We start from the raw sequence: 56723 nt of genomic DNA, 5'->3' as shown, positions 1-56723 counted from the left end.
CGGCACAGGTGAGCCGACAAAGAGAAAGGGAACGGCATCCCACGCCCATGACACTTCCATATCGGCATTCTCCCCGAAAAGAGTGATGCTTTGCGAGAAGGCGATGCTAAAGAAAATCGCCGTATCAAGCGCGGAGCCGATGATGGAGGAGGCAAAGGGCGCCTTCCACCACGAGCCGTTGCGCAGGCGGTCGAAGACAAAGACATCGACAAGCTGGGCGACAAGGAAGGCGGTGGCAGAACCAACCGCGATGCGAATGGCAACGGCCTGATAGCTATAGCCGTCACCTTGAAGGGTGATCTGTGTCCCGATGAGGGAGCAGACAATCCCCGTGACAAAACCCGCGAGGATGACTTTGCGCGCAGAGGCGACGCCATAGACACGGTTCATCACATCGGTGACGAGGAAGGCGAAAGGATAGGTGAATGCGCCCCATGTCAGCAGCCCATCCATGATGAGGAACTGAACGAGGATATTGGAGGCCACGACAATGGCGGCCATGGCAAGGATGCCAGGAAGAAGACGTTTCATGATGTACCCGTTTTTTATCGAAGGTGACGGCAACTCGGCCCCGAGCGGGGCGATGTGGGCGTTTACCCGCCGCGCGCGGGCAAATCAAGGATAAAGCGGTGTGCGGTGGCGCGACGTGATTGGTAGAAGGTCGCGCACAGGTATGATCCGGCCGCCAGTGGCGTTATTCGATAACGCGGTAATCGACGAACTCGGTGCGCTGGAAAAAGCGGAAATTGTTGTCCGAGACCAAGGTCAGCCGGATCCCTGCCTCGTCCGCCCAGACCGCGATGCCTTCGAGGTTGTCATGGGTGGCGGTGAGTGTGCGCAAGAGTGTGACTTCGTTCTCCGGTCCCTTCGGGCCAAGATCAAAGCGCCGCACGCGGGAGGCAAAGCCCAATCCGGTGAACCAGCGTTCCAGCAGGTAAAGTCGCCCGTCCGGTCCGATGTCGAGACCTACGGGCAGGAAATCCGTGTCTTCGTCACGCGGGATGGACCATGAGGCATCCCATTGCCCGTTCATATAGCGATAGAGCGGAAAAGGCCGACCAACCGCGCCGGAGCGTTCGGGAAGGGTGTAGATTGTGCCACTTGCGTCCACGGCCACGCCTTCCAGCGAGGAGTTGTTCTGCATCTTCTCGAAATCGGGATGTTTCGGCAAATCGGTCAACCGTCCCGTGTCGAGATCAAGCTGCGCGATCCGGTGGATACCTTCAAAGCTCACATAGGCCTTGCCGTCCCGTGACAGGGCAAAGCCTTCGGAATCCGCCTCGAACCGCTTTAACGTCCCGCCATCTTGCGCGGAGAGCGGGATGCCCTTTTCCAGCGTCACACCGGAGACAACACCCTTTTCGTTGCGCGTGAGCATGCCGGTGAAAAACTTGGCACGATCCGACAGGGCGACAAAGCTGCGCCCGTCTTCGGAGAGTTCAAGACCGGAGAGTCCGCCCACAGTGGCATCATCCGAGACCCATGTATGGGAGCCCAGAAAACGCGCCTCGGTCGCAAGAGACGGGCTGGCAAGAAGGCTCGCGATCAGCGCGAGGACAAGACGGCGGAGCATTGCGCAGGTAAGGTGGCAAGAGTGATCGGCGGCTTGGGCTTGGCCGGTTTCGCATTGGGATCGGGCGGCGGCGGGTTGAGGATGTTATTCACCCAGTCCTGCGCATCGGCGCACCCGTCTCCGGGGGGCGGCGGGGCCTGATCCACACAGGAGGAATCGCCCTTCGGACAGTTCAGCCGGACATGGAAATGGTAGTGATGCCCCCACCAGGGCCGGATTTTCCGAAGCCAGCTTTTGTCGCCTTTCTCGTCCTTGCACATCTGCACTTTCGCGCCGGGGAACACAAAGATGCGCGCCACACGAGGGTCGGAAGCGGCGGCTTTGAGAATTTCGTGATGCGCCCGCGTCCAGTTGTCGTTCACATAGGCCCCTGCGGCGCGACGCATCGAAATGGACGAGAGGCTTTCGCGCTCCGCACGTGTGAGATCAAGCCGCGTTGCAGGCAGCATCCAGATATCGGCATCCAGACCGATCTGGTGGCTCGCATGCCCCGAAGACATCGGCCCGCCGCGCGGCTGGCTCATGTCCCCGATATAAATGCCGTTCCAACCCGGTTGTGCCGCGGCTTTGCGCGACAGGTCTTCGAGAAAATCGACCAGAACCGGCTGACCCCAGTTGCGGTTGCGCGACAGACGCATCGCCTGCCATGTCGGGCCGCTCTCCGGCAGGGCCACAGCCCCCGCAAGACAGCCTTTGGCATAGCTGCCAAAGGACTCCGGCGTATGGGACGACGGCGTGGCCACCGGCCCGAACAATAGCTTGGCCGGCCTCTGGTCCGAGGAGGACACCGACACTTTCGGTACGGCGGCAAGGTCTTCTTTCTCGCTGCCGACGCAGCCGGCCAGTGCCAGAACCAACGCGACGCTCAACCATTTACGCATTTTCAGAAACCTTTGTGCCTTCCGGATGAACCCACGCTAACAGCACCAGCCCCACAATGAAAAGGGCGATCAGCGGGGTGATGCCGAGTCTCTGGGAATTGGTCACATCCGAGGCCAGTGCAATCAGCCCCGGTGCCAGAAAAGACGTCGCTTTGCCGGACAGTGCATAAAGTCCGAACGCTTCGGTCACACGCGCGGGATCGGCTTGCCGCACCATCATCGTGCGCGACGCGGACTGGAGCACACCGGACACCGCGCCCAGAACCGCCCCGCAGATGTAGAAGGCAATATCGGGCAAATGACTTGTGGCCTCGACCGTCTGGAACAGGACGCTTTCGCGGGAGATGGTCAGAATGACCAGACAAACCGAGATCAGCACCAGAATACAGAAGATGATCACGGGTTTCGGCCCGAACTTCTGATCCGCGAACCCTCCGGCAAAGGTGAAAACCGCTCCGGTGAAGGCGGCCAGAATACCGAACACGCCGATCTGCACCACGCTCCATTCCAGTGCGCCGAGCGCATAGATGCCGCCGAAGGTAAACACACCGTTGAGCGCATCGCGGTAAAACATCGAAGACCCGAGAAAGGCAAACAGCGAATGACGCGATGGCAGGCTGCGCAGGGTTTTCATCAAATCGCGCATCCCGTTTTTGACCGAACGGGCCATCGGCACGCTCTTCGATGCCGGCTCGCGGACCCACAGGAAAAACGGGATCATAGACAGCACAAACCACAGCGCCACAAACGGCCCGACAAAACGGGTGCCCTCGCGCATGGCCGGATCAAGCCCGAACAGAGGCGCATGACCCAAAAGCGTGACCCCGTCGGCATTTTCGGAAAACAGCAAAAGCATGATGACCAGCGCGACAATTCCGCCGACATAGCCCCATGCCCATCCGTTGCCGGAAATCTTGCCGATCTCTTCACGCGTGCCGAGCGCAGGCAGAAGCGCATTGGTGAAAATCGTGGTAAATTCGACCCCGATCAGGCCTAAACCGAAGAAAACGAGCACCAACATGGTCGGGAAACTCTCGGGCGAGGCCATCCAGAGACCGGCTGATCCGATCACATAGAGCGCCGAAAACAGCCATATCCACGGCATACGGCGCTTGCTCTCATCGGCAATCGCCCCAAGGATCGGCGCACTCACGGCAATCATCAGCCCCGCCGCCGTTAGCCCGTAGCCCCAGATCGACTGGGCCTCGGCCTTGGCATGGGCCGCATCCATGCCGCCCGCCACCAGATGCGCGATCACCTGTTCTGCAAAATAAGGGCCGAAAATGAAGGTCAGGATCAGCGTATGAAAGGGCTGGGTCGCCCAATCATACATCATCCAGCCCCAAATGCGCTTGCGGTGACTTGGTTGGCCCATGACCTTAGTCCTCTTTCCTCGGTTGAGGCGATAGAACAGGGAATGTGCCATCTGTGCAATGGTTAAAGCCTTGTGCAAAAGGCATTAACCAAGGTTCACCGCACCGGTGGCCAAGGCCGTGTATTGTCCGCGTCGATCCAGTTTTGGACCCATTCCGGCAAGGGTGGGCTCTCGATACCGGGTTCCAGCCGCTCCAGAAGCTCTTTCGGAGGCACCATCTTGCGCTTCTTGATGACCGCGCCGCGCAACAGAATGTGATTGCAGCATTCGCCCTTCTGGTCCCACATCGACTGTTCGATATAGAGGAACTTGTCGTCAAACCCGATGGGACTCGTCACCATGTCCACGGTCTGAAAGGTCGTGACGCGCCGCCGGTAGCGCACGGATGCGCCCGCCACGGCCATGCCATAGCCGCCGTCCTTGGCAGCCTTCGCCGTGCCGTTGCGGATCGACATCGGCACACGGCCGAGGTCAAAGATTGTTAAGGTTCTGCCGTTATTCAGTTCGAGCCAGAGGTCAATGTCCCACGGCATACAGATATGCCGCGAGTGATGTGGCTCGAAGAGACCAAGTTTGGGGGCGTTTCGGACTTTCCACGCCTGATAGAACATGCGGATGAATGGATACATGCGCGCCAGCATGTTGCTGCAGGCGCAAAGGTCAAGAGGGAACGTGGCGGCACGGCCATCCTCACCCTTGCGCGTGGAGGGCAGAGACCTTAGGTGAATGACGACTGACAATTTGGGAACCTGAAAAATATGCTGTCTTTGATGCAAATCCTGCTGATGATCCTCGGCGTCGTGAAATTCGTCATGATCGTTCAGATCATCATGAGTTGGCTGATCAATTTTCAGGTTCTGAACGTGCGCCAGCCTCTGGTCTATCAGATCTGGGAAGGTCTCTCGCGTCTGTTGGAGCCGATCTATCGCCCGATCCGCAAAGTTCTGCCGCCGATGAGCGGGCTGGACCTCGCGCCGCTGGTGGCCTTTATCGCGATCTATGCGATCGAGCGGATCATCTACAACAATATGGGCATGTTCTACTAAGCCATCCCTGCGTAAACGCCCTTGAGCCTCGCGCCCCTGCGTGCGATTCTGCTCTCAACCAAAAAGAGCAGGCATGATGGACACTCAGGGGCTTTTATCCTCCGTTTTCGGATTCGACGGGTTTCGTCCCGGTCAGGAAGAGATCGTGGAGGCGGTCGCTGCGGGCCGTGATGTGCTTGCCATCATGCCTACGGGGGGCGGAAAGTCGCTCTGTTTCCAGCTTCCGGCGCTGATGCGGGATGGCCTGACCGTGGTGATTTCCCCGCTCATCGCCCTTATGCGCGATCAGGTGCAGGGGCTTCAGGCCGCCGGTGTCGCGGCGGGTGCGCTGACCTCCGGCAATACCGAAGAAGAAAATGATGCTGTCTTCGCCGCGCTGACTGCGGGGGAGTTGAAACTGCTCTACATGGCGCCCGAACGTCTGGCGTCCGGCGGGACATTGCCGCTGTTGCGCCGTTCGAATGTCTCTCTGATCGCTGTGGACGAGGCCCATTGTGTCTCTCAATGGGGCCATGATTTCCGGCCCGATTATCTGCGTATCGGTGATCTCAAACGGGCGCTGGGCGTGCCTCTGGCCGCTTTCACCGCCACCGCCGACGAGGAGACGCAGGCCGAAATCGTGCGGCGTCTTTTTGACGGGGTGCAGCCCGAGAGTTTCCTGCGAGGTTTCGACCGTCCGAACATCCACCTCGCCTTTGCCGTGAAAGACAGCCCGCGGCGTCAGATCCTCGATTTCGCGGCGGCGCGCAAAGGCCAGTCCGGCATCGTCTATTGCGGCACGCGGGCCAAGACCGAGAGCCTCGCCAAAGCTCTCTCGGACGCCGGTCATCTGGCTCTTGCCTATCATGGCGGGATGGAGCCCGACCGCCGCCGCGAGGTCGAGCGGCGTTTCCAGCAGGAGGACGAGCTGATCGTCGTGGCCACAGTCGCCTTTGGCATGGGGATCGACAAGCCGGACATCCGCTGGGTGGCGCATGCCGATCTGCCCAAGAGCGTCGAGAGCTACTATCAGGAAATCGGACGCGCGGGGCGTGACGGTGCGCCTGCCGAGACACTGACGCTTTTTGGTCCCGATGACATCCGGTTTCGCCGCACCCAGATCGACGAAAGCCTCGCCCCGCCCGAGCGCCGCGCTGCAGATCATGCGCGGCTGAACGCGCTGCTCGGCATTGCGGATGCGCAGGTGTGCAGGCGTCAGACGCTTTTGAAATTCTTTGGCGAAGAGGCCGCGCCCTGTGGCCATTGTGACCTTTGCGACACCCCGCCGGAGCTGTTTGACGGCACCACGGCGGTGCGCAAGGCGCTTTCTGCCGTGCTGCGCTGCGATCAGGGGTTTGGCGCGGGGCATCTCATTGATGTGCTGATGGGCAAAATGACGGACAAGGTGCGCCAGTGGAACCACGACCAGCTTTCGGTGTTCGGCATCGGCAAGGAATATGACAAGCGCCAGTGGAACGCGATTTTCCGGCAGATGATGGGCGCGGACCTTCTGCGTCCCGACCCGGAACGCCACGGCGCGCTGTATATGACGGAACCGGCCATGCCGATTCTCAAAGGCGAGGCGGAAGTGACTCTGCGCAAGGATACGCTTGCGAAATCGCGCAAGGGGCCGGTCGCCAAGGCGCTGGTTTCCGAAGAAGACGCGCCGCTTTTGTCCGCGCTCAAGGCCAAACGCCGCGCACTGGCCGAGGAGGCGCGTGTGCCCGCCTATGTGGTCTTTGCCGACCGGACGTTGATCGAAATGGCCGAAAAACGGCCGCAGACGCTGGACGATATGGCCCGTATCGGTGGTGTCGGCGCGAAAAAGCTGGAGCGTTACGGCGCGCTGTTCCTCTCTGTCATCCTTGGTGCCCCTGCACCACAGATGCACCCCGCCCGCCGCAAACTTGCAGGCTCCGGCGGGGGCGATCTTTTCGACCGTTTGCAGGGGATTCACAATGATCTCACGCGCGGCGATTGCGGGACGCTCAAACCCATGAGCCTCACCCCCGCGCAGATCACCAAGATCGTGAAAATGCGCCCCGCAGATATGGCCAGTTTTGCCCGACTCGTCGGTGAAAAGCCGGCCGAACGCTTTGGCCCCGCGATGATCGAGGCTATTCGCGCCGCCTGACCCGCGCCTGTTGCCAAACTATTCTCCGGCCATCACCTTCACGGGCTGTTCCGGTAGGACCGGACGGCATCCTTCGGGTCGTTCGGCAAGAATCCGGTCGAGAATCGCGGCTTTGCGCAGGGGTTTTGTCATGTAGTGATCCAGCCCCGCCGCCAGAATCTCCGTATCGTCGCCCGCCATCGCATGAGCGGTTAGCGCCACGATGGGCACATGGGTGCCGCTTTCCTGTTCAATCGCGCGGATTTGCCGTGTGGCCTCCTTGCCATCCACTTCGGGCATGGAAATATCCATAAAAATCATGTCGGGCCGGAAGGTTTGATACAGGTCCACCGCCTCGCGCCCGTTGTTGGCAAAGCGCAAATCGATATCGAGCGTCTTGACCATCTTGCTGAACACAAGCTGGTTCGTCTTGTTGTCCTCCGCCGCCAGAATACGCATCACACGTCCGCACCTGTCCTCTTGCGCGGGCGGTGACACGGGCAGGAGTTTGGATAGGGCTTGCCAGAGATCGGCCCTGAGCAGTGGTTTTTGCAGGATCGAGACGCCGTCCATGTCGAGCCGCTCCGCCTTTGTCGGACCCGCAGTCATCAGCACCACAGGGGCAGAAACCCCGCGGGCGCGGAGCGTGGAGATGGTCTCTTTCAGATCGGCGTCGGGCAGTTTGGCATCGATGAGATAGACGTGGAAATCGAGCGCGGAGGCCAGAACATCGTCTGCGGTGGAAAAGGGTGACACGTCAAAGCCCAAGGCAGTGAGGTGTTTCTCAAGGATCAGCGCATGGGCATGGATATGATCGACAAGCGCGGCTTTGTGCATCCATGTGGGCAGGGCAGGGGTTGCCTCCTCCTCCACCACATCCATCGTCAGGCGAAAGCCGAAACAGGAGCCGATGCCCTCCTCGCTATCCACCCAGATCTCGCCGCCCATCAGTTGCACAAGCTGGCGGGTGATGGCGAGGCCCAGTCCGGTGCCTTCAAACTTGCGATTGTGGGCGCCTTCGACCTGATTGAACTCGCCAAAAACATGCTCGATCATATCGGGGGCAATGCCGATGCCGCTGTCCTCGACCGAAACATGGATGCGCTGGCGTGTGCTGTTTTCCTCGGGCAGGCCGACGACCCGCACAATCACATGACCTGCGGGGGTGAATTTCACCGCATTGCCGATCAGGTTGGTCAGGATCTGCCGCATGCGTCCCTGATCGCCCATGAAAACGGTCGGCATGAACATGTCGTAGTCGATGATCAGATCGACTCCCTTTTGAGCGGCTGTGGGCTGTAAAAGCATCATGACGTCCTGAATACAGCGTTCCAGATCAAAGGGCTCTGGATGCAGGGACAGTTTCGAGGCCTCGATTTTCGAATAGTCCAGAATATCGTTGATGAGGTTCAAAAGTGCCTCGCCGGAGGATTTGATCGTCTCGACATAGAGCGTCTGTTCCTCGTCGAGATCGGTGTCCGCCAGAAGGTCGGACATGCCCACCATACCGTTCATCGGCGTGCGGATTTCGTGGCTCATATTGGCAAGGAAGGCGGATTTGGCGCGGTTTGCGGCCTCGGCTTTGGAGCGTGCTTTTTTCAGCCGCCGCTCGTAGCGGATCGTCGAGGTGATGTTGAGGCCCAAAGACACCATATCCCCGTCCGAAGAGCGCCGGTCGACCAGCTTCACGAACTGGTTGTTCCAGAGCCGGATCGTCTGCGGGTCGCGTGTGGGCGCGTGCCAGCGGTCGAGGGCGGCGTCGATAAAGGCATCTCTTGTGGTTTCCCCGATGTCGATCAGCCCCTCTTCCACGGCGAGGCGGACGATGTCGGGATAGGTGATGCCGGGTTTGATATCTTCAAGCCCGTCGAAAACCCGCAGATAGGCGGAGTTCGCGGCGATCATGACATCTGACGGATCAAAGACCGCAAATCCGTCCTCGATGGTTTCAATCGAATCCCAGAGACGGCGTTCGGCGATATGGACGGCGACGGTGGCCTTTTCGAGGTCCTGTTTGGTGCGCAGGTTCTCGTCGCGCAGAACTTCGGTCTCTTCGCGTTTGACGATGATCTGGTCCGATAGGGAGCGTGCGTGGCGGGAGAGCTTGCGATTGGCCTCAAACAGTTCCGCCTGTTTGAGTTCCAGCAACCGTTCCGCAGCGAGGCGTGCGCGGCGTTCCTGAGACAATCTATCCGACAGCGACATCTGGCCCTCTTCTCAAGCGCGTCCCGCACATTCTGGTTCCCAGATGTTCGGGCAACGCCGCACATGTTTCGATGTGGCGAGCTTTTCGCAATCAGCTTGTGTCAAATGCGGTGCGAAAGGCTTTCACCCCGCCCGATCCTCTCGGGCGTGCGCCTAGAGGATCAGAACAGGGTGAAAAGAGTCTTAAAGCGTGGCTGGAAATTGCCTGTCAAAGCGCGCGGCGGGCCGAAAATCTGCCTCGGCGCGGGCGAAAGGAGGCAATGGGCCTTCGTTTCAACCCGGATTGGCGTGGGCCAGATGCGCGCGGCCTGTTTCGGTCACGATTTGCTCGTGGCTGTTTTCGATCACCAGAACCGTCAGCGGACGTCCGTAGCCTGCACCCGTGTCAATGTCGATCCGGTTGCCGAAATGGGTGGCCTCGTCCAGCGCGGTGTGGCCATGCACCACAGTGAAGGGCAGCGGGCCGTGATAATCGAGCCAGCCTTCGCGGATCCAGATGAGATCATCTTCGGTCTGCCGCTCAACAGGCAGGCGCGGCTGGATGCCGGCGTGGACGAAAAGATAATCGCCCCAAGCATAGGTCAAAGGCGCGTTTTCGATGAAGTCGAGATGTGCTTCGGGCACGGCTTTGGCGGCGCGCATATGGGCGATCTCGAAGGCACCGTCTTCGGCCTCGACCCCGTAGGAGGCCAGTGTGTTTGTCCCGCCCAAGGCCGGATGCAGCCAGCTTTTGCCGGATTTGATGTGATCGTCATGAGCGATGCCGTGGCGCACGAAACGGGTGAACATGCGGTCGTGATTGCCACGGATCACCCGCCACGGTTTGCCCTCGTTGATGCCATCCATCAGATACTGGATGACCCCTGCGCTATCGGGCCCGCGGTCGACATAGTCGCCTAAGTGCAGAACCCGTGCGTCGTGGTCTCCGACACGTTCCTTGTCCGCGTCAATCCGTGCATGCGCAGCTTTGAGCATGTCGAGTTGACCGTGAATGTCGCCAATCGCGTAAATACGCAAGAGAGCCTCCTGTTACGATTTCATGCGGATCGCATGCCATTCGAGGTGGTCGCGCATGAAGGTGGAGATGAAATAATAGCTATGGTCATAGCCCTCTTGCATCCGAAGTGTTAGGGGCTGTCCGCTTTTTTCACAAACCTGTGTCAAAAACTCCGGTTTGAGTTGCCCTTCGAGGAAATTGTCGGCGCTCCCCTGATCGACGAGAATATCCGGCACACGCGCCCCGTCCTCGATCAGTGCGCAGGCATCGTATTGGCGCCATGCGGCCCTGTCCGCGCCGATATAGCCTGTCAGCGCCTTCTCGCCCCACGGGCAGTTCAGCGGGCTGACAATGGGGGCGAAGGCCGAGACGGCCTTGTAGCGATCCGGATTTCTGAGCGCGATGGTAAGCGCGCCATGCCCGCCCATCGAGTGCCCCATGATCGAGATGCGCTCCATATCGGCAGGAAACTGTGCACCGATCAGCGCGGGCAGTTCTTGCTCGATATAGTCGCGCATCCGGTAATGCTGCGCAAAGGGGGCTTCGGTGGCGTTCACATAGAACCCCGCGCCGAGACCGAAATCATAGGCCCTGTCGGGATCATCCGGCACACCTTCGCCGCGCGGAGACGTGTCCGGCGCTACGAAGATGAGGCCAAGCTCCGCACAGGCCGCGCGGAACTCGCCTTTTTCAGTGACATTGGCCTGCGTGCAGGTCAGGCCGGACAGGTAAAACACCACCGGAAGTTTCTCGCCCTCGGCATGGTCGGGCACGAAAGCGGAAAACTCCATCTCCGTTCCGGTCGATGTCGAGGCATGGGTATAGACCCCTTGCGTGCCGCCGTGGCTGCGATTCGTGGATTTTACCTGCATCGGATCACCTCTTAATATTCGATTACCGCACGGATCGACTTGCCTTCATGCATCAACTCGAAGCCGTGGTTGATCTCTTCCAGCTTCAGCTTGTGCGTGATCATCGGATCGATCTCGATCTTGCCGTCCATATACCAGTCGACGAATTTCGGCACATCCGTGCGTCCCTTCGCCCCGCCAAACGCCGTGCCTTTCCAGACGCGACCGGTGACAAGCTGGAACGGACGGGTCGAAATCTCCGCACCCGCAGGGGCCACGCCGATGATGACCGACACGCCCCAACCACGGTGCGAACATTCCAGAGCGTCCCGCATCACATTGACGTTGCCGGTCGCATCGAACGAATAATCCACGCCGCCGATCTGGTCCGCACCCTTCTTGGTGAGGTTGACGATCTCTTCGACCACCGTGCCGTCGATCTTCGACGGGTTCACGAAATGGGTCATGCCGAATTTGCGGGCCATCTCCGCCTTGTCGTCATTCAGATCAACGCCGATGATCATATCGGCACCGGCCATGCGCAGCCCCTGAATGACATTGAGACCAATGCCGCCAAGACCGAACACCGCCGCTGTCGACCCAATCTCGACGCCTGCCGTGTTGATCACCGCGCCAATCCCCGTGGTCACACCGCAACCGATGTAGCAAATCTTGTCAAAAGGCGCATCCTCACGCACCTTTGCCAGCGCGATCTCCGGCACCACCGTGTGGTTCGCAAAGGTGGAACAGCCCATGTAGTGATAGATCGGCGTGCCATCGAGCATCTTGAACCGCGTGGTGCCATCGGGCATCAGGCCCTGACCCTGCGTGTTGCGAATGGCGGTGCACAGGTTGGTCTTGCCCGACAGGCAGGAGGGACATTCGCGACATTCCGGCGTGTATAGCGGGATCACATGGTCGCCGGGTTTCAGCGTGGTGACGCCTTCGCCCACTTCCAGCACAACACCCGCGCCCTCGTGACCGAGGATACAGGGGAAAATCCCTTCGGGATCGGCCCCCGAACGGGTAAATTCATCCGTGTGGCAAAGGCCCGTGGCCTTCACTTCGATCAGAACTTCGCCCTTCTTCGGGCCTTCCAGTTCCACTTCCATAATTTCAAGCGGCTTTCCGGCTTCAAGAGCGACGGCGGCTTTCGTTCTCATGGTGTGTTCTCCCGTTGCGGCGCGGGCCGCATCTGTATTTGTGTTTGGTCACATGACGTAAAACGAAGGGCCGCTGGTTTGTCCAGCGGCCCCCCCTGATCGTTTTGTAAAAAACGCCTGTGCAATCAGACGTCCGCCTGAAATCAGACTTTGAAGTGCAGCGGGATCACGCGCTGGAACAGACCGGAGTCTTTGAGCGCCTTCACCGTTTCCTCTTTCACCGGCGTGTCGAGGAAGGTCATTGCGATCGCATCGCCACCTTCTTCGGCGCGGCCAAGGGTGAAGTTGGCGATGTTTTCATCATGTTCGGCCAGAAGCGTGCCGAGTTTCCCGATGATGCCCGGAACGTCCTTGTTGGTTGTGTAGAGCATATGCTCGCCCACTTCGGCGTCGATGGTGATGCCTTTGATCTGGATGAAGCGCGGCTTGCCATCGGAGAACACCGTGCCGGCGATGGTGCGGTATTTCTCGACGGTCTGGATGTCGAGCTTGATGTAGCCTTCAAAGGAACCGGAGGCATCCTGCGTGGTTTTGGAAAGCTGGATGCCGCGCTCTTTGGCGATCAGCGGTGCGGAAACCATGTTCACGTCGGGGTTCACCGCTTGCATGATGCCTGCAACCACGGCGGCTTCGAGTGCCTTGAGGTTCATCTCGGAAGCAACGCCATCATAGGTGATGTTGATCGATTCGATGGCTTCTTCGGTGACCTGACCGATGAAAGAGCCGAGATATTCGGCCAGCTTCACCCACGGGCCCATGACTTTCGCTTCTTCGGCGGTCATGGAGGGCATGTTCAGAGCGTTTTCAACGGCACCGTCCAGCAGGTAGTTGGACATTTGCTCGGCCACTTGCAGCGCCACGTTTTCCTGAGCTTCCGTGGTGGACGCGCCGAGGTGCGGGGTGCAGACCACATTGGGCAGACCGAAGAGTACGTTTTCTTTTGCGGGCTCTTCCGCAAACACGTCGAACGCCGCGCCAGCGATATGGCCGGATTTCAGCAGCTCGGCCAGAGCAACCTCGTCCACGAGACCGCCACGGGCACAGTTGATGATCCGCACGCCTTTTTTGGTTTTCTCAAGGTTCTCTTTCGAGAGGATGTTGCGGGTCGAATCGGTCAGCGGAACGTGCAGCGTGATGAAGTCGGCGCGCTTGAGAAGTTCGTCGAGTTCGACTTTTTCTACACCCATTTCATTGGCGCGTTCTTCAGAGAGGAAGGGATCGTAAGCGATCACTTTCATTTTCAGGCCCAGCGCACGGTTGCACACGATGCCACCGATGTTGCCTGCGCCGATGACGCCAAGCGTTTTCGCGGTCAGCTCGGTGCCCATGAATTTGGACTTTTCCCATTTGCCCGCGTGGGTGGAGGCGGAGGCTTCGGGGATCTGGCGTGCCACGGAGAACATCATCGCAATCGCGTGTTCTGCGGTGGTGATCATGTTGCCGAACGGCGTGTTCATCACGATCACACCTTTTTTCGACGCGGCTTCCTTGTCGACGTTGTCGGTGCCGATACCGGCGCGACCGACCACTTTGAGGTTGTCGGCTTTTTCCAGAAGCGACGGAGTCACTTTGGTGGCAGAGCGGATTGCCAGACCGTCATATTTGCCGATGACTTCGGCCAGCTTCTCTTTGTCTTTGCCAAGCTCGGGCATGAAGTCGACTTCGATGCCACGGTCGCGAAAGATCTGGACGGCGGTTTCCGAGAGTTTGTCGGAGACGAGAACTTTGGGGGCCATGTTGGGCGCTCCTCGGGAATATGTTGGGATTGGGAGCCGGGCGCAGACGCCCGGCACTTTGATCCTGTGGGGGCCGACAACAGTCAGACGAAAGTCCGACCGTTTGCCGACCGCCAAAAATCAGGTGTTATTGCTCGGCGATGCACTCTTCGAAGGCCCATTTGAGCCAGAGCGTCAGGGCCTCAAGATCGGAGGCTTCCACCGTCGCACCACACCACACGCGCAGACCCGCAGGGGCGTCGCGATAGGCACCGATGTCGTAAGCGGCGTTGTAGTCTTCGAGCTTCTTGGCCACGGCCTTCGCAAAGGCAGCGCCGTCCTTGATGCGTTCGTCGGTGAACTTGAGACACACGGAGGTGTTGGAGCGCGTCGCCTCGTCTTCAGCGAGGTTGGCGATCCAGTCATGACGGTCGCAGAAATCCCAAAGCACCTTGGCATTGGTGGTCGAACGCTTGATCAGACCTTCCAGCCCGCCAACCGTTTTCGCCCAGTCCAGCGCCACGAGGTAGTCCTCAACTGCCAGCATGGACGGGGTGTTGATCGTCGCACCGGTGAAGATCCCGTCGATCAGCTTGCCGCCTTTGGTCATGCGGAAGATTTTCGGCAGCGGCCATGCAGGGGTGTAGCTTTCCAGACGCTCGACCGCGCGCGGGGACAACACGATCATCCCGTGTGCCGCTTCGCCGCCCATGACCTTCTGCCAGGAGAAGGTGGTCACATCGAGCTTGTCCCAAGGCAGGTCCATCGCAAAGGCCGCAGAGGTTGCATCACAGATGGTCAGCCCTTCACGGTCAGCGGGGATTTTGTCGCCGTTGGGGACGCGCACACCAGATGTTGTGCCGTTCCACGTAAAGACAACGTCGGTGTTGAAATCGACATCCGCGAAATCGACGATCTGACCGTAGTCAGCGGTTTTCACTTCGGCGTCGATTTTGAGCTGTTTGACAACGTCTGTAACCCAGCCTGCACCAAAGGATTCCCATGCGCACATGGTCGCTTTGCGCGCGCCCAAGAGAGACCAGAGCGCCATTTCGACAGCGCCGGTATCAGAGGCCGGCACGATGCCGATTTTGTAATCGGCGGGAATGCCGAGGACCTCACGGGTCGTCTCGATCGCGGCTTTCAGCTTGTCCTTGCCAACCTTGGCACGGTGCGAACGGCCCAGTGGGGCGTCAGCCAGCAGATCCAGAGAAAATGTGGGGATTTTGGCGCAAGGGCCGGACGAAAAACGCGGGTTCGCAGGACGCGCCTGCGGATGCTTGGTAGCCATATCTGCTATCCTTCCAGATATAATGCCTCTCGTTGGGGAGAGGTGTCCCGCCGCCGCAGATATTCCCATGCAAAAGAAAAAGCAACTGTTCTTTCGCACCTGTTTTCGCCGCAGCGCAACATCCGCACCCGTCAGGGCGCGGGATTGCGCGGGGCTGTCCCATGAGGCTTTCCTGGCATCTTCTGTGCGCCAAACTGTAACCCTATGACGTGATTGTTGAGGGGCTTCACCCCTAAGGGTGGCCTTGAAATCTGACTGATGGGTCAAATGTTTTTGGCCGGAATTGTCATGTTTTTGTATCATTTTCGGGATTTTTTGCGTAAACATCCCTCCACTCGGCGCCTTAGAGGGGCGCGGGGGAGGGAGAGAGGCTGTCGGGGCCGGAATCTCCCGGCAACAGTCCGGCCTGCCCGCCTGTTGTGACTTGCCCCGATCCGATCAGGTCTGCGGCTAGAGGACGCAGACAAAGATGGTCGGACCGTTTCCAAACATCAGGACAAGACCCGAAAAATGTCATTCCGAATCGCTATAGCCCTCTGGGGCATCGTCATCCTTGCATGCTATGTCGTGCCATATTTCCTGCTCGGCTCCGTCGCGCATTGGACGGGGGCCTTCCTGTTCTGGACCCTCGCAGGCCTCGCCGTGATCCTTCTCAATGTCGTGGCCACCTCCGGTTTCGGGGAGGGCGACGAATGAATACCTCTCTCGTGCTCTGGGGCGTTGCCCTCTATGTGATCCTCGGCCTCACGGTCGCATGGATTTCCCGCGCCGGATCATCTTCTTCGATGTCCGATTACTTCCTCGGAAACCGCGCCATGAACGGCGTTCTGTCGGCGTTGAGCTACTCGGCGACGACCTATTCCGCCTTTATGATGGTGGGGCTTGCTGGCCTGACCTACAAAGGCGGCGTGGGGGCTCTCGGGTTTGAAATCGTGTATTTCGCAGGGGTGTCACTGGTTGCCATTTTTGGCCCGCGGTTCTGGGCGGTTGGCAAGCGCTTCAATTTCGTTACTCCCTCCGAGATGCTCGGCCATCGCTACAACAGCAAATGGGTGGCCGTGGCGGCGGGGCTGGTCAGCCTCGTCTTCCTCATTCCCTATTCCTCGGTGCAGCTCTCCGGTGTCGGCTATCTGCTTTCCGGCATGACCGGCGGTGCGATCCCCTTTGGTTGGGGCATCGTGATCGCAACGGTTCTGGCCATTTTGTTTTCCTATATCGCAGGCATCCGCTCCGTCATGTGGACAGACAGTTTGCAAGCTCTGGTGATGATCCTTGCCGCCGTGATCGTCTGTGTCCTCGTGATCTCCGAGCTTGGCGGGTTCAATGCTCTGTTCGATGCGGTTTCCGCGCGCAATCCGGAGATGTTGACCGTGCCGGGACCGGGTCTGTTCAGCTTCAAGACCTTCCTTGGCCTGACAATCCCGTGGTTCTTTTTCTCGATCTCGAACCCGCAGGTCAGCCAGCGTCTGTTCATGCCGAAATCCCTGCGTGCGCTGCGGCATATGCTGTTGATCTTTCTCTGCTTCGGACTGGTATACACCGTCGTCTCCGTGCTCTGGGGTTTCTCGGCCTATGTTGTTTTTCCGGACCTTGAGAAACCGGACTTGGCCACAGCGACACTTCTGGCCTCCGACTATGTGCCGCCGCTTCTGGGGGTGATCGTGATGATCGGTATTCTTGCGGCTGCGGTTTCGACCATCGACTCGATCCTGTTGACGCTGTCATCGGTCTTTGCCCGTGATGTCTGGGGCAACTTGTCCCCGTCGAAGGATGCGACGCAACTCAAGGTCGGCAAGTTCGTCATCCCCGTGATCTCGGTTCTGGCGTTGGCATTTGCCTCCTTCCAGATTTCGATGATCGCGATCCTGTCGGTGGCCGCCTCTGTCGGGCTGATCGTGACAGTGCCTGCGATTATCGGCGCATTCTTCTGGACGCGGGGCACGGCGGTTGGGGCTTTGTTGTCGATTTTGGGCGGCGTTGCCTTTGTCATCACCATGTATCTGACCGGAAACAAACTCTGGGGCCTTAATGCCGGAGTGCTGGCCTTGCCCGTTTCTGTAGCGCTTTTTGTCGGGGGCAGTTTGTTGACCCGTCCTGATGCGACGCGGGCGAAAGAGTTTCTGTCCGCCGCGCAGAGCAAGCGGACTTCCTGAGCGACGTCTCAAGACCTCCATATTACCATAAGCGGCCCTTCGGGGCCGCTTTGACTGTTGACCCTTGCCCGTTTCGAAAAGGCTGGAAAGCCTGTGCCGTGCGCGGTATCAGGCGGGCGCAAAGATATTTCGGAGCCTCCCATGTATGCCGTCACGCTTTTGACCAACCCTGCCGCCCCTGCGCTCAATCTTTCGACGGCGGAGGCTCTGCGCTCGGCTTGGGGAGGTGGTGATCTGAAGTGGCTCGCTTTGGGCGAGGCCGCAGAATTCATGGTCGAGAAGGTGCCATCCAACCTTTGGGACGTCTGGGAAGGTCTCCAGACGCAAGGTATCGACCTCGTTGTCCAACCCGCAGAGGGTCGCCGGAAAAAGATGCTTCTGGCCGATATGGATTCGACCATGATCCAGCAGGAATGCATTGATGAACTGGCCGATGTTGCCGGCGTGGGCGAGCGGGTCAAGGAGATCACCGCCAAGGCGATGAACGGCGAGCTGGACTTTGAAGGAGCTTTGACCGAGCGGGTCGGGCTTTTGAAAGGGTTGCCGGAAAGTGTCATTCAAAAGGTGATCGACGAGCGGATCACCTTTATGCCCGGGGGTAAGGCCCTTTTGGCGACAATGAAGCGCGACGGGGCCTATGCGGCGCTGGTTTCGGGCGGGTTTACGGCGTTTACGGGCTATGTGGCCGAAACGCTCGGATTCGACGAGAACCGTGCCAATACCTTGCTGGTTGAGAACGGTGAACTGGTCGGCAAACCGGGTCTGCCGATTCTCGGGCGCGAAGCCAAGGTCGCGGCGCTCAATGAGATCACCGAACGTCTCGGTCTGGCGCATGGCGAAGTGATTGCCGTGGGGGATGGGGCGAATGATCTGGGCATGTTGAAACTGGCCGGTGCGGGTGTTGCCTTGCATGCCAAACCGTCCGTTGCCGCCGAATGCGATATCCGTATCAACCATGGAGATCTCACCGCGTTGCTCTATGTTCAGGGCTACGCAAAAGCCGATTTCGCCGATGTTTGAGGTCTCGCTTGACCTGCTGCTGATCCTCATTGCCGCGGGGTTCGCCGCAGGATTTGTGGACAGTATCGCAGGCGGTGGTGGCTTGATTACAGTGCCTGCCTTGATGCTTGCGGGGATACCGCCGGTGCAGGCGCTTGCGACCAATAAGGTGCAGGGATTGTTCGGGGCCGGTATGGCGGCGATCAACTATGCGCGGGCAGGGCATGTCGATTTGCGCACGCAGATTGTGCCTGCGGTCCTGTCCTTCGCGGGCGCCATACTTGGTGCGCTTCTGGCCAGTTCTTTGCCCACGGATGTGATCAGGCTCGGCCTGCCCGTGCTTCTGATCGCGATTGCGCTTTTCTTTGCCTTCAAGCCGGGGCTGAACGATGTGGACCGCACCCAACGCATCACGCCAACCCTGTTTGCCGCGAGTTTTGTGCCTTGTATCGGCTTTTATGACGGTCTTTTGGGACCGGGCACAGGGGCGTTTTTCATGCTTGGGTTTGTGAGCCTTGCAGGCTATGGCATCCTGAAAGCCACCGCCCACACAAAGCTGCTGAACTTTGCTTCAAATGTGGGCGGGCTGGTCGGGTTTGTTCTGGTTGCCAAACCCTTGTGGATGCTGGGCCTCGCTATGGGCGTGGCCCAGATCGCGGGGGCCTATGTGGGCTCGACACTCGCCACAAGGATCGGTGCGCGACTGATCAAGCCCGTGCTGGTGATCGCTTCGACGGCTCTTGCGCTCAAGCTCGTTTCCGAGTGGTTTTGAGTCTTTATACAGCCAAGGAAACGAGAGCGTAGCGCGCGAGATTTCAGGCCGGAAAGCCCGCTGCCGGTTTGATTTCGCCTGTGTTGATTCCTGCGAAATTCGGCACGTCGGGGTTGAGGCGCTTTTTCACCAGCGGATCATTTGCATCGAGCGCACCAAGCTTCACCAGAAGGGCGGCGATGGCACATTCCGATGCGCGTGTCGCCCCGTCGGTAATTTTGAGCGCCACGCCCAGACCTTGTTCTGGCAGGATCGCGGTGAACACGCCTTCTGCGCCGGTTTTGATTGTAACTTTGCCCTTGGCTGCACGCATCAATTCGGTGCAGGCGCGACCCTCTCCGGCGACCAGATCGGGATAGCTGCGCATGGCTTTCGCCAAACGGAAAGCGGCACGCTCCATCCTGTCGCCCTCTTCGCGGGCTCCGGCGAAATAGCCCATAGCACGGCCCAATCCGCGCAGGGTTGTAGCAAAATTGGGGGCGGAACAGCCGTCGATGCCAAAGCCGGGGGAGGTCTCGCCCGTCACGGTTTCAAAGGCATCAAGCGCGGCCTTTTGCACGGGATGGTCGGGATCAACGTAGTCCGGTCCCGCACCCAGATGCTGGGTCAGGGTCAGGAAGCCGCAATGTTTGCCGGAGCAATTGTTGTGGATGCGGCATTTCCCGCTTTCGGCCTTGATCTGCGCATTGCGTGTGGGAATGTCCCACGGCGTCTGCGGGCCGCAAATCAGGTCGTTCTCGCTCAGACCCAGATCGTTGAGCCACGCGCCAACCCGTTTGGTGTGGATCGGCGCGCCCTGATGCGAGGCGCAGGACAGCGCGATCTGTTCTTCTGTCAGCCCCTTGGCATCCGCCGCGCCGGAGGTGATGAGCGGCAGCGCCTGAATCATCTTCACCGACGAGCGCGGCAGGATCACCGTGTCGGGATCGCCCCAGCTTTCGATCACTTCGCCATCGGCATTGCAGATCACGGCGATACCGGCGTGACGGCTCTCCAGAACCGGCCCGCGCCAAACCTCGACCATCTCTTGTGTCACGGCCATTTCTCGATCCTTTCACGTTTCAGCGAATTTCTGCCAAGGCCCTTTCCCAAGTCGGCGGAAGTGCGTTACTGTGCCGACAGACGATAGGATTTGGCCTGACCCCATTTGAAAACCGCAGCTATAGACAGCGGAGCGTGTGGTCAACAGAGGCCGACATAACGAGAGGCAGTGAGAGATCAATGAGTTTTTTCGTGAAACAGACCCTGTTTGCGGCGGCCCTTGCGGCGATGACAGGTCCGGCATTCGCGCAGGAAAGCACCAATCAAGTGGGATCGAACACTGATTGGTATGTCTATGAAGAGAGCCAGCCGACCAAGACCTGCTGGGCTGTGTCGGTCCCGAAAGAGACCCTGAACACCGATAGCGCGGGGCGTCCGAAGTCTGTGGTGCGCTCCGAGATTCTGCTGTTTGTCACCTATGGTCCTGGCAATGGGGTCAACGGACAGGTGTCGTTCCTTGGCGGTTATCCCTTTGCGCCGGGGTCGAATGTGACCATGGAAATCGGCGGCACGGAGTTCAACCTGTTCACCAATTCCGACGATGAGACGGCTTGGGCTGTTACGCCTGAAGACGATGCCAAGATCATCGCGGCGATGAAGCGCGGGGCAACGGCGACGCTCACAGGCCGGTCTTCGCGGGGCACGATCACCAAGGACACGTTCTCGCTTTTGGGCTTTACCGCCTCGGTTGAGGAAGCAGCAAAGCGCTGCGGCAAGTAAAGGCTTTATCAACAGAAGTGATCAGGGCCCTGCATTTGCGGGGCCTTTTCATATGGCTTTCTGGCCGGAAATCCTGTAAATGAACCGCTTAAATCGTTTCGCGAAAGCTCTGCGTGCAGGCTTTCGGGAGACGCCGTGTAACCTATTTGACGTGATAAGCCTTCCGTTATCGACTTGTGTTTCAAGTTGATCCCGTCAGGCGTTTATCACCGGTTTGAAGAGATCCGCCATGGAACCCAGCGCACCGATTACGCAGGATGTAATGACCTTTCCGCGCAAGGAAGAGCCGTCCGACAAGATCAACATTGTCGGGCTGACCCGTGATGCGTTGCGTCAGGTGTTGATCGAGCACGGCGCACCCGAAAAGCAGGCAAAGATGCGTGCGGGGCAGATCTGGCAATGGGTGTATCTCTGGGGCGTGCGCGATTTTGCCGAGATGACCAACCTTTCGAAAGCCTATCGCGAAGAACTGGCGGAGAAATTCGAAATCCGCATTCCCGAAGTGGTGTCCAAACTCGTGTCCGAAGATGGCACGCGCAAATATCTGGTGCGGATTGCGGGCGGTCATGAGGTCGAGGTGGTGTATATCCCCGAAGACGGGCGCGGCACGCTGTGCGTGTCGTCGCAGGTGGGCTGCACGCTGACTTGTTCTTTCTGTCACACGGGCACGCAAAAGCTGGTGCGGAACCTGACTGCGGGCGAGATTGTCGGTCAGGTGATGATGGCGCGGGACGATCTGGACGAATGGCCCGAGCGCGGCACCCGAACCGTTGAAGCGCGTCTTTTGTCCAATATTGTCCTGATGGGCATGGGCGAGCCCTTGTATAACTTTGAAAATGTGCGCGATGCGATGAAGATCGTCATGGACCCTGAAGGCATTCAGCTGGGCCGTCGCCGTATCACGCTTTCGACCTCTGGTGTTGTGCCGGAAATTCACCGGACGGCGAAGGAAATCGGCTGTCTTCTGGCGGTGTCCTTCCATGCGACCACGGACGAGACCCGCGATGTTTTGGTGCCGATCAACAAACGCTGGAACATCGACGCGCTTTTGACGGCTCTGGCGGAGTATCCCAAGGTCTCGAATTCCGAACGTATCACCTTTGAATATGTGATGATCGACGGGGTGAACGACACGGATGATGATGCACGTCGCCTTGTTCAGCATCTGAAAGACTACAAGATTCCGGCCAAGATCAACCTGATCCCCTTCAACGAATGGCCCGGCTCCGCTTACAAGCGCAGTTCGAACAACCGCATCCGCTCTTTTGCCGCGATTTTGATGGAGGCGGGCTATGCCTCGCCCATCCGTAAGCCGCGTGGCGAAGACATTATGGCGGCCTGTGGTCAGCTCAAATCTGCGACTGAACGCGCGCGCAAATCTCGCAAACAGATCGCAGCCGAAGCCGGTCTTTGAACCGGTAGTGTTGGTTTAACCATGCCCGTGGCAACCTACGAGCATGGAATGGGTGCGAATCAGAGATGATGGCACCTAACGCCGTCAGGGGCACGATTGCCGCGACACAGGGTTAGCTTTCGCGCCCGACGATTTCATCGCGCGGCCCTTCCTCAGGCCAGTCATCAATCGCGCGAACGGCCTCTTCTGCGGTTTCCACGAATTTGAACAGTTCCAGATCCTTGGGGGAAATGGTGCCCGCGTCGGCCAAGGCTTCCCAGTTGATGATGTTTTCCCAGAAGGAACGCCCGAACAACAAAAACGGCACACGGTTCATGCGGCCCGTTTGAATGAGGGTGAGGCTCTCGAACATCTCGTCCAATGTCCCGAATCCACCCGGAAAGACCACAATCGCCTTGGCGCGCATCAGGAAGTGCATTTTGCGGATCGCGAAATAGTGGAAGTTGAAACACAATTCCGGCGTGACATATTCGTTCGGGGCCTGCTCATGCGGCAACACAATGTTGAGGCCGATGGACAGCCCGCCCGCATCTTTTGCGCCACGGTTTCCGGCTTCCATCACGCCGGGACCACCGCCGGTCACGATGACATTCTCCCGATGCCCGTTGCCCTTGGCGCGTTCGGTCATGATTCGCGAGAAATCCCGTGCCTCGTCATAATATTTCGAAAGCTCGGCCAGCGTCTCGGTCTTGGCTGTCTCTTTCTTGTCGGGGGCCGGAATCCGTGCGCCGCCGAAAAGAACGATGGTGCTTTCCACCCCGAATTCTTCCATCAGAATTTCAGGCTTCAAAAGCTCCAACTGCAACCTGACGGGACGCAATTCGTCCCGAAACATGAAGTCATCATCCGTAAAGGCAAGCTTATAGGACGGTGAGCGGGTCTGTGGTGTGTCGGGAATATGGCGTGCGGTTTCCTGATCCACCCGGCTGTTGCGCAGGGGGTGGCGGCGGTCCATTGGTTTGGTGTCAGTCATCTGTGCTGCCTCATATGTCGTTTTGTCTCGTTACCTGTGCACTCTCACGCGTTGCGTGGGGGGGCTTGAGCGACTATAGCCTTTGGGAACAAATATTCCACGATGACCTCGGAGACCAACATGTCGAATGCCCAGCTCGAAGCCGCCATCGAAGCCGCATGGGACGCGCGCGATACCATCACGCCCGCGACCGGCGGTGAGACCCGTGAAGCCATTGAAGCGACATTGAACGCGCTCGACCATGGTGAAATTCGCGTGGCCGAAAAGCAGGAAGACGGCAACTGGAGCGTCAACCAATGGGCCAAGAAGGCCGTGCTTCTGGGATTCCGCATCAAGGATATGGAATTGCATGACGGCGGTCCGCAAGGCTCCGGCTGGTGGGATAAGGTCGACAGCAAGTTCAAGGGCTGGGGCACAGCCGAGTTTTCCGAAGCAGGCTTCCGTGCAGTGCCGAATGCCGTTGTGCGCAAGTCTGCTTATATCGCGCCGGGCGTGGTGTTGATGCCGTCTTTTGTGAACCTCGGTGCATATGTGGACAGCGGCACGATGGTCGACACATGGGCAACCGTCGGGTCCTGTGCGCAAATCGGCAAGAACGTCCACCTTTCGGGCGGTGCGGGTATCGGTGGCGTGCTTGAGCCGCTTCAGGCCGGTCCTGTGATCATCGAAGACAACTGCTTCATCGGTGCGCGCGCCGAGGTGGCCGAGGGTGTGATCGTCCGCGAAGGTTCCGTGCTGGGCATGGGCGTTTACCTTGGTCAGTCCACCAAGATCGTGGATCGCGAAACCGGCGAAGTTTTCTACGGTGAAGTGCCGCCCTATTCCGTTGTTGTTGCAGGGACGATGCCGTCGAAAAACGGTGTGAACCTGTATTGCGCGGTGATTGTGAAACGTGTGGATGCCAAAACCCGCTCCAAAACCGGTATTAACGAGCTTCTGCGCGACTGAAGTGAATTAAATTCAAGAGACGGGCGTGCAAAGGGGAACCTTTTCGCGCCCGTTTCGTTATATATTTGTCTGAAATATTTTTGATGCCGTAGATCGTCCGCAATCAATTCGTGATCCGAGTTCATTGCGGAGTGTTTAGGGTGAAACAGGAGGGTCACATGGGACTTGGACTTATTGCGTCGATCATCGTCGGGGGCTTGGCCGGTTGGATTGCCAGCCGCATGATGGATGCCAAAACCGGAATTTTTATGAATATCATTTTGGGGATCATCGGGGCATTTGTCCTCAACCTGATCCTCTCCCTGCTGGGCATTTACGCGGCGAACAGCTGGCTGCCACAGCTCATTGTCGGGACATTTGGCGCGATCCTTTTGATCTGGGTGACCCGCAAGCTCAGGTAGTTCCGTCAGCGTCGAAGGTGTAGGCGTCCTTGGCAAGCCGCTGCGCCTCAATACGCGACAGATGGGCCAGGGCGCGTTCCTCGCAGCCGCCATAGAGGGCCAGCGCGCCCGCCCAAAGCCTGCGCACGGAACGCGGGGACCACGGCAAGGCCGCCTCCATCAGCCAGAGCCGCAACGGGCGCGGCAGGCGGTCAAACTCTCGCATAGGGTCGTTTGATCGCCTCCGCTTGCGCAAGCTGGTGTTCAGATTGCTCATGCCGCCGCAGCCCCCCATTTCGGAAACGGATCATGGAGGGTTTGGGCCAGATCGAAATCGACCTGATCTTCCGGCCCGATCAGGGCAGAATCGAGTTTGGCGCGGATCAGTGCTTCGTTCATGCCGGAACCGATAAAGACGATCTCCTGACGCCGGTCTCCGAACCCGTCGGTCCAGACCTCTGCGATCTGCAAGCGGCCCTCGGGATGATCGGGCCAATATTTCTCAGGGACTGCCGCCCACCACCGCCCCAAGGGCTTGATCGTGCTAAGTGCGCCAGCCATGGAAAATTCTGCGGCCCAATCCGGACGGGTGGCCAGCCAGAAATGTCCTTTTGCGCGGATCACACCGGGCAAATCGCCGTTCAGAACGGTTTCGATTGTCGCCGGATCAAAGGGCCGACGCGCACGATAGACAAAGGATGTGACGTCATATTCGTCGGTTTCGGGTGTATGGTCGGCAAAGCCGTAAAGCTCTTTGGCCCAAAGCGGATGTTCATGGGCATGGTCGAAATCAAAGAGGCCGGTTCCGAGCACTTCCTCGGTGGCAACTTCCGAGTAATCGGTTTCAATCACCTTGGCGTCGGGGTTGAGGGCGGCGACAATTTTGCGCGCGGCCAGAAGTTTGTCCGGCCCCGCATCGGTGATCTTGTTCAGGATGATGACATCGGCAAATTCGATCTGGTCAACCAGAAGATCAACGATGCGCCGCGTGTCTCCTTCGCCAGCAACTTCACCGCGATCTTCGAGGAAGTCGTGACTGCTATAATCATTGAGCATGTTGACCGTATCGACGACCGTCACCATCGTGTCGAGGCGGGCAATGTCGTCGAGGCTTTCGCCGTTTTCATCACGGAAGGCAAAGGTCGCGGCAACGGGCATGGGCTCAGCAATACCGGTCGATTCGATGAGCAAATAATCATATTTTCCGGCGTCGGCGAGACGTCGGACTTCTGTCAGCAAATCGTCCCGCAAGGTGCAGCAGATACAGCCGTTGCTCATTTCGACAAGAGTTTCCTCGGTGCGCGACAGTTCCGCACCGCCCTGACGGACCAGGTCGGCGTCGATATTCACCTCGGACATATCATTGACGATCACCGCGACGCGCAGACCGGCGCGATTGTTCAGAAGGCGGTTGAGCAAGGTGGTTTTGCCGGAGCCGAGGAAACCGGAGAGGACAGTGACAGGCAAGCGTTCGGGCATTTGGGTGTTCCTTCGTGGAGAGACGTCGCGAAAATAGGTATGTAATAACATAACGTCAAGACTCATTCCCGAAGTTGAACCACGATTTGCCTGCTTGACTTTTTACCCGCGCCTCCGCAAAGGGAAGGCATGTCAAAATCCGCAAAACCCTCCCGTCAAAAAGTCTACACCCTTCTGGTCGAAGTTGGCCGTAAGGACGGTGACGGCTTGCCCAAAGGGGCAACAGGCGGCGCGCTGATGATCTACGCTTCTGGCGTGGACGAAGCAGAAGCCGTGCGCGAGACTGTCGCGATCCTGAAACAGGCGGATGTGGCGCCGCTGGATGTGACCGGCTACGGCACGCTCGAAGAGCGCCTTGCCGAGGGGCACGAGATTTCCGACGAGGAAAAAGAGCTGATGCAGCGCGCGCTGGACGAAAACTCGGTGATCGTCGCGCAGATGACCCCGTTTTTCGAAGGCGACAACGGGACACGTCACTAAAGTGACGGCAAAGTGACGGTTTCCCGCCGGATCAGTCTCTAAAACCTGTCTTGCTCCGTCTTATTTCTGGCCGAACCATTTGCGGTAAATCTGGTTATAGGTGCCGTCTTCGCGCAGCTTGAGCAGGCTGTGGTTGATCTGGTCGGCGTTCGGAGAACTGGTCGGCAAAGCGATACCATAGTTTTCCGGCAGGAAAATCGGCCCGACCACACGTCCGATCCCTTTGCCCTCATGGCTGACGTAATAGGCAAGGATCGGTGCATCGAAGACAACGGCATCAATATCGCCTTGTTCAAAGGCCTTAATCAACTCTTCAGGATTGGCATAGGGATCGAAATTCAGATCGCGCCGGAGAAGAAACTCGGCGGCGGTGGAGTTTTCGACCGTGCCCACAGCTTTGCCGTAAAGATCGCCAATGCCGGAGACATTCGACTGGATGGCTTCAATCGTCAGCACAGCGGTAATGCGCGCGACAAAGACAGACACGAGAAACAGAGACGAAATCACCAGAAAGACACCAAACACGCGCCCCATAGGCGAGCGCGGCTGGCGCTCTTCGAAACCACCATTCACCACGAGGTTCAGCGCCCACCAAAAGGCGGGGAACATGGCTTTGCGTGCGGGCAGGGCGAAGTATTCCTGATGATGCTTTTCAAAATACCACATCAACATGCCGCCACCGAATAGAAGGGCAAATGCACCAGCAATCGCCAGAACCATGTCCCGTGACATAATCGCCGACCAGATCGAAATCTCCCCGCCATCGGCGCGGGTCATGATCTGGAGACCCGCCTCAAAGATCGGCTGGGTGAAATCCATCACCAATTCGCGGCTGGAGGTGATCGAAATGTTGCCCACGGCGGCGTCAGCCTCGCCGTTTTCGATGGCCGCGAGCATTTCGGGGAAGGTGTCGACGCGGGAAACCGTATAGGACCAGCCGAGATCTTTCGCGAGAGCGTCCCACAAATCTATGGCAAATCCGGTTTGCTCGCCGCCTTCTTCCATTGAAAACGGCACGCGGGTTACGGTCATGACTTTGTGGTCTTGGGCTGTTGCCGAGAATGGACCGCACAGCACAAAAAATGTCGCTAAAATGCGCAAAACGTGTTTCATAGTCGTCCCTCATCTGTCTCTGCGTATGGCATAGGACAGGGGCCGTTTTCAATCGCGGAACAAAAGACGGCTTTTATGACGTTACGGGTCGGGAGAGGGGTGACAAAAGTGCAACGACTTCGCGTCTTGGGTGCACAAAGAGCAGACACAATCACTTTTGGGGCGTGTGGAGGTGTCGGATCACGTCGGGTTAACCTTTGCATTGCTCACCGGCGCAAGCCTCGGTAGTTCTACGGGGCAACAATCCCAGAGGACGTATTATGGCCCTAGACCCCGTTGAATTGACCGCCGCTTTGGTTCGCTGTCCGAGTGTGACACCCCTTGAGGCGGGCGCGCTTGAATTGCTTGAAAAGACCCTAAGTGAGGCCGGATTTAGCTGTGTCAGGGTCGATCGCAACGGGACGCCGAATCTGTTCGCGCGATGGGGAGACAAGGCCGCGCCGCGCACGCTGGGTTTCAACGGGCATACGGATGTTGTGCCTGTTGGCGATGAGTCCGCTTGGACGGTCGATCCGTTCGGCGGCGAGATCAAGGAGGGCAAGCTCTGGGGGCGTGGGGCGACCGATATGAAGTCCGGCGTGGCCGCATTTGTCGCGGCGGCTTGCGATTATACGACCCGAAACCGGCCCGATGAGACTGCTATCATCATTTCCATAACCGGAGATGAAGAGGGGGACGCTACGGACGGGACCATTGCGCTTCTGGATTATATGGAAGAGGCGGGCGAGAAGATGAGCGTGTGTCTGGTCGGTGAGCCGACCTGTCCGAACACGATGGGCGAGATGATCAAGATCGGTCGGCGCGGCTCTATTACCGGATATTTCACGGCGCACGGGACGCAAGGCCATGTCGCCTATCCGCATCAGACCCTCAATCCCGTGCCGGCTCTGGCGAAGCTGATGTCGGAACTGTCTGAGCATTGCCTTGATCAGGGCACCGAACATTTCGATCCGTCCAACCTTGAGGTGACGACCTTTGATGTGGGTAATGCGGCCACCAATGTCGTGCCCGCCACTGCGCAGGCAACGGTCAATATCCGCTTCAACGATGCCCATTCGGGCGCGTCTTTGAGTGACTGGATACGTGCCAAGGCGAAAGCGATGTCCGAGAAAACAGGCGTCGCGATTGATGTGAGTTTCCAGATTTCCGGCGAAAGTTTCCTGACGCCGCCGGGTCGTTTTGTCGATCTGGTTGCGGAGGCGGTTGCCAAATCCACGGGTGTTACGCCGGAGCTGTCCACCACAGGTGGCACGTCTGATGCGCGTTTCATCAAAAACCATTGCCCCGTAGTTGAATTCGGGCTGGTTGGAAAGACCATGCATAAGGTCGATGAGCATGTGGAGGTCGCCCACATCACCGCTCTGAAAGATGTCTATTCCAGCCTGATTGGAGACTATTTCGCATGACTGTCACAATCTCGAAAACCTCAGATATCGACGCCTGTCACAAGCTGAGAATGGCGGTCTTCGTCGAGGAGCAAAAAGTGCCTGTCGAAGATGAGATTGATGATCTCGACGATATATCAACGCATCTTCTTGCCAAGGGTGTGGATGGCGCGGCGCTTGGCACGGCGCGCATTTATGAGGTCGGAGAGATTGGCAAGATTGGTCGGGTTTGTGTCGTGAAATCGCAGCGCGGCACGGGGCTCGGTGCGCGGTTGATCGAGGCCTGCCTTGAAGAATTGCGTCAGCGTCCGCATTTGAAACAGGCCAAGCTCGGCGCACAAAACCATGCAATCGGGTTTTATGAACGCTTCGGTTTTCGCGTGATTGGCGAGGAATATCTGGACGGGGGCATTCCGCATCACGATATGGTTCTGGACCTGTAGGCGCTTTTGGGGTGGCGATAGACCGCCTGCCTGCGCAACTTCACGTGTGAAATCCTGACGGGAGATCGCTTTGCCAGTGGTGAGGCGGATCGCCTCGTGATAGCTTTGGTGTATGAGCAGGATCCCAACCAAGGACGAAATCCTCCAGTGGATTTCGGACAACCCGACCCAAACCGCGAAACGCGACATTGCCAAGGCTTTCGGCATCAAAGGCGCTGCGCGCATTGATTTGAAACGCGTGCTCAAAGAGCTTGAGGACGAGGGCCATCTGCGCAAACAGCGTAGAACCTATCGCGATCCCGACAAACTGCCTCCGGTGTCTGTGCTGTCCGTGCTCGCGCCGGACCAGAACGGTGATCTCTTCGCGCGTCCTTTGGAGTGGACCGGAGACGGTCCCGAGCCGCGGGTTCTTTTGTCGCTCAGAGACAGCGATCCCGCGCTTGGCGAAGGGGAGCGCATCCTTGCGAAACTTCAGGAAGTGAAGGGCGAGGATCATCAATATCTGGCACGGCTGATCCGGAAAATAGGCTCTAACCCACGCAAAATCCTTGGCGTTTACCGTAAAGGCGCGGAGGGCGGGCATGTTGTGCCTATCGATAAGGGTAACGAGAAAGACTATCTTGTCCGCGCGGGCAATGATTACGGCGCACATGACGGTGAGTTGGTCGAGGCCGAACAGGCCGGACCGAAGAACCGGATGGGCCTGCCGAACGCACGGATAATAAACCGTCTGGGCGACCCGACTGCGCCCAAAGCGGTGTCGTTGATCGCGATTCACCAACACGGCATCCCAGACGAATTTCCCGATGAGGTCATCGCAGAGGCTGACAAGGCCAAACCCGCGGGTCTCAATGGCCGCGAAGACCTTCGCGATATGCCGCTTGTGACGATTGATCCGGCGGATGCGCGAGACCATGATGACGCGGTTTGGGCCGAGTTCGACACGGATCCGAAGAATGAAGGCGGTTTTATCCTTTGGGTCGCGATTGCTGATGTGGCCTATTATGTGACGCCCGGCTCGGCGCTGGATCGCGAGGCGTGGAATCGGGGCAATTCGACCTATTTCCCGGATCGCGTGGTGCCCATGCTTCCGGACCGCCTCTCCGGTGATCTGTGCTCGCTGCACGAGGGTGTGCCGCGCGCTTGTATTGCGGTGCGGATGGTGATTGATGCGGAAGGTAAAAAGCTCTCGCACCGGTTTGTTCGCGGTTTGATGAAATCCGCCGCCTCGCTCAACTATGCGGAAGTTCAGGCGGCGCGTGACGGTGATGTGAATGACAAATGCGGCCCGCTGATGGAGACCGTCATCACACCGCTGTTCGAGGCTTACGAAGCCCTCAAACGCGCGCGCACGGCCCGTCAGCCGCTGGATTTGGATCTTCCCGAACGCAAGATCGTTCTTGACGAAGACGGGCGTGTGTCCTCCGTCGCTCTGTCGGAACGCTATGATGCACACAAGCTGATCGAAGAATTCATGGTGCTGGCCAATGTGGCGGCGGCCGAAGAGTTGTTCCATCGCAACCGCCCGCTTTTGTATCGCGTTCACGAAGAGCCTTCGGACGAGAAAATGGATGCCCTGCGCGAAGTGGCGCAGGCTTCGGGCTTCACGCTGGCCAAGGGGCAGGTGATCCATACGTCGCACCTGAACAAACTTCTGGCGCAGGCCGAAGGAACGGATCACGACGAGCTGATCAACATCTCGACGCTGCGCTCAATGTCGCAGGCTTATTACTTCCCCGAGAATTTCGGGCACTTTGGCCTCGCGCTGCGGTCTTACGCCCATTTCACCTCTCCGATCCGGCGGTATGCTGATCTGATCGTGCACCGCGCACTGATTTCGGCGCATGGCTGGGGCAAGGACGGCTTGTCGCCGGAAGAGATCGAAAGGCTCGAAGCCACCGCAAAACACATTTCCGAGACCGAACGGCGCTCTATGGTTGCCGAGCGGGATACCAATGACCGCTATCTAGCCTCCTATCTGAGCGAGCGCGTTGGTAACGAGATGACGGGACATATTTCCGGCATCCAGAAGTTTGGTGCTTTCGTCAAGCTTGACGAAACGGGGGCGGACGGGCTTGTGCCGGTGCGGACGATCGGGGCGGAGTTCTTCCATTTTGATCCGGAGGAACAAACCCTCATGGGCGCGGAGACCGGTATTGTGATTTCTGTTGGTCAGAAAGTCACCGTGCGAATCGCGGAAGCGGTGCCGGAGACGGGCGGGTTGGAATTGGAACTGTTGTCCATTGACGGGGCCATGCTGCCGCGCGGTCCGCGCCGTGCAAAGGGGCGTCCTGTCTCGCGCAAATATAACAAGTCCAAGGCGAAGAAAGCCAAGCTCAAGAAAAAGGTGCAGCGCCGGAGAAAGTGAGATCGTAGCGGAAAATCGCCGCTCGAAATTTGCCCAGTTCAAGGCCGGTGCCGATTCAGTTTAGCCTGAGCCAAAATCAAACGGAGCAGTCAGTATGCGTTCTCTTGTTATCGGTGCCATCAGCATCTCTCTGGGGCTTGGCCTCACTTCCGCGTTCGCGCAAACTGCCGGACGTATGGCGGAGACACCGCCTCAGTTACCGGGAGCTCATTTGGTGCAAAACGTGGCATCTCAGGCCGGATTCGAGACTTGGATCGCGAATTTCAAACAGCGTGCGCGGCGTGAAGGTATTTCCGAAACGGTGCTTAATCAGGCGTTTCGCGGCGTGCGCTACAACACGGATGTGATTGCCAAGGACCGGCGTCAATCCGAGTTTACCAAGCAGATCTGGGATTACCTCGACAGTGCCGCGTCACCGACTCGGGTGTCGAATGGTCAGAAAGCCATGCGCAAATATGCCAAGACGCTTGATGCGATCGAGCGGCGGTTCGGGGTCGATAAATATGTTGTCACCGCGATCTGGGGGCTGGAGAGCGCCTATGGCGAACACCGCGGCGATGTGAATGTGATCGAAGCGATGGCGACGTTGGCCTATGACGGGCGGCGCGGAAAGTTCTTCGAGGCGCAGTTGATTGCGGCTTTGAAAATCCTTCAAAAAGGCGACACCCATCCGCGCAACATGAAGGGAAGCTGGGCCGGTGCTATGGGCCATACGCAGTTCATCCCGACCTCTTTCGAGGCTTTTGCTGTGGATGGTGACGGCGATGGCAAGCGTGACATCTGGTCGAATGATCCGACCGATGCGCTGGCGTCCACTGCCGCCTATCTGGCGCGGCATGGCTGGAACAAGGGGCAGCCTTGGGGCGTTGAAGTGCGTCTTCCCAGCGGGTTCGACTATAGTTCGGCGCGCCGCGACAACATGCGCAGCCCGTCGGATTGGGCCGCTTTGGGCGTGGTTGGGGTCGATGGGAGAACTGTGCCGAACTACGGGCGCGCTTCGATCCTTTTGCCTGCGGGAGCGTCCGGCGCGGCGTTCATGATCTTTGACAATTTCGCCGTGCTTGAGCGCTACAACAAGGCGGATGCCTATGTGATCGGGGTCGGACATCTGTCGGACCGGCTCAAAGGTGGGCCAGCCATTCAAGCCTCATGGCCGCGCGGCTATCAGCCCCTCTCTTTTCAGGAGAAAAAGCAGATGCAGCGGATTTTGAAGCGCAAAGGCTTTCTGGATGACAAGGTGGACGGCATCATCGGGCCGAACACGACCAATGCGATCCGTGCGTTTCAGACGTCCATCGGGGTCACGCCGGATGGCTACCCCTCACAGACATTGCTGAAACAGTTGCGCTGAAGCGTTTCGCGCACCGTGTAATGATCAGGCGAGGTGGTCGGAGAATTCGGCCACCAAAGCCTCGTAAATATCACGTTTGAACGGCACAATATCAGAGACCAATTCAGCCGCATTGGACCATTTCCACTGGCCGAATTCCGGATGATCGGTCTCGATATTGATGGCGCTTTCGGGACCGGTCAGGCGCAGGACAAACCAGAGCTGTTTTTGTCCGCGATATTTGCCTTTCCAGACTTTTCCCAAAAGGTGATCGGGCAAGTCATAGGTGTGCCAGTCGGCGGTCTGTGCAAGCACCTCGACCTGATCGGAGGTCACACCAATTTCTTCCCAAAGCTCGCGCAACGCGGCCTCTTGCGGTTCCTCGCCCGGATCAATCCCGCCCTGTGGCATTTGCCATGCGCCGGGGGTGTCGATGCGTTCACCGACAAAGACCTGCCCTTTGTCGTTCAAAAGCATGACGCCGACACAGGGACGATAGGGGAGGGTGGAGAAATCTTTGCTCATGAGACCTGCCTTGGAAAAGAGGGGCGCTTTTGTTGGGCGCCCCTCGTGTTATCAGTCACCGATTTTCGACAGACCTTTCAGAAGGTCGATCGCATAGGCCAGTTGGAAGTCCTCGTCGCGCAGTTTGGCAGCTTCTTCGGCAGCGGCGCGTTCTTCTTCGATCTTGGCGCGCTCGTCTTCGGTGAGACTGTCATTGTCGAGGGCTCCGCGCAGATCGGCTTCGGAACGGAACTTCGGTGTCTCTTCGGCCTCTTCGGCGACAGGCTGACGCGGCGGCTGCTCGACGATGATGTCGGGGGAGATGCCCAAAGCCTGAATGGAGCGGCCCGACGGCGTGTAATAGCGCGCGGTGGTCAGGCGCATGGCCCCGTCGGAACGCAGCGGCATAACCGTTTGCACGGAGCCTTTGCCAAAGGATTTCGTCCCGACAACCACAGCGCGGTGATGGTCTTGCAATGCGCCGGACACGATTTCGGATGCCGACGCGGAGCCGCCATTGATCAGCACGACAATCGGTTTGCCCTGTGCCAGATCACCTTCGGTGGCGTTGACGCGGGTGCTTTCCTCGGGCGAACGTCCACGGGTGGACACGATCTCGCCTTCGTCAAGGAAGGCGTCGGAGACCTTGATCGCCTGATCCAGCAAGCCGCCGGGGTTGTTGCGCAGATCAACGATGATGCCATCGACATTGTCGATGCCGCCGAGTTCTTCGACACCTTCTTTCAATCCGCTTTCGAGGTTCGGATAGGTCTGGTCGTTAAAGGTTGTGACGCGAAGCACAATGGAGTTGCCCTCAACACGCGAACGCACGGCGGTGAGCTTGATCGTGTCGCGGATGATGGAGACATCGAAAGGATCATCGACGCCTTCGCGCACGACGGTGATCACGATTTCGGAGCCGACCGGCCCGCGCATCATCTCGACGGTTTCATCCAAAGTCATGCCAAGCACGCTTTGTCCGTCTACAGCGGTGATGAAATCGCCCGCTTCAATACCGGCAATATCGGCAGGGGTGCCGTCCATCGGCGCGACCACTTTGACGAAACCTTCTTCCTGCGTCACCTCGATGCCGAGACCGCCAAAGGAGCCGGACGTCTGAACCCGCATGTCGGCGGCGTCTTGCGGAGAGAGGTAGGAGGAATGCGGATCAAGAGAGGAGAGCATGCCGTCAATGGCGGCCTCGATCAGATCTTCGGAATCAACTTCCTCGACATATTGCGCGCGGATGCGCTCGAACACATCACCGAAGAGATCGAGCTGTTCGTAGACATTCGACGTTTTCTCCGCTTCTTGCGCTAAAAGCGGTCCGGCGAACTGGGTCGAGATCAACGTTCCGGCCAGAATGCCAGCCACGCCAGCCATCATGTATTTCTTCATCTCTTTCCTCTTTCTCGGGCCCCTGCCGGCCCTTGATCGTCTCAAAGCGGAGCGCCGGCGAACCAGTGTTCGGGGTTCACGGGCTGTCCGCCTTCTCTTACTTCTATATAAAGCGTCTCCGAAAGGCTCACGCCAGTGCCTTGTTTGGCATTCTCGACAAAGTCATCGAGATCTGGAGCAGCGCCGCCCATAAGACCCACTGCCGTCCCTGCGGGCAGGACGGCTCCGATATCACCATAGACCTCATCAAGCCCGGCCAGAATGAGCAAAACGTCATTTGCGGGTTCAAGGATGATCACGTTTCCGTAGTCGAGGAACGGGCCTTTGTAGCGCAGCGTCGCAGGCCAGGGGGTTGTCACAAGGGACAAAGGTCGCGCTGCCCAGAGCCAACCAGGGCGTTTGACACCCGCCGCATCGGCTTCGTTGAAGTTTCTGAGCATGCGGCCCGGCACGGGCATCGGCCATGATCCTTGCGCGCTTCCCAGATCGGGCAGGGGCGAAATCCCGTCCACGACATCCATCACGGCAAGACCCGATGCAAAGGCTTCGAGGGTCTCCGAGCTGTCGATAAGTGTTTTGATCCGTTCGGGGGTGGTTGTGAAGCGCTGCGGCAGGTCGGTGCGATCCGACATGGCTTGTGACAGTTCGGTGCGTGCCTGCTGTACTTCCTGCAAACCTTGGGAGAGCGTTTCGAGCGCCTCGTTTTGCAATTCCCGCAGGATTTGGACCTCTTCGAGACGCACGCGCATGTCTTCGACCTGCGCCTGAACGGTCGGCGCGACAGAGGCGACCAGCATTCCGGCGCGGGCCTGTCCCAGAGGGCCGCTTGGATGCACCAGTGCCTCGGGGGAGGCATCGGGCTTCATCCCGACCAGAATACCGAGAAGCTGGGCATATTGCCCGCTTTCATCGGCAAACTCCCGCGACAGTTCGGCTTCGCGCAAGGACACTTGCCGCAAGCCCGACCGCATCGCCTCAAGCCCTTCTTCATAGGCTTGCACGACACCGGTCAGGGCCTTCACCCGATCCGAGGCCGATTGCGCGGCCTCCAGACGGCTATGCGCGTCATGGAATTGCGCAACCGCCGCCTCGGCCAGAGCCACAGGACTTTCCTGCGCATAGCCGGAACTGGCCAGAACGGCCATCGCAGTTGCCGCGATCAGAGCCTTCATTTGATGATCAGACTTTCGCCGGTCATTTCTTTGGGCTGGGGCAGGTTCATCAGCTCAAGGATGGTCGGGGCGACATCGGCCAGTCGACCGCCATCGCGCAGCTTGGCCCCGTCAGGCCCGCCAAACAGGATCACCGGCACGGGATTCGTTGTATGCGCCGTGTGCGGTCCGCCTGTGACTGGGTCGACCATCGTCTCGCAATTCCCGTGGTCCGCGATCACCAGCATCGCGCCGCCGACCTTTTCGAGCTCTGCGACCACCTTGCCCAAACCGTCGTCGACAGCTTCGCAAGCGGCGATGGCAGCTTCGAGAATACCCGTATGGCCGACCATGTCGGGGTTGGCGAAATTGGTGACGATCAGGTCGTAGCCCTCATCAATCGCCCAGACGAATTTCTCCGCCACTTCCGGTTCGCTCATTTCCGGCTGCAGATCATAGGTCGCCACTTTCGGAGATTGCGGCATGAACCGGTCTTCGCCCTCTTCGGGGACTTCCTTGCCGCCGTTGAGGAAGAAGGTCACATGCGGATATTTCTCCGTTTCCGCCAGCCGGAATTGTTTCAACCCGTGTTTGGAAACCCATTCACCAAGCGTGTTCTTGAGATCGCGTGGCGGAAAAGCGGTTTGCATATAGGCGTTGTGGTCTTTGGAATATTCCACCATGCCAAGCAGTTCCGAGTAATTCGGACGTGGGCCGGTGTCGAAATCCTTGAACCCCGGCTCCCCGATGGCGCGCAGGATCTCGCGGGCACGGTCGGCGCGGAAGTTGTTGCAGAAGAACCCGTCCCCATCCACGATCCCGTCGTAATCGCCAATGACGGTCGCGGTGATGAACTCGTCTGTGTCACCACGCGCATAGGCGTTTTCCACGGCTTCATGCGCCGTGGCAGCACGTTCAACACCGACACCTTTGACAATCGCGTTATAGGCTTGGGACACGCGTTCCCAGCGGTTGTCACGGTCCATAGCGTAGTAGCGCCCGATCACCGTGCCGATGGTGGCATATTCGGGCAGACGTGCCTCAAGGTCCTTGATGAAATCCGCCGCCGATTGCGGGGGCACGTCGCGCCCGTCTGTGATGGCGTGGATGACCACCGGAACGCCGTGGGCAATCACGGCTTTGGTCGCGGCCAGTGTATGTTCGATATGGCCATGAACGCCGCCGTCGGAGATGAGCCCCATGAGGTGCGCGGTTCCGCCCGCTTTTTTGACGTTCTTGGCAAAGCGCACAATTGCTTCATTGTCGAAGAAGGACCCGTCCTCGATAGACAGATCAATCTGCCCCAGATCCATCGCTACAACACGTCCTGCACCGATATTGGTGTGCCCGACTTCGGAGTTGCCCATCTGTCCGCTGGGCAGACCTACGTCAGGGCCGAAGGTGATCAGCGTGCTGTGCGGACATTCCGCCATCAATCGGTCAAAGGTGGGCGTCTTCGCAAGGGCCGGTGCGTTCGCTTCCTTTGTCGGGCCGATGCCCCAACCATCGAGAATACACAGGACGACGGGTTTCGGTGTGGCCATAGCGGGCTTCCTTCTGTGAAGAGCAAAGCAGTTGCACTCTATCTAAAGCCTTTCACACGCGACTTGAAGCACAAGTTGATTGCGCAAGCGCCACGAGTTTAATGCGACTTGGGCACTGGTTTGCGCTCCTTTGTGCTAAAAATACTCAAATCATGTCCGGTGATAGGGAGATCCGGCCAAAATGGAGGCGGCGCGGTATAGTTGTTCGCACAACATGGCGCGGGCCAGCATATGCGGCCAGACCATCTTGCCCAGAGAAATGGAAAAATCTGCCTGTGTGCGTAGAGACGGATCAATCCCGTCCGCGCCCCCGATCACAAACGCCACATCGGAACGTCCTGCGTCGCGCCATTCGGCCAGTTTGCTGGCAAATTCGGGAGAGGACAGAAGCTTGCCGCGCTCGTCCATAGTCACGAGAACGGCGCCTTTTGGCAGGGCGCGTTGCAAGAGGGTAGCCTCGGCCTTCATGCCGCCGCCCTTTTTGTCCTCGACCTCGGCGATACTCAGCGGACCAAGCCCCAAGGCCCGTCCGGTGCGATCGAAGCGGGTGGTGTAATCGTCAATCAGAGACGCCTCGGGACCGGCGCGCAGCCGGCCCACAGCGCAAATCTGTACCCGCATCAGTTCTCGCTGGCTTTGCCCGCAAGCGCCGCTTTGGCGTCTTCCGGAGACATCCACATTTTTTCGAGCTGGTAGAAATCGCGCACTTCCGGACGGAAAATGTGAACGATCACATCACCCGCGTCGATCAGCACCCAATCGCCTTGCTCTTTGCCCTCGACACGGGACAGGATGCCGAACCGCTGTTTCAGCGTGTCGGACAGTTTTTCTGCCATAGCCGAAACCTGACGGGTCGAACGGCCCGAACAAATGACCATGTAATCGGCCACTTCGGATTTGCCCTGAAGGTCGATGGACACGACATCTTCGGCTTTGTCTTGGTCAAGGGTCTTTGTGACGAAATCGAGCAATTGCTCGCCTCCGATCTGGTCCGGTATGGCTCCCGTCATGGGCGCCTCCGGGGTTGCGGCATTCTCAGCCGCGCTCTGTACGTGAGACAGGACATAGTCCTCCTTGGGATACGCGCCGGTCCGCCCCGGCACTGGGCATGGGACCAAGATAGCATTGCTTTGGTGAAATCTCAATGTTTAGCCCCTTGCCATCGATCCATTGACGTTGTGTGAGTTGCATGAATGCGGGGACAGATGCGCATCTCCCTTGCGAGACTCGCGCGCAGCCTATATGTGACACCTCATGAAGCGCATGTTTGAGATCACGGACCGGGCCTGGTTGCCCTGGCGATTCTTCGGAGCGATGAACTCCGTCCTAGCCCGACTTTGATGCGGGGTTTTTGGTGTGCGCGGCACGCCTGCTGACTTCATACAAATTCCACAGAACATCCACGGGAGAGCGAAATGACCGCCCCGAAGACACTCTATGATAAAATCTGGGACGCCCATGTTGTCCACGAGCAGGAAGATGGCACCTGCCTGCTTTATATTGATCGCCACCTCGTTCACGAAGTGACCTCGCCGCAAGCCTTTGAGGGGCTGCGCCTTGCCGGTCGTGACGTGCGCGCGCCGGACAAGACCATTGCCGTGCCGGATCACAACGTGCCGACCACTCTGGACCGTGTGTCCGGCGTGATCGCCAATGAGGAAAGCCGCATTCAGGTTGATGCGCTCGACAAGAACGCCAAGGATTTCGGCATCCATTACTATCCGGTCTCCGACGTGCGCCAAGGGATCGTGCACATTGTCGGGCCGGAACAGGGCTGGACCCTGCCGGGTATGACGGTGGTCTGCGGCGATAGCCACACCGCCACCCACGGCGCGTTCGGTGCGCTGGCCCACGGCATCGGCACCTCCGAAGTCGAGCATGTTCTGGCCACGCAAACGCTGATCCAGAAGAAGTCCAAGAATATGAAGGTGGAGATCACCGGCAAGTTGAAGCCGGGCGTGACAGCCAAGGACATCACCCTTGCCGTGATCGGTGCAACGGGCACTGCTGGCGGCACGGGCTATGTCATCGAATATTGTGGAGAAGCGATCCGCGATCTTTCGATGGAAGGCCGTATGACCGTCTGTAACATGGCGATTGAAGGCGGTGCGCGTGCCGGTCTTATCGCGCCCGACGAAACCACTTTTGAATATGTCAAAGGTCGCCCGCATGCGCCGAAAGCCGCACAGTGGGAAGCGGCTCTGAACTGGTGGAAAACGCTCTATACCGATGAGGGCGCCCATTTCGACAAGGTCGTGACGCTCAAGGGCGAAGACATCGAGCCTGTTGTCACGTGGGGCACCTCGCCCGAGGATGTTCTGCCGATCACTGCGACTGTGCCTGATCCCGAGAGCTTCTCAGGTGGTAAGGTCGACGCGGCAAAACGTGCCATTGAATATATGGGCCTCACACCGGGTCAGAAACTCACCGATATCGAGATCGACACGGTCTTTATCGGATCGTGCACCAATGGCCGGATCGAAGATTTGCGCGCCGCTGCCGAGATCCTCAAAGGCAAGAAGATCAAAGACGGTATGCGGGCCATGGTTGTGCCGGGTTCGGGCCTTGTGCGGGCTCAAGCCGAAGAAGAAGGGCTTGCCGATATTTTCAAGGACGCCGGTTTCGAATGGCGTCTGGCGGGTTGTTCCATGTGTCTGGCCATGAACCCCGATCAACTGTCGGAAGGGGAGCGCTGCGCCTCGACGTCGAACCGCAACTTCGAAGGCCGTCAGGGCTATAAAGGGCGGACGCACCTTGTGTCTCCCGCGATGGCCGCTGCCGCTGCGATCACCGGTCATCTGACCGATGTGCGCGAGCTGATGATCGAAACCGAGACTGCTTGAGGAGCCGCAAAATGGAAAAGTTCGAAAAACTGACCGGCGTCGCGGCCCCTATGCCGCTTGTGAATATCGACACGGATATGATTATCCCGAAAGTGTTTCTGAAGACCATCAAGCGGTCCGGCCTTGGTGTGAATCTTTTTGACGAGATGCGTTATGACCGTCAGGGCAATGAAATCCCCGATTTCGTGCTCAACAAGCCGCAATATCGCAACGCGGAAATTCTTGTCGCGGGTGACAACTTCGGCTGTGGCTCGTCGCGGGAACACGCGCCTTGGGCGATTGCCGACTTTGGCATCAAATGCGTGATTTCCACGTCTTTCGCCGACATTTTCTACAACAACTGCTTCAAGAACGGCATCCTGCCGATCGTGATGCCGCAAGAGGTTGTGGATGTGTTGATGGAGGATGCCGAAAAAGGCTCCAACGCGCGCATGACCGTGGATCTGGAAAATCAGGTTGTCACCACGTCGGACGGACAGGAGTTCCCTTTCGAGGTGGACGCGTTCAAGAAACATTGCCTGCTCGAAGGGTTGGACGACATTGGTCTGACGATGAACAATGTCAAAGACATTGATGCGTTTGAAAACAAACTGGCTCAGGAACGTCCTTGGGTCTGAGTTCGGGCAGAGATTGACATGAAACGTGAAGCGGCGGCCATTGGTCGCCGTTTTCTTTTGGGACTGCATGCTTATATCTAGGGTGAAACAGATAGGAGAGTGTCATGACGAATTGGAAAACATGGGTTGGAATCGGTGCCCTGATGTTTCTCTTTGGCCTGCTTGCGCTGGGCAATGCGGTTGTGACCTCGCTTGCGATCACGGTCATGCTGGGCTCGCTTTTCGCCATTGCCGGTGTGGCGCAGCTTTGGGCCGGATTTTCCGGTGTGCTGCATGACAATCGGGTCTTTACGCTGATTTGGGGACTAATCAGCCTGTTGATCGGCGTGAGTTTTATTGCCAATCCTTTGGAGGGCACTGTGTCGCTGACCATGCTGGTCACCGGGTTTCTGCTCGCCTCCGGTGTGATCCGTCTGCTGATGGCGTGGCGGATGCGGGAAAGCCGGTTGTTTTGGGCGCTGTTGCTCTCCGGTGCCGTGACAGTGCTTTTGGGGGGGTATATCCTCGCGAATTTCGCGGCCATTTCCCTGTCGCTTCTGGGTATTCTCTTTGGCATCGAGCTTTTGGTGGACGGGGCCGGCCTGATCGGGTTCGGGCTTTTCCTGCGCAACCATCGTTTGTGAAAACGGCGACCCTTTTGGGCCGCCGCCTCTGTAGAGTTATTCCATCGCGGGAAGCAGGCCTTCGGACTGTGCCATAGCCAGTTCCTCGATGGTGACTTCGCCGCTTGCATCGGCGTCAATCAGGGCGAAGTTTTCTTCGGTCAGGTCGGGATAGACCATCAGCATCTCTTCCATGGAGTAGGTGCCGTTTTCGTCGCTATCCAGCAAGGTGGTCTGGGCAAATGCCGGAGCCGCGAAGAGGGTCAGAGCGCCAAGGGTCAGAGCAATAGGTTTCATATTGTGTGTCCTTTCATGTGTGTTGCCCGTGAAGGGCGAATTGAAACGGCTATGAACCGTTGCCCTGAGAGATACAGCCCGCGCTCAAGGTCTCAAGGAGCTGAAAACATTAGAAAGATTTTGCGCATTTGCTCGCCGTAGCGGTGCGGAATGTCGCGCAATTTTGCGCGGGGTTTCGCAAATAAGCGGGGTTTTCCTGCCAATTCCGGCGAGAACGTGCCAGCCTGCGAAGGGGCGCATCGCTCCCATCTTGATATGTGCCGCCGCTTGTCTATGGCGCGCGTAACCGGTGTGAATATCACCCCTGTGGGCTCAGGTGTGTCGTTTCTGACATGGCCCCGACTCGCATATGGCAGACCGTTTCGGGCCCGCCTCTTTTTCTGAAAAGTGGCAGATACCTTGAAAAAACATAGAAATCAGGGCGCAATGATGCAATTTCGCACCGCTTCTTCCATGAAACCGCCCGATTTGCACCGTTAACCTTAACCAATCCTTGCTGCACAAGACGAAAGAAGGCAAAAGTTGGGCAATATTGAGGCAATCCGTCATATTTGGCGGGATCAAAATGGGAAAAGAGCGCGGCTTCGTATCGTGCTCAACCAGTTTGAAGGGAAATTGGCAGTGGTTCGTCGCGTGCTGGGAGCGCTTTTACGCGCATTTTTGGTGGTCCTGTTGGTCATCGTGCCGTCTATGCTTTTGCCAAGCGTGACCGCAGATACCGCACAGGTGATCGCCCTTGTCGCTTTTTTTGCGGCGGCATTGACCTTTTTTGAATATGTGTCGGTCTATCCGGGGCTTGTCGAATTTCGCGATGCGCCGCCGTTCAACCGCGTGCGCTTTGCCGCGTTGTTTGTCACGGTGCTGTTTTTGGCGCTGATTGTCCGCGGCACCTATAGCCCGACCATCGTGACCGAATTTATCAGGGCCATCGGCGCGCTGATCGGTTATGTCCTTGATTTCCCTTACTCGCCCGTCCGTCTGATGGTCTTGGCCTTGCCTGCCAACAGCTCTGCGCAAGAGGTCGAACTGATGCGCGAGGCCGCCGGTTTGAGCTACCTTATTTCGCTTCTGTCGCTGGCGATCTTCCTGATTGTGCTGGGCGTGCGGCATTGGCCGTCCAAGTCCGGTTCTTTCAATGTCTGGATCAATCTTCCGACCTTTGACCCGACCGCAGGCGGTGATGTGGTGAAGCGGTTGAACCGTGACGCGCGGATCAATGTTGTGATCGGGTTTTTGCTGCCTTTCCTTATTCCTGTGGTGTTGAAAGCAGCCGCAAGCACGTTTGGCGCGCTAAGCGTTGAAAGCGATCAATCCCTGATCTGGGCCGTCGCTGCATGGGCCTTTTTGCCCTCGTCTCTGTTTATGCGCGGTATCGCGATGGGGCGGATTGCCTCCATGATCGCGGAAAAGCGGCGTCAGGCCTATGCACGTGCCGAACTGGACCATGCAGCCGCGTGATGCGGTGTCTGGCGCTTGTTCTGCTTCTGAAGCCTTTCGGGGCTGCCGCACAGGAGCGTTTGCGTGTTGCCACTTGGACTGTGGAACTGACGCGCAACGGGCCGGGGCTTTTGCTGCGCGATATTCTCGAAGGGGATGATCCGCAAATTCGAGCCGCGCAGGATCATATCCGTGCGCTCTCTCCCGATATTTTGCTACTCACGGGGTTTGATACCGATCTTGACGGGCACAGTCTGCGCGCATTTGCTCAAGATCTCGATTACCCCGCTCTCTTTACCCATCCCGGAAATTCCGGTCGCCCTACAGGGCGTGATCTGAATAAGGATGGCCGCTTTGGCGAACCAGAGGATGCGCAATCCTATGGCGAGTTTACAGGGCAGGGCGGCATGGCGATTTTGTCGCTTTTGCCGATTGCGGCGCAGGATGTGCGCGATTTTTCCGGGATGCTGTGGCGCGATCTGCCCGAGGCGGCTCTGCCGGAGGGATATTTTGATGATGAAGACTTGGAGGTTCTGCGTCTGTCTTCGCATGCACATTGGGATGTCCCTGTGATGTGGAACGGGGAGCCACTCCATCTGTTCAGCTATACGGCCACCTCCCCTGTGTTCGACGGTGAGGAAGATCGCAACGGGCGGCGCAATGCGGATGAGACGCGGTTCTGGCTGCTCTATCTTGACGGGGCCTTGCCGCTCTCCCCGCCCGAAGGTGATTTCGTCATTTTGGGAGACAGCAATCTCGACTCGCATGATGGAGACGGGTGGCGCGAGGCGATGCAGGCGTTGCTTTCCGATCCCCGTATTCAGGACCCGCAGCCGCGGGCGCAGCGCGGCCCTGTCGCCAATCCCGATCATCTGGGCGACCCTGCTCTGGACACTGCCGACTGGGAAGATCCGCAGCCGGGAAACCTGCGTGTGGACTATGTGCTGCCGTCTGCCGGTCTCGAGGTTCTCGATGCCGGTGTCGCTTGGGTCGATGCGGCGAGTGAAAAAAACACCTTTCGACATGGCCTTGTCTGGGTTGATCTGGCGCGGCTTCCTTGACGAGGCGGCGGGCAGGCGCTACGCCGCTTGCGACCTTAAGAACAACAAGGACTGGACGCGATCATGAGCACGCCTTCTCTTCTCATTCTCCCCGGTGACGGTATTGGCCCCGAAGTGATGGCCGAAGTCGTTCGCATTATCGACTGGTTTGGCGAAAAACGTGGCCTCAAGTTCGATGTGACCACCGATCTCGTGGGCGGGGCTGCCTATGACAAACATGGTGTGCCGCTCTCTGACGAAACCATGGCGAAGGCACAAGAGGTAGACGCGGTGCTTTTGGGCGCTGTGGGCGGGCCGAAATATGACGTGCTCGATTTCTCTGTGAAGCCGGAGCGCGGCTTGCTACGCCTGCGCAAGGAAATGGACCTTTTTGCCAACCTGCGTCCGGCACAATGCTTTGACGCGCTGGCGGATTTCTCTTCGCTGAAAAAAGACGTGGTGGCCGGTCTCGACATCATGATCGTGCGCGAGCTGACATCTGGCATCTATTTCGGTGAGCCGCGTGGCATCATCACCGAGGGCAACGAGCGTGTCGGCATCAACACCCAGCGCTACACCGAGTCGGAAATCCGCCGCGCAGCGATTGCCGCTTTTGAACTGGCGATGAAGCGGAACAAGAAGCTCTGCTCCATGGAAAAAGCCAATGTGATGGAATCGGGTATTCTCTGGCGTGATGTGGTGACCGAAGTGTCCGCCGATTATCCAGAGGTCGAGCTGTCGCATATGTATGCCGACAATGGCGCGATGCAGCTGGTGCGTGCGCCGAAGCAGTTCGACGTGATCGTGACCGACAACCTCTTTGGCGATGTGCTTTCCGATTGTGCTGCGATGCTCACCGGTTCGCTCGGCATGCTGCCGTCTGCGTCCCTTGGTGCGCCGATGGCGAATGGTCGTCCGAAAGCCATGTATGAGCCGGTGCACGGCTCCGCGCCAGACATCGCAGGGCAGGGCAAGGCGAACCCGATTGCCTGTATTCTCTCTTTCGCGATGGCGCTGCGCTATTCCTTTGACGAGGGTGCAGAGGCAACCCGCCTTGAGCAATCCATCGAGAACGTGCTGGCCGACGGTGTGCGCACAGCGGATCTGTTGGCGGATGAGGGCGTGACGCCTGTCTCGACCTCCGGCATGGGCGACGCCATTCTGGCCGCTCTGGATGCGTCTCTCTGATCTGCTGTATCAGTGAACAAGAACACGAAAGGGCGCCCTAGGGGCGTCCTTTTTCATTCAGTCGAATAGGTCGAAAATATCTTCGGCAAGGTCAAACAGCCGGTATGCGGTGGATTTGCGTTTCTTTTTGGCTTTGCCTCGCGTTGGCGAATGGGATTTTTTCGATTTCTTGCCTTTGATCTTGAACGAATCCTGCTCATAGCTCCGATTGAGGGATTTCATTCGCGACAGAGGCGCGCCACAGGCTGCACATTTCAATTCGTGGCGGACACCATTCCCGAGCGTAAGAACAGTCTTGGAGCCACAATAACAACAGGTTGCGGATTTTTGCGTGCGATACATGGAACACATGTGGGTTTGAGGCGTTGAAAACGCAAGAGAGTGTTTGCAGTTTGCCGAAATGCAGCGTTAAAGCGCTTTCGCAATGATCTATGTGCCATAAGGTGATTGTGACAGGCCCGCTACATTCATACGTTTTAAGCGTTTCTCGAAAATCTGTGACTCGGGTTTCCCGTGAAACACTCTAACCTGACCGCGCCATCCGAGGAGGACCGACGCATGAACATCACGGGAGCTTTCTATGCCCTCGCCGCTTTCGCGGTTTTTTCGACGCATGACGTGGTGATCAAATTTCTTGGCGGGACCTATGCGCCGTTCCAGATCATCTTTTTCTCGACGCTGTTCTCCTTCCCGCTTGTGATGTTCATGCTGATCCGTGACCGGAGCGAAGGCCACCTGCGCCCTGTGCATCCGTGGTGGACGCTGTTTCGTACGCTGGCGGCCATGTGCAACACGCTTGCCGCCTTTTATGCCTTCTCGGTGCTGCCACTGGCGCAGGTCTATGCGCTGATCTTTGCCACGCCTCTGGTCATCACAATCCTGTCCATTCCGGTGCTGGGCGAACGGGTCGGATTTCACCGTTGGGCCGCAGTTGTGATGGGGCTGGTCGGTGTGATGGTGGTTCTGCGTCCTGGTTCCACGGAAATCACCCCCGGTCATCTGGCCGCACTCTCTTGCGCGGGTTTCGGGGCATTCGCTTCCGTTGTGGTGCGTAAGGTGGGCCGTGAAGAGCGGACTGCGGTGTTGATGCTCTACCCTCTGATCGCGAACTTCCTCGTGATGGGGCTGGCAATGACGTTTTTCTACAAGCCGTTGCCGCTTCTGGATCTTGGAGGTATCGGAATGGTCTCGATACTGGGCTTTAGTGGCGGTGTGATCCTGATCTTCGCCTATCGCGCGTCCGAAGCCGCTATCGTTGCGCCCATGCAATATTCACAGATCATCTGGGCTACGATTTTCGGCTATTTCATCTTTGGCGAAAAGGTCGATTTGCCGACAGTCGTCGGTGCGGGCATCATTATCCTCTCGGGTCTCTACATTGTTTTCCGCGAGTCGCGCGGTGGCCATTCGGAGAACACCCCCGTGCTCCGTACCCGCTCGCGCGCCTCTTCGGCAGCGTCCTTCCGAATCTCTCCTTTTGTCAGACGCGGAAAACTTCGCTGAGCCATGTCACGAAACATGGAATTGGCTCTTGCAAAACCCGCAATGTCGCTATATTCCGCCCCTCACGGTCGGAGCGTAGCTCAGCCTGGTAGAGCACTGTCTTCGGGAGGCAGGGGCCGGAGGTTCGAATCCTCTCGCTCCGACCAATTAAATCACGGCGAATGCCCTATAGTTTTGCCACTTTGCCTCCCCATAGTTCTGCCTCTGGCTCATAAAATAGGCACCTTTTCTCGTCAGATGATTTCGGGGTTTAAGTATCTTATAAGCTCAATCCCTTGTGAAACTTTTTTGTAAGTGTCGTCGGAAACCGGACCTTAGGGCCATTTGCATTCCGTAGACTGCCGCTTGTAATGCCACGTTGGCATAGAGAATGAGTGAAAACCCCATTTCTCCCAACTCGGGTGTGCCTAAAATTGGGGTTTTCCCCCCGACAACCAGATTGACCAATTGAGGCGTGCCATTCAACGCAGAGGGAATACCCTGCATCTCTTCCACGCTTTGTGGGGCTTCTACAAAGGTGATGTCCGCTCCGTCTTCGATACAGGCAGATGCCCGGTCAAGAGCTTCGATATAACCATCTGTGGCACGTGCATCAGTGCGGGCGACGATCATCAGGTTTTCATCTTGGCGCGCGTCTACAGCCGCTCGGATGCGCGAGCGCGCTTCTTCCAGGGGCACTACTTCCTTGCCGGAAAAATGCCCGCAGCGTTTCGGAGTCTTTTGGTCTTCGAGGTGAACGGCACTTGCTCCGGCGCGTTCTAGCGTCCTGATAGTATGACGCACATTCAAAGCATAGCCAAATCTCTTGGAAATATGCAGCAGGTTGGAGGCTAGTTCGATTGATGCAGTACGCATGGGTGCATTAGGTGATTGCGCCCTCCTGAGAGGTTTGCCTCATTCTAAATAGTAAATGATTGAGACGAGCGCCGCGCAAACCAACAGACAATAAAAGGTGAAGTTTCGATTTATGGCCGAGGTCACGCGGGATGGTGAGGTGCCAAGTTGTCGCCCAGTTATGATCGACATGGCAGAAATGGGAGATGCGGAAATCGCGCAGGCCCAAGAGAAACACAGCCCCAAAGCAAGAGCATAAGGATGCGCCTGACCAATCGGGCCTGTGCCAAAGAGCTGAGCAGCCATTATCATGACGATGGAGTGCGGAATCAACAGGGCGCCGGCGAGGGGAACCAAAAACAGGCACGCCAAGATAATGGTCAGCATGGGCAACGCGCCGCTTTCAATCAAGTCAGCTATGCCTAACTCTGTCAGAAAGATCGAGGCTCCTGCCCCAATGACAGCGGCACAAAAAAACATAGTTGCTTCATTTGCCATCGCACAGGATGCTTCACCGAGCGCCTTAACTTGGCTCCCTGTGTCGGCAGCGCTTTGGCGAACCGTAGGTTCGATATATGGCCAGAGTATCGATAAGAGCGGCAGAACGATGCAAGCCGCGACGAGAAAGCTGACATGAAGTACGTGGTGCACACTTAACGTCACAAGGATCAGTAGAACCACCGCGAACAGGATTGCCCACAAAGCACGCCCATTTACGGTATCCTCCTCAGCTTCACCATCAAACTGCGGTTCTTTAGTGGTTTCATAATGCGAAATGATGAGTCCACCCGCTGTGATTAGCATCGCGCAGGCAAAGCTCAAGCCTAAAAAAGTCACGGCATCAAGCGTGGGAATTGCCGTGGTCACAATCGCAAAACCGACCCCAATGGGGTTCCAAACCGTCATCATGATCGTGCCGCGAAGCGCCGATAAGGTCACGGGGCGTGGATCTATGACGGATTTCCCAGCTTTCGTCGCGCGCTTAGCGTGGTCAACCGCCATGTCTGACATCATCGAAATGGTGCCAATATTGAACAAAACGGAGAAGGCTTGGGCGCCATATGTCATAACTGCATTGCGCATTTTGGCCGGATACGAAAACAGTTGTGCGGCCGCCACGCTCACGACTTGCGAGGCGCGGACCGGAGTGCGTATGAGGCCTAAGGAGGTCAAAAATGCCGAGAATGCAGTGCCTTGGAAGATCGCCTGTTTTAAAGCCGGTAAGCCTTCAGGGCGCAACGTTACGATTATGCCCGCGACGATCAGCGCGCCGATGGCAAAGACACGCGCGATGCGGTGTACCGACCTTATGCGTATCAACGCCAGCGCAACCGCAGCACATGCGGATATCCACATCAAGGATGCGGCGTGCGGCACCAACATTTCTCCCACTCTTGCGAGCACCATAGCCCCGATCATCACAAGAGCCAGAAGACCGCTCAATCGCTCTATGGAGATGATTTGCGATAAGAGGTTTATACCGCGCATGAGTTAGAACCGATCTGATAGATGTGGTCGCGAAGATTCGGACCAGTGTTTCAGGTGGATCGCATAACGAACGAGACGATCCATAACGAGGAAAAGAAAGAACTATTCACCTGACTTTAATGCCAAGGCTACGCTGGAGGCGATCCGCTAAGCGATGACCTTGGCGGAGCTGTCGAAGAAGCACGGTGTTCATCCAAACATTGATCAGCACGTGGAGGCGGGCCGAATCTATGAAAATGACAGCCTGATGTGAAACTCTGATTCACCTTAAATGGATTGCAAGATGGTCAAAATAAGCAGGGCCACCTCTTAGCTCAAAGGTGGGGCCACTTCATTCTGCCATATCATTGATGTCAAGAAACCGGTTGTTTCTTTCCTTCATCAACTTTCAGCAGGAAGACGTCGGGTCGGGCGTAGTGACCGACAACATCGAAATCATATTTGCCTCGAATAATTTCTCTGAGATCCAGATCAGCATAAACGATGTCTTCGCCATCATAGATTGGGCCAGCAATAATTTCACCTAAAGGGTTCACGATCATTGAGCCGCCCCGCATTATAATAGTGTCGGGGGCCTCTCCTTGAATCGGATGGTGATCATCAGGGAAGTCACCGCGCGTCATGTACTGGCATGAGCTTAATACATAACAACGACCTTCACGAGCAATATGGCGCATGCTGGCCACCCAACCGTCGGAATCATCAGCAGTTGGGGCGCAGTATAGCTGAATCCCTTTTTGATACATCGCCATACGCAACATTGGCATGTAGTTTTCCCAACAGATCACGGAACCAATTTTACCAATCTCGGTGTCAAAAACAGGAAGCGTCGAACCGTCTCCAAATCCCCAAATCAGCCGTTCCATGGCGGTCGGCATTAGTTTGCGATGCTTCCCCAACAATCCATCTTCAGGGGAAAACGTCAGCGAGGTGCAGTAAAGCGTTCCACCATCTCTCTCAATGACGCCTACAACCATAAAAATTTGGTGCTCTGCGCAAATTTCTGAAAGCCAATCGGTGTGAGCGCTCGGAACCTCTATGGCACTTTCATAATAGCGCGCAAATTCGTCGCGGCCTTCGGGTGAACGCCCTCCGACCCGTGCACCAAAATCTACACCTTTGGGGTACCCTGAAATCAATGCCTCCGGAAGTACAGCCAACTGAGCTTTATTTTCTGCTGCTTTCTTCACGTGTATTTCAATCTTACGGATCGTCGCCTCTGTGTCGAAGGGTACTGATCCGATCTGAATAACTGCTGCTTTGATAGTCATGTCGCTCTCCTAATGGGACGGAATATTCCGACCATTTAAATATATTAAGCCCGAAGTAAGTCCCTGTCTCGCGGATAAAACTGTCAAAACCTAACATTTATGCCTATAATTTCTACGATAATTGATTTTTTTAAGATAAAATGTCACAAAATAATTGGTCGGAAAAATCCGACCTGTAGGGTTCATTTATGAAGGAAGTACACATGGGTCTTAAACACACACTTGGACGTCTGGGCATCTCGGACAATATGAGTCGAGTCTATCTGGCTGCGATTGAAAGTGGCCCCTCACCTGTTTCAGTGTTGGTCGCACGCACAAAGCTACCGAAAGCGACGGTTTACGATTCCGTAGCAAAACTGGAAAAAGAAGGGCTTTTAGAAAGCCAGGGTGCGGTCGGCAAGCGCATCATCGTCGCCCACGACCCGACGATCATGTCGGAACAAATCGAGGCTCGTCGGAAAATGGTTTCCGAGATGCTGCCTGAACTTCGAGCGCTCTTCAACGCAGCCAAAGGCAAGCCAAATATCCGTTTTTACGAGGGTGAAGAGGGCATCCGGACGACGATGATGGATGCCCTCACCTGCAGGAGCGGGACATTATACTGCACTTACGCAATGGCTGAAATCATGGAGGTTCCGGGCCTTGAATGGATGGAAGGCTATGCCGCTGAGCGTGTCGAAAAAGGTATCTGGATGAAGGTTATGCGCTCCCGCAGCCATGATCGCAAGAATATCTGGCCCAGCAATCACAGGGAAAAACGCGAAGTACGCTTTGCTCCAGAGCACGTGCCATTGGGCTTAACAACGATGATCTACGACAATCGCGTGGCAATCGTTTCTTCAAAAAAAGAAAATTATGGCCTGATCCTTGAGAGTGAAGAATTCGCAACAATGCAGCGAACCTTGTTCTCAGTGATCTGGGCTATGAGCGAACCATCTCAATTCATTGAGGATATTGAACATGACAATCCAAACAACGACTGCTCCCCCCCCTCATCAAGTCAAGACTAAACGAACCATCGGACCTGCCGCGCGCAGAACACTAACGTTGAATGCTATTGGTCTGCTAGGCACCTTGCTTCTATGGCAAGCTTTGGCAGGGCTTGGGATTATCAACAGCTTTTTGCTGCCCGCCCCAACAGATGTGTTGGCTGCGCTGGCTGCGCTATCAAAAGATGGCACACTTTTTGTGCACCTTGCGGCAAGCCTGAAACGTGTGGTTTTGGGATACTTGCTCGCTTGCGCGATAGGGCTTCCCTTGGGATTTCTGTGTGGCTGGTCACGGACTGCGGCAGACCTTATCCGCCCGATTATCGAGGCGCTTCGTCCAGTGCCACCACTAGCGTGGGTTCCAATTTCTATTCTTTGGTTTGGCCTCGGAGATATGTCTGCGTACTTCTTGGTGTTTTTAGGTTGCGTGTTTCCACTTTTTTTTGGGGCTTATACAGCAGTCCGTTCAATTGATCGCAATCAAATCAATGCGGCACTATGCCTTGGCGCGCCCCGTAATATGCTCTTTCTGGAAGTTCTATTTCCAGCAGCGTTACCGATCATGATGCCAAACCTGCGTCTCGCTCTTGGTATTGGCTGGATGTGTGTTGTGACTGCAGAATTGATAGCTGCACAGACAGGCCTAGGGTACCTGATCCAGCAATCCCGCATGCTCTTTCAAATCAACAACGTTGTTGCAGGCATGGTGGCTATTGGGGTCGTCGGTTTCATCATGTCTGCAGCGGTTGAGAAAATTGAGCGTCGCGTGAACGCATGGTCCCCCTCGGAACGTAGCTAAAGGATACTCTTATGAACATAAGCACGCAGCCCCACCTAAAAATTTCAGATGTTGGAAAAGTCTATAAAACACAAGAAGGTAAGGAAATTATTGCTCTTCAAAATGTTAACCTATCTATCCAACGCGGCGAGTTCATATCGTTGCTTGGTCCCTCTGGTTGTGGCAAGTCGACGTTGCTGAACTTGATTGCTGGATTTCAAAACCCAACGACTGGGGGCGTGATCCAGAATGGCCAAGAGGTTCTGCAACCGGATGCGTCACGGACAGTCGTTTTTCAAGATTACGCTCTGTTCAATTGGATGACATTGCAAAAGAACGTTGAATTCGGCTTGAAAGCCAAGGGCATGCCCAAGAAAGAGCGTTCTGAAGTTGCCCGTGATTTCCTCGCGCGAGTTCAGCTTGCAGGTTTTGAAGACAAGTTTCCACATGAGGTTTCTGGAGGCATGAAGCAACGCGCTGCGATTGCTCGGGCTATGGCCCCAGAGCCTGAAATTTTACTCATGGATGAACCACTTGGAGCGCTTGATGCACAGACCCGCGTATTGCTGCAGGAGGAAATTTCGCGCCTGACCTCTGAAGGAAACAGCACGGTCATATTCGTAACACACGGCATCGATGAGGCGGTTTTCTTAGCTGACCGGGTTGTTGTTATGAGCCCCAGACCGGGCCGGGTCAGAGAAATCGTCACATCCGAACTTAATTTTCCACGAAACGCGGCAAGCCGTGCCGACCCTTGGTTTGTTCGAACTGTAAGCGAGCTATGGGAAACGCTGAAACCAGACTGGCAAAAAGAAGAGAAGGAAAGCACATGATTAATAGACGTCAATTCAATATGTTACTTGGATCGAGCACCGTAGCACTTTCTGCTCCAAGCATCCTACGCGCAAAAGATTCCGATCCGATCCGGTTTTGCTGGACCAACACAGTTTCTGTATCTGCGCAGACACAGCACACACTGAAAAATACCGACATTGGTATTCGTAATGATGTGGATGTAAAGATGACTCAATTTGCAGGGAGTCCGCCGATCAACGAGGCACTGGTATCGAACGCGGCCGATATCGGAAGCGTCGCGGACTTTAGTGCCGTGATGATGATGGCTGCGGGCGTTCCACTCTCTGTCGTGTCGCACCAGTCCTATTTCCGTTCGGCGGTTATGACTACTAAATCATCTGGGATCACAAAAATCGAAGATCTGAAGGGTAAGTCCATTTATGGACTGTTCGGTATTACTGCATACCTTAATGCGCAAGAGGCCGTGACTAAGGCGGGTCTCACTCCTGGTCGAGATGTAAATTTCGTTAATATCGGAACTGCAGAGCTTGCAGATGCTGTGCGAACGCAACAGATTGACGCGTTTTTCATGTGGGATCCGTGGGTTACGTTTTTTGAATATCAGGATCTTGCTCAGGTTGTATCGCAAGATGTGACACCTTCTATGGTTTTGATCATGCGTGACGCGTTTATGAACGAGCGTCCAGCAGAGGTTACCAAGCTTTTGAAAGCTCATTCAGAGTCTATGTATTACGCGGCAAACAACCACGACATTGCAAATCAATGGTTTCAGTCGCTGGAGCCTGCAAAGAGTATTCCTACCGATGTAATTGAAACATCTTCAAGCTTTGACCCTGTATGGGCTGCTAGTAGTATTGAGCAGATGGATCTGTCCGTGACGGAAGCTGCTATCCAGCGCATGCAAAAAATGGCTGAATGGGGGTATGCGGAAAAACTAATTCCAAGAGTCCCGGACGTTTCCAGCTTTGTAAATTCTAATTTTAGTTCAGCCGCTTACAAAGAACTCATGGCGACAGGTTTTGATCCGGATTCGGTGAAAATTTTGGACGAAATGAAAGGCTGAACTGATGAATATACGTAAAGTGGCTGCGGCTCAGTACGCGCCGGTTTTCCTTGATCTCGAAGCAACGCTGGACAAGATTGACGACATTGCGGCAGACGCCGCAACACAAAATGTTGAGCTGTTGGTTTTTCCAGAAACCTTTCTGCCAGGATATCCTTATTGGACACTATGTTTGGACGCATTCACCGCGCGGACAGACTATTATCCACGTTTGTTGGAAAACTCTGTAGTCATTGGAGATGCGACAACTGACCGGCTGTGCAAAGCGGCAAAGGCAAATAGCATGGCAATGGTGATCGGCCTGACAGAAAGGGAAGGTGGAACGCTCTATAATAGCCAGCTTATATTGGACAAGGATGGCTCCATACTAGGATGTAGGCGTAAGCTCATGCCAACCCATCATGAGCGGATGAGCTATGGTTTTGGAAGTGGTGAAGACCTTAAGGTATACGACACTTCGGTCGGACGGCTTGGTGCTTTGGTTTGCTATGAGCACTCAAACGCACTTTTTCGCTATGCCGTCCAATCTCAAGGAGAGGAGATTCATGTAGCAAATTGGCCGGGCGGGCTATCATGGACTGATAATGTTATTGACGCAGCGTCAAGAAACTATGCATTCGAAGCGCAGTGTTTTGTTGTCTCGGTCACCGGAGTGCTGCCGAAGGCATTTATCGAAGAGCTGGGCGATAAGGCTATGGAGATATTTACAGTCGGGGGGGGCATGTCTACCATTGTCGGCCCGAATGGTCGTATCATTGCCAAGAGCGACAGCGGGAAGGAAGAGCTGATTATAGCGGAACTGGATATGGCTGAAATTAACAAAGCAAAAACAATTGTTGACAGTTTTGGCCATTACAGTCGATCTGATGTGGTGCAGCTAATGTTGCATGAAAGCAAACCAAAAGCTCTCGCCCATGACCTGCCTCTGAAATGATGTGGTAGCTGCCTCCAACCGCTCTGCTCAAGCAGGGGTGGGAGGTGTGAACTACAATAAAGAACGACCGCTCAGCGATGCTGGAACGAAATCACAGCATCGCTGATGAAATTTCCGAATCTCGGCAATCCGTCCTTTCAACAAATCCTGGCGGATATCAGCCTCGGGTTTGCCGTGTCTGACGTCAGCGATTATGGGACCAAATAGCGGTATTTGCTAAGAGAGTGTTCTTGGCTCATCGTAACCACCGAGGAGTGGACGATGAGAAAGACAACGAAGAGCCCGGGCGAGAAGATCATCAAAGACATCAAACGCGCGACACGCAAGCACTATTCTTCTGAAGAGAAGATCAGGATCGTCCTAGATGGCCTGCGCGGCGAGGACAGCATTGCTGAACTGTGCCGCCGTGAAGGTATATCACAGGGCATCTATTACAAATGGTCCAAGGACTTCATGGACTGCTGAGGGAACGCCACCGGTCCGAGTGACCGATAGCAGGGTAAGAAGCGGCTTGCTGGGGACACGGCGCGTGCTGCAAACACCGATGAGGTGAAGGAACTGCGTCGAGAGGCAAAGGACCTCAAGGAAGTGGTTGCGGAACAAACGCTTGAACTACGTCTGCTCAAAAAAAGCATGTACGACGGTGGGGGCGACCACGAATGAGATACCCTGCACCTGAGAAGCTTGAGATCATCCGGTTGGTTGAAGAGAGCCATCTGTCGGCCCGTCTAACACTGACCAAGCTCGGCATTCCCCGCACCACGTTCTATCGCTGGTACGACCGGTATCTTCAGCGCGGCGAGGCTGGCTTGCAGGATCAGTCTCCCAAGCCAAAACACGTCTGGAACCGTGTGCCCGACGAGGTGAAGCGCAAGGTTGTCGACCTCGCCTTGCAGGAGACGGAACTGTCACCGCGCGAGCTGGCCGTGACGTTCACGGATCTGGAACGCTATTTTGTCTCAGAATCCACTGTGTATCGGGTGCTGAAGGCGCATGATTTGATCACCAGCCCGGCATTCATCGTGCTCAAGGCGGCGAACGAGTTCAAAGACAAAACGACTGGGATCAACCAGTTGTGGCAGACTGACTTCACCTACATCAAAGTCCTTGGTTGGGGCTGGTTCTATCTCAGCACAGTCCTCGATGATTACAGCCGCTACATCGTCTCCTGGAAGCTCTGCACCAACATGCGGACTGAGGACGTTACCGATACGCTTGACTGTTGATTTCCGCTGAGAC

General features: G+C 57.0%; 53 protein-coding genes, 1 tRNA gene and 1 pseudogene (1 of these 55 running past the window's edge). 29 read left to right on the top strand and 26 right to left on the bottom strand.

Going from position 1 to position 56723, the window contains the following annotated elements; all coding sequences use genetic code 11:
• The 5 genes from KO492_RS07750 to KO492_RS07730 form a co-directional block, all read right to left on the bottom strand.
• Positions 1 to 531 carry the 5' portion of a queuosine precursor transporter gene (locus KO492_RS07750; RefSeq protein ID WP_216044440.1) on the bottom strand. It extends 111 nt beyond the left edge of the window, so only the first 531 of its 642 coding nucleotides appear in the window; the start codon lies at positions 529 to 531; the stop codon falls past the left edge of the window.
• 163 nt (positions 532 to 694) lie between these two features.
• Positions 695 to 1573 carry an esterase-like activity of phytase family protein gene (locus tag KO492_RS07745; protein WP_216044439.1) on the bottom strand — a complete coding sequence of 293 codons (879 nt, stop codon included), beginning with the start codon at positions 1571 to 1573 and terminating at the stop codon, positions 695 to 697.
• A complete protein-coding gene (gene mepA, locus KO492_RS07740; protein ID WP_216044438.1) occupies positions 1546 to 2454 on the bottom strand; it encodes a penicillin-insensitive murein endopeptidase in 909 nt (302 codons plus the stop codon). The genes KO492_RS07745 and mepA overlap by 28 nt, the downstream gene beginning before the upstream one ends.
• Complete coding sequence (locus KO492_RS07735) at positions 2447 to 3829, bottom strand: MFS transporter (RefSeq protein WP_216044437.1); 1383 nt, start codon at positions 3827 to 3829, stop codon at positions 2447 to 2449. Before KO492_RS07735 ends, mepA begins: the two co-directional genes overlap by 8 nt.
• A 95-nt stretch (positions 3830 to 3924) precedes the next feature.
• The gene (locus KO492_RS07730; RefSeq protein ID WP_066601242.1) at positions 3925 to 4458 is read right to left on the bottom strand and encodes an acyl-CoA thioesterase; all 534 of its coding nucleotides are present in this window, start codon (positions 4456 to 4458) and stop codon (positions 3925 to 3927) included.
• 129 nt (positions 4459 to 4587) lie between these two features.
• Here KO492_RS07730 and KO492_RS07725 point away from each other — a divergent pair, with 129 nt between their 5' ends.
• Positions 4588 to 4875, top strand: a complete 288-nt coding sequence (locus tag KO492_RS07725; protein WP_066601153.1) for a YggT family protein — start codon at positions 4588 to 4590, stop codon at positions 4873 to 4875.
• A 73-nt stretch (positions 4876 to 4948) separates the two neighbouring features.
• Entirely contained in the window at positions 4949 to 6988 is a 2040-nt protein-coding gene (gene recQ / locus KO492_RS07720; protein WP_216044436.1) for a DNA helicase RecQ, read from the top strand.
• An 18-nt stretch (positions 6989 to 7006) separates the two neighbouring features.
• Here recQ and KO492_RS07715 read toward each other — a convergent pair whose 3' ends face one another.
• The 6 genes from KO492_RS07715 to KO492_RS07690 form a co-directional block, all read right to left on the bottom strand.
• Complete coding sequence (locus KO492_RS07715) at positions 7007 to 9172, bottom strand: ATP-binding protein (RefSeq protein ID WP_216044435.1); 2166 nt, start codon at positions 9170 to 9172, stop codon at positions 7007 to 7009.
• Positions 9173 to 9445: 273 nt separating this feature from the next.
• Entirely contained in the window at positions 9446 to 10189 is a 744-nt protein-coding gene (locus KO492_RS07710; protein WP_216044434.1) for a metallophosphoesterase family protein, read from the bottom strand.
• Between the two features lie 12 nt (positions 10190 to 10201).
• A complete protein-coding gene (fghA, locus tag KO492_RS07705) occupies positions 10202 to 11041 on the bottom strand; it encodes an S-formylglutathione hydrolase (protein ID WP_216044433.1) in 840 nt (279 codons plus the stop codon).
• 11 nt (positions 11042 to 11052) lie between these two features.
• Positions 11053 to 12183, bottom strand: coding sequence for an S-(hydroxymethyl)glutathione dehydrogenase/class III alcohol dehydrogenase (locus tag KO492_RS07700; RefSeq protein ID WP_216044432.1), 1131 nt, complete (start codon positions 12181 to 12183; stop codon positions 11053 to 11055).
• A gap of 143 nt (positions 12184 to 12326) precedes the next feature.
• Entirely contained in the window at positions 12327 to 13919 is a 1593-nt protein-coding gene (gene serA, locus KO492_RS07695) for a phosphoglycerate dehydrogenase (protein WP_216044431.1), read from the bottom strand.
• 127 nt (positions 13920 to 14046) lie between these two features.
• Positions 14047 to 15189, bottom strand: a complete 1143-nt coding sequence (locus KO492_RS07690) for a phosphoserine transaminase (protein ID WP_216044430.1) — start codon at positions 15187 to 15189, stop codon at positions 14047 to 14049.
• A 510-nt stretch (positions 15190 to 15699) separates the two neighbouring features.
• Between KO492_RS07690 and KO492_RS07685 the strand changes: the two genes are divergently transcribed.
• The 4 genes from KO492_RS07685 (at position 15700) to KO492_RS07670 (ending at position 19113) form a co-directional block, all read left to right on the top strand.
• Positions 15700 to 15885 (top strand): hypothetical protein, encoded by a 186-nt coding sequence (locus KO492_RS07685; RefSeq protein WP_066601170.1) that lies wholly within the window; start codon positions 15700 to 15702, stop codon positions 15883 to 15885.
• Positions 15882 to 17342 carry a sodium:solute symporter family protein gene (locus KO492_RS07680; RefSeq protein WP_216044429.1) on the top strand — a complete coding sequence of 487 codons (1461 nt, stop codon included), beginning with the start codon at positions 15882 to 15884 and terminating at the stop codon, positions 17340 to 17342. The genes KO492_RS07685 and KO492_RS07680 overlap by 4 nt, the downstream gene beginning before the upstream one ends.
• A gap of 141 nt (positions 17343 to 17483) precedes the next feature.
• Complete coding sequence (serB, locus tag KO492_RS07675; protein WP_216044428.1) at positions 17484 to 18362, top strand: phosphoserine phosphatase SerB; 879 nt, start codon at positions 17484 to 17486, stop codon at positions 18360 to 18362.
• Positions 18355 to 19113: a TSUP family transporter gene (locus KO492_RS07670; protein ID WP_216044427.1), complete on the top strand. Its 759-nt coding sequence runs from the start codon at positions 18355 to 18357 to the stop codon at positions 19111 to 19113. The genes serB and KO492_RS07670 overlap by 8 nt, the downstream gene beginning before the upstream one ends.
• 43 nt (positions 19114 to 19156) lie before the next feature.
• On the opposite strand, the gene KO492_RS07665 is transcribed toward KO492_RS07670, so the two are convergent.
• Positions 19157 to 20155, bottom strand: a complete 999-nt coding sequence (locus KO492_RS07665; RefSeq protein WP_252735436.1) for an asparaginase — start codon at positions 20153 to 20155, stop codon at positions 19157 to 19159.
• Between the two features lie 179 nt (positions 20156 to 20334).
• On the opposite strand from KO492_RS07665, the gene KO492_RS07660 reads away from it, so the two are divergent.
• Together KO492_RS07660 and rlmN are read left to right on the top strand one after the other, a co-directional pair.
• The gene (locus KO492_RS07660) at positions 20335 to 20874 is read left to right on the top strand and encodes an invasion associated locus B family protein (protein ID WP_216044426.1); all 540 of its coding nucleotides are present in this window, start codon (positions 20335 to 20337) and stop codon (positions 20872 to 20874) included.
• 229 nt (positions 20875 to 21103) lie between these two features.
• The gene (rlmN, locus tag KO492_RS07655; protein ID WP_216044425.1) at positions 21104 to 22288 is read left to right on the top strand and encodes a 23S rRNA (adenine(2503)-C(2))-methyltransferase RlmN; all 1185 of its coding nucleotides are present in this window, start codon (positions 21104 to 21106) and stop codon (positions 22286 to 22288) included.
• A 112-nt stretch (positions 22289 to 22400) separates the two neighbouring features.
• On the opposite strand, the gene KO492_RS07650 is transcribed toward rlmN, so the two are convergent.
• Positions 22401 to 23261, bottom strand: coding sequence for a TIGR00730 family Rossman fold protein (locus KO492_RS07650; protein WP_216044424.1), 861 nt, complete (start codon positions 23259 to 23261; stop codon positions 22401 to 22403).
• Between the two features lie 120 nt (positions 23262 to 23381).
• Here KO492_RS07650 and dapD point away from each other — a divergent pair, with 120 nt between their 5' ends.
• Positions 23382 to 24209 carry a 2,3,4,5-tetrahydropyridine-2,6-dicarboxylate N-succinyltransferase gene (gene dapD, locus KO492_RS07645; protein ID WP_216044423.1) on the top strand — a complete coding sequence of 276 codons (828 nt, stop codon included), beginning with the start codon at positions 23382 to 23384 and terminating at the stop codon, positions 24207 to 24209.
• A gap of 158 nt (positions 24210 to 24367) precedes the next feature.
• Positions 24368 to 24610 carry a GlsB/YeaQ/YmgE family stress response membrane protein gene (locus tag KO492_RS07640; protein ID WP_066601186.1) on the top strand — a complete coding sequence of 81 codons (243 nt, stop codon included), beginning with the start codon at positions 24368 to 24370 and terminating at the stop codon, positions 24608 to 24610.
• Here the strand turns inward: KO492_RS07640 and KO492_RS07635 are convergent.
• Positions 24603 to 24815, bottom strand: a complete 213-nt coding sequence (locus KO492_RS07635) for a DUF6525 family protein (RefSeq protein WP_417245254.1) — start codon at positions 24813 to 24815, stop codon at positions 24603 to 24605. The two genes, KO492_RS07640 and KO492_RS07635, sit on opposite strands and share 8 nt — an antisense overlap.
• A gap of 47 nt (positions 24816 to 24862) precedes the next feature.
• Positions 24863 to 26068 (bottom strand): GTP-binding protein, encoded by a 1206-nt coding sequence (locus KO492_RS07630; RefSeq protein ID WP_216044421.1) that lies wholly within the window; start codon positions 26066 to 26068, stop codon positions 24863 to 24865.
• A 129-nt stretch (positions 26069 to 26197) separates the two neighbouring features.
• Between KO492_RS07630 and KO492_RS07625 the strand changes: the two genes are divergently transcribed.
• Positions 26198 to 26548: a hypothetical protein gene (locus KO492_RS07625; RefSeq protein WP_216044420.1), complete on the top strand. Its 351-nt coding sequence runs from the start codon at positions 26198 to 26200 to the stop codon at positions 26546 to 26548.
• Between the two features lie 60 nt (positions 26549 to 26608).
• Here KO492_RS07625 and KO492_RS07620 read toward each other — a convergent pair whose 3' ends face one another.
• Positions 26609 to 27580 carry a transporter substrate-binding domain-containing protein gene (locus KO492_RS07620; protein ID WP_252735435.1) on the bottom strand — a complete coding sequence of 324 codons (972 nt, stop codon included), beginning with the start codon at positions 27578 to 27580 and terminating at the stop codon, positions 26609 to 26611.
• A 341-nt stretch (positions 27581 to 27921) separates the two neighbouring features.
• Here KO492_RS07620 and dapE point away from each other — a divergent pair, with 341 nt between their 5' ends.
• The 4 genes from dapE (at position 27922) to KO492_RS07600 (ending at position 33208) form a co-directional block, all read left to right on the top strand.
• A complete protein-coding gene (gene dapE, locus KO492_RS07615; RefSeq protein ID WP_216044418.1) occupies positions 27922 to 29067 on the top strand; it encodes a succinyl-diaminopimelate desuccinylase in 1146 nt (381 codons plus the stop codon).
• A complete protein-coding gene (locus KO492_RS07610) occupies positions 29064 to 29489 on the top strand; it encodes a GNAT family N-acetyltransferase (protein WP_216044417.1) in 426 nt (141 codons plus the stop codon). Before dapE ends, KO492_RS07610 begins: the two co-directional genes overlap by 4 nt.
• A gap of 112 nt (positions 29490 to 29601) precedes the next feature.
• Positions 29602 to 31857: a ribonuclease R gene (gene rnr / locus KO492_RS07605; RefSeq protein WP_216044416.1), complete on the top strand. Its 2256-nt coding sequence runs from the start codon at positions 29602 to 29604 to the stop codon at positions 31855 to 31857.
• A gap of 94 nt (positions 31858 to 31951) precedes the next feature.
• Positions 31952 to 33208, top strand: a complete 1257-nt coding sequence (locus KO492_RS07600) for a lytic murein transglycosylase (RefSeq protein ID WP_216044415.1) — start codon at positions 31952 to 31954, stop codon at positions 33206 to 33208.
• A 24-nt stretch (positions 33209 to 33232) separates the two neighbouring features.
• Here KO492_RS07600 and KO492_RS07595 read toward each other — a convergent pair whose 3' ends face one another.
• The 6 genes from KO492_RS07595 to rsfS all read right to left on the bottom strand — a co-directional run bounded on the left by KO492_RS07595 (position 33233) and on the right by rsfS (position 38794).
• Positions 33233 to 33712: an RNA pyrophosphohydrolase gene (locus KO492_RS07595; RefSeq protein WP_216044414.1), complete on the bottom strand. Its 480-nt coding sequence runs from the start codon at positions 33710 to 33712 to the stop codon at positions 33233 to 33235.
• 51 nt (positions 33713 to 33763) lie between these two features.
• Complete coding sequence (locus KO492_RS07590) at positions 33764 to 35089, bottom strand: S41 family peptidase (protein ID WP_216044413.1); 1326 nt, start codon at positions 35087 to 35089, stop codon at positions 33764 to 33766.
• 41 nt (positions 35090 to 35130) lie between these two features.
• Positions 35131 to 36261, bottom strand: coding sequence for a murein hydrolase activator EnvC family protein (locus KO492_RS07585; RefSeq protein ID WP_216044412.1), 1131 nt, complete (start codon positions 36259 to 36261; stop codon positions 35131 to 35133).
• Positions 36258 to 37784, bottom strand: a complete 1527-nt coding sequence (gpmI, locus tag KO492_RS07580) for a 2,3-bisphosphoglycerate-independent phosphoglycerate mutase (RefSeq protein ID WP_216044411.1) — start codon at positions 37782 to 37784, stop codon at positions 36258 to 36260. The genes KO492_RS07585 and gpmI overlap by 4 nt, the downstream gene beginning before the upstream one ends.
• A gap of 150 nt (positions 37785 to 37934) precedes the next feature.
• Positions 37935 to 38405 (bottom strand): 23S rRNA (pseudouridine(1915)-N(3))-methyltransferase RlmH, encoded by a 471-nt coding sequence (gene rlmH / locus KO492_RS07575; protein ID WP_216044410.1) that lies wholly within the window; start codon positions 38403 to 38405, stop codon positions 37935 to 37937.
• The gene (gene rsfS, locus KO492_RS07570; protein WP_216044409.1) at positions 38405 to 38794 is read right to left on the bottom strand and encodes a ribosome silencing factor; all 390 of its coding nucleotides are present in this window, start codon (positions 38792 to 38794) and stop codon (positions 38405 to 38407) included. Before rsfS ends, rlmH begins: the two co-directional genes overlap by 1 nt.
• A 405-nt stretch (positions 38795 to 39199) precedes the next feature.
• Between rsfS and leuC the strand changes: the two genes are divergently transcribed.
• From leuC to KO492_RS07555, 3 genes are all read left to right on the top strand, one after another.
• Positions 39200 to 40627 carry a 3-isopropylmalate dehydratase large subunit gene (gene leuC / locus KO492_RS07565; protein ID WP_216044408.1) on the top strand — a complete coding sequence of 476 codons (1428 nt, stop codon included), beginning with the start codon at positions 39200 to 39202 and terminating at the stop codon, positions 40625 to 40627.
• An 11-nt stretch (positions 40628 to 40638) separates the two neighbouring features.
• Positions 40639 to 41244 (top strand): 3-isopropylmalate dehydratase small subunit, encoded by a 606-nt coding sequence (leuD, locus tag KO492_RS07560; protein ID WP_216044407.1) that lies wholly within the window; start codon positions 40639 to 40641, stop codon positions 41242 to 41244.
• 104 nt (positions 41245 to 41348) lie between these two features.
• Positions 41349 to 41867 (top strand): HdeD family acid-resistance protein, encoded by a 519-nt coding sequence (locus KO492_RS07555; RefSeq protein ID WP_216044406.1) that lies wholly within the window; start codon positions 41349 to 41351, stop codon positions 41865 to 41867.
• 36 nt (positions 41868 to 41903) lie between these two features.
• Here the strand turns inward: KO492_RS07555 and KO492_RS07550 are convergent, their stop codons facing one another.
• On the bottom strand, positions 41904 to 42143 hold the full coding sequence (locus KO492_RS07550; protein WP_216044405.1) for an EF-hand domain-containing protein: 240 nt from the start codon (positions 42141 to 42143) through the stop codon (positions 41904 to 41906).
• Positions 42144 to 42764: 621 nt separating this feature from the next.
• On the opposite strand from KO492_RS07550, the gene KO492_RS07545 reads away from it, so the two are divergent.
• The 5 genes from KO492_RS07545 to KO492_RS07525 all read left to right on the top strand — a co-directional run bounded on the left by KO492_RS07545 (position 42765) and on the right by KO492_RS07525 (position 47457).
• Positions 42765 to 43601, top strand: a complete 837-nt coding sequence (locus KO492_RS07545) for a hypothetical protein (RefSeq protein ID WP_216044404.1) — start codon at positions 42765 to 42767, stop codon at positions 43599 to 43601.
• Positions 43601 to 44641, top strand: coding sequence for an endonuclease/exonuclease/phosphatase family protein (locus tag KO492_RS07540; RefSeq protein ID WP_216044403.1), 1041 nt, complete (start codon positions 43601 to 43603; stop codon positions 44639 to 44641). Before KO492_RS07545 ends, KO492_RS07540 begins: the two co-directional genes overlap by 1 nt.
• Before the next feature lie 63 nt (positions 44642 to 44704).
• On the top strand, positions 44705 to 45808 hold the full coding sequence (gene leuB / locus KO492_RS07535) for a 3-isopropylmalate dehydrogenase (RefSeq protein WP_216044402.1): 1104 nt from the start codon (positions 44705 to 44707) through the stop codon (positions 45806 to 45808).
• Positions 45809 to 46366: 558 nt separating this feature from the next.
• A complete protein-coding gene (locus KO492_RS07530; protein WP_216044401.1) occupies positions 46367 to 47311 on the top strand; it encodes a DMT family transporter in 945 nt (314 codons plus the stop codon).
• 69 nt (positions 47312 to 47380) lie between these two features.
• Positions 47381 to 47457 (top strand) — tRNA-Pro (locus KO492_RS07525).
• 121 nt (positions 47458 to 47578) lie between these two features.
• On the opposite strand, the gene KO492_RS07520 is transcribed toward KO492_RS07525, so the two are convergent.
• From KO492_RS07520 to KO492_RS07510, 3 genes are all read right to left on the bottom strand, one after another.
• Positions 47579 to 48166, bottom strand: coding sequence for an isocitrate lyase/PEP mutase family protein (locus tag KO492_RS07520; protein WP_252735434.1), 588 nt, complete (start codon positions 48164 to 48166; stop codon positions 47579 to 47581).
• A 39-nt stretch (positions 48167 to 48205) separates the two neighbouring features.
• Complete coding sequence (locus tag KO492_RS07515; protein ID WP_216044400.1) at positions 48206 to 49633, bottom strand: hypothetical protein; 1428 nt, start codon at positions 49631 to 49633, stop codon at positions 48206 to 48208.
• Positions 49634 to 49986: 353 nt separating this feature from the next.
• Positions 49987 to 50904 carry a carbon-nitrogen hydrolase family protein gene (locus KO492_RS07510; protein ID WP_216044399.1) on the bottom strand — a complete coding sequence of 306 codons (918 nt, stop codon included), beginning with the start codon at positions 50902 to 50904 and terminating at the stop codon, positions 49987 to 49989.
• Between the two features lie 203 nt (positions 50905 to 51107).
• Between KO492_RS07510 and KO492_RS07505 the strand changes: the two genes are divergently transcribed.
• The 6 genes and pseudogenes from KO492_RS07505 to KO492_RS07480 form a co-directional block, all read left to right on the top strand.
• Positions 51108 to 51914 carry a TrmB family transcriptional regulator gene (locus KO492_RS07505; protein WP_216044398.1) on the top strand — a complete coding sequence of 269 codons (807 nt, stop codon included), beginning with the start codon at positions 51108 to 51110 and terminating at the stop codon, positions 51912 to 51914.
• The gene (locus tag KO492_RS07500; RefSeq protein ID WP_216044397.1) at positions 51865 to 52692 is read left to right on the top strand and encodes an ABC transporter permease; all 828 of its coding nucleotides are present in this window, start codon (positions 51865 to 51867) and stop codon (positions 52690 to 52692) included. The genes KO492_RS07505 and KO492_RS07500 overlap by 50 nt, the downstream gene beginning before the upstream one ends.
• An 11-nt stretch (positions 52693 to 52703) precedes the next feature.
• The gene (locus KO492_RS07495) at positions 52704 to 53504 is read left to right on the top strand and encodes an ABC transporter ATP-binding protein (RefSeq protein ID WP_216044396.1); all 801 of its coding nucleotides are present in this window, start codon (positions 52704 to 52706) and stop codon (positions 53502 to 53504) included.
• Positions 53501 to 54550 (top strand): ABC transporter substrate-binding protein, encoded by a 1050-nt coding sequence (locus KO492_RS07490; protein ID WP_216044395.1) that lies wholly within the window; start codon positions 53501 to 53503, stop codon positions 54548 to 54550. Before KO492_RS07495 ends, KO492_RS07490 begins: the two co-directional genes overlap by 4 nt.
• Positions 54551 to 54554: 4 nt before the next feature.
• Positions 54555 to 55484 carry a carbon-nitrogen hydrolase family protein gene (locus tag KO492_RS07485; RefSeq protein WP_216044394.1) on the top strand — a complete coding sequence of 310 codons (930 nt, stop codon included), beginning with the start codon at positions 54555 to 54557 and terminating at the stop codon, positions 55482 to 55484.
• Between the two features lie 261 nt (positions 55485 to 55745).
• A pseudogene (locus KO492_RS07480) lies at positions 55746 to 56704 on the top strand (helix-turn-helix domain-containing protein); the annotation flags it as partial.
• Between the last annotated feature and the right edge of the window lie 19 nt (positions 56705 to 56723).

The sequence above is a fragment of the Celeribacter halophilus genome (assembly GCF_018860305.1).
GTDB classification, from domain to species: Bacteria; Pseudomonadota; Alphaproteobacteria; order Rhodobacterales; family Rhodobacteraceae; genus Celeribacter; species Celeribacter halophilus_A.
This window is presented reverse-complemented; position numbering and strand designations above follow the sequence as displayed.

Coding starts and splice junctions, on each gene's coding strand:
- KO492_RS07745 (WP_216044439.1), bottom strand. CDS start 1,573: ATGCTCCGCCGTCTTGTCCTCGCGCTGATCGCGAGCCTTCTTGCCAGC.
- mepA (WP_216044438.1), bottom strand. CDS start 2,454: ATGCGTAAATGGTTGAGCGTCGCGTTGGTTCTGGCACTGGCCGGCTGC.
- KO492_RS07735 (WP_216044437.1), bottom strand. CDS start 3,829: ATGGGCCAACCAAGTCACCGCAAGCGCATTTGGGGCTGGATGATGTAT.
- KO492_RS07730 (WP_066601242.1), bottom strand. CDS start 4,458: ATGTATCCATTCATCCGCATGTTCTATCAGGCGTGGAAAGTCCGAAAC.
- KO492_RS07725 (WP_066601153.1), top strand. CDS start 4,588: ATGCTGTCTTTGATGCAAATCCTGCTGATGATCCTCGGCGTCGTGAAA.
- recQ (WP_216044436.1), top strand. CDS start 4,949: ATGATGGACACTCAGGGGCTTTTATCCTCCGTTTTCGGATTCGACGGG.
- KO492_RS07715 (WP_216044435.1), bottom strand. CDS start 9,172: ATGTCGCTGTCGGATAGATTGTCTCAGGAACGCCGCGCACGCCTCGCT.
- fghA (WP_216044433.1), bottom strand. CDS start 11,041: ATGCAGGTAAAATCCACGAATCGCAGCCACGGCGGCACGCAAGGGGTC.
- KO492_RS07700 (WP_216044432.1), bottom strand. CDS start 12,183: ATGAGAACGAAAGCCGCCGTCGCTCTTGAAGCCGGAAAGCCGCTTGAA.
- serA (WP_216044431.1), bottom strand. CDS start 13,919: ATGGCCCCCAAAGTTCTCGTCTCCGACAAACTCTCGGAAACCGCCGTC.
- KO492_RS07690 (WP_216044430.1), bottom strand. CDS start 15,189: ATGGCTACCAAGCATCCGCAGGCGCGTCCTGCGAACCCGCGTTTTTCG.
- KO492_RS07685 (WP_066601170.1), top strand. CDS start 15,700: ATGTCATTCCGAATCGCTATAGCCCTCTGGGGCATCGTCATCCTTGCA.
- KO492_RS07680 (WP_216044429.1), top strand. CDS start 15,882: ATGAATACCTCTCTCGTGCTCTGGGGCGTTGCCCTCTATGTGATCCTC.
- serB (WP_216044428.1), top strand. CDS start 17,484: ATGTATGCCGTCACGCTTTTGACCAACCCTGCCGCCCCTGCGCTCAAT.
- KO492_RS07670 (WP_216044427.1), top strand. CDS start 18,355: ATGTTTGAGGTCTCGCTTGACCTGCTGCTGATCCTCATTGCCGCGGGG.
- KO492_RS07665 (WP_252735436.1), bottom strand. CDS start 20,155: ATGGCCGTGACACAAGAGATGGTCGAGGTTTGGCGCGGGCCGGTTCTG.
- KO492_RS07660 (WP_216044426.1), top strand. CDS start 20,335: ATGAGTTTTTTCGTGAAACAGACCCTGTTTGCGGCGGCCCTTGCGGCG.
- rlmN (WP_216044425.1), top strand. CDS start 21,104: ATGGAACCCAGCGCACCGATTACGCAGGATGTAATGACCTTTCCGCGC.
- KO492_RS07650 (WP_216044424.1), bottom strand. CDS start 23,261: ATGACTGACACCAAACCAATGGACCGCCGCCACCCCCTGCGCAACAGC.
- dapD (WP_216044423.1), top strand. CDS start 23,382: ATGTCGAATGCCCAGCTCGAAGCCGCCATCGAAGCCGCATGGGACGCG.
- KO492_RS07640 (WP_066601186.1), top strand. CDS start 24,368: ATGGGACTTGGACTTATTGCGTCGATCATCGTCGGGGGCTTGGCCGGT.
- KO492_RS07635 (WP_417245254.1), bottom strand. CDS start 24,815: ATGCGAGAGTTTGACCGCCTGCCGCGCCCGTTGCGGCTCTGGCTGATG.
- KO492_RS07630 (WP_216044421.1), bottom strand. CDS start 26,068: ATGCCCGAACGCTTGCCTGTCACTGTCCTCTCCGGTTTCCTCGGCTCC.
- KO492_RS07625 (WP_216044420.1), top strand. CDS start 26,198: ATGTCAAAATCCGCAAAACCCTCCCGTCAAAAAGTCTACACCCTTCTG.
- KO492_RS07620 (WP_252735435.1), bottom strand. CDS start 27,580: ATGACCGTAACCCGCGTGCCGTTTTCAATGGAAGAAGGCGGCGAGCAA.
- dapE (WP_216044418.1), top strand. CDS start 27,922: ATGGCCCTAGACCCCGTTGAATTGACCGCCGCTTTGGTTCGCTGTCCG.
- KO492_RS07610 (WP_216044417.1), top strand. CDS start 29,064: ATGACTGTCACAATCTCGAAAACCTCAGATATCGACGCCTGTCACAAG.
- rnr (WP_216044416.1), top strand. CDS start 29,602: ATGAGCAGGATCCCAACCAAGGACGAAATCCTCCAGTGGATTTCGGAC.
- KO492_RS07600 (WP_216044415.1), top strand. CDS start 31,952: ATGCGTTCTCTTGTTATCGGTGCCATCAGCATCTCTCTGGGGCTTGGC.
- KO492_RS07595 (WP_216044414.1), bottom strand. CDS start 33,712: ATGAGCAAAGATTTCTCCACCCTCCCCTATCGTCCCTGTGTCGGCGTC.
- KO492_RS07590 (WP_216044413.1), bottom strand. CDS start 35,089: ATGAAGAAATACATGATGGCTGGCGTGGCTGGCATTCTGGCCGGAACG.
- KO492_RS07585 (WP_216044412.1), bottom strand. CDS start 36,261: ATGAAGGCTCTGATCGCGGCAACTGCGATGGCCGTTCTGGCCAGTTCC.
- gpmI (WP_216044411.1), bottom strand. CDS start 37,784: ATGGCCACACCGAAACCCGTCGTCCTGTGTATTCTCGATGGTTGGGGC.
- rlmH (WP_216044410.1), bottom strand. CDS start 38,405: ATGCGGGTACAGATTTGCGCTGTGGGCCGGCTGCGCGCCGGTCCCGAG.
- rsfS (WP_216044409.1), bottom strand. CDS start 38,794: ATGACGGGAGCCATACCGGACCAGATCGGAGGCGAGCAATTGCTCGAT.
- leuC (WP_216044408.1), top strand. CDS start 39,200: ATGACCGCCCCGAAGACACTCTATGATAAAATCTGGGACGCCCATGTT.
- leuD (WP_216044407.1), top strand. CDS start 40,639: ATGGAAAAGTTCGAAAAACTGACCGGCGTCGCGGCCCCTATGCCGCTT.
- KO492_RS07555 (WP_216044406.1), top strand. CDS start 41,349: ATGACGAATTGGAAAACATGGGTTGGAATCGGTGCCCTGATGTTTCTC.
- KO492_RS07550 (WP_216044405.1), bottom strand. CDS start 42,143: ATGAAACCTATTGCTCTGACCCTTGGCGCTCTGACCCTCTTCGCGGCT.
- KO492_RS07540 (WP_216044403.1), top strand. CDS start 43,601: ATGCGGTGTCTGGCGCTTGTTCTGCTTCTGAAGCCTTTCGGGGCTGCC.
- leuB (WP_216044402.1), top strand. CDS start 44,705: ATGAGCACGCCTTCTCTTCTCATTCTCCCCGGTGACGGTATTGGCCCC.
- KO492_RS07530 (WP_216044401.1), top strand. CDS start 46,367: ATGAACATCACGGGAGCTTTCTATGCCCTCGCCGCTTTCGCGGTTTTT.
- KO492_RS07520 (WP_252735434.1), bottom strand. CDS start 48,166: ATGCGTACTGCATCAATCGAACTAGCCTCCAACCTGCTGCATATTTCC.
- KO492_RS07515 (WP_216044400.1), bottom strand. CDS start 49,633: ATGCGCGGTATAAACCTCTTATCGCAAATCATCTCCATAGAGCGATTG.
- KO492_RS07510 (WP_216044399.1), bottom strand. CDS start 50,904: ATGACTATCAAAGCAGCAGTTATTCAGATCGGATCAGTACCCTTCGAC.
- KO492_RS07505 (WP_216044398.1), top strand. CDS start 51,108: ATGGGTCTTAAACACACACTTGGACGTCTGGGCATCTCGGACAATATG.
- KO492_RS07500 (WP_216044397.1), top strand. CDS start 51,865: ATGACAATCCAAACAACGACTGCTCCCCCCCCTCATCAAGTCAAGACT.
- KO492_RS07495 (WP_216044396.1), top strand. CDS start 52,704: ATGAACATAAGCACGCAGCCCCACCTAAAAATTTCAGATGTTGGAAAA.
- KO492_RS07490 (WP_216044395.1), top strand. CDS start 53,501: ATGATTAATAGACGTCAATTCAATATGTTACTTGGATCGAGCACCGTA.
- KO492_RS07485 (WP_216044394.1), top strand. CDS start 54,555: ATGAATATACGTAAAGTGGCTGCGGCTCAGTACGCGCCGGTTTTCCTT.